A 57084-nucleotide genomic window follows, 5' to 3' on the forward strand; every position below is an offset into this window, starting at 1 on the left:
TCCAGGCGCAGCCGGCGCTGCTGACGGCGCAGGGCCGCGCTCAGATCCTTGACCCGAACGCCGTCTCCCCCCTGCTTCTGTTTGGCCGCCGCACCGGCCACCAGGGCGATGATAACCCCCAGGGCCACCACCCAGGTCAGTGCCTTGGCGGCAAAGAGGCCGTATTCGTATAAAAACTCCACTATTTTATCTCCTTCGCTGGCTGATGCCGCCATTGTAAAAGTCTCAAACAGGAACACCAATCGGCTTTTTTGCTTTCGGCACTGGCATAGTGCCGCGGAGTCTGGTTTGATCAGGCCACTTTGAATTGCGCACAGAGAACGAGGCACATGCTCGACTATCACCCTTCTTCCGATCTGCTCAAGGGCAAGGTTATTCTGGTGACCGGCGCCGGCGACGGCATTGGCCGACAGGCCGCACTCAGCTACGGTGCCCATGGCGCCACCGTGGTGCTGCTGGGCAAAACGGTCAAGAAACTGGAAGCCGTTTACGACGAGCTGCAGGCCCAGGGCAGCCCGGAGCCGGCCATTATTCCCCTGGATCTGCAAGGTGCCAGCAAGCAGAACTATCTGGACATGGCCGCCACCCTGCGCCAGCAGTTTGGTCGCCTTGACGGCGTACTGTTCAACGCCGGCCAGCTGGGTGCACTGGGCCCCTTTGAGATGATCGGCGAAGACGAGTGGGACAAGGTGATGCAGGTCAACCTCAAGTCCCAGTTTCTGATGACCCAGGCGCTGCTGCCGCTGCTGAAAGACAGCAAGCCCGCCGCCATCATTTTTACCAGTTCGGGCGTGGGCCGACAGGGTCGAGCCTACTGGGGCAGCTATGCCGTTTCCAAGTTTGCCACCGAGGGCATGATGCAGGTGCTGGCCGCCGAGCTCGACGGCACCGGCGTGCGTGCCAACTGCATCAATCCCGGCGCCACCCGCACCCATATGCGCGCCCGCGCCTTTCCCGCCGAGGCCCCTTCCAGCCTGCGCGGCCCCGCCGACATTATGGCGCCCTACCTGTGGCTGATGGGTCCGGACAGCCAGGATACCAATGGTCAGTCCATCGATGCCCAGCCCGACCGAGTGCCCGGCGCCTCCGTCAAAAGCTGACAGCCACGGTAAAATCGGCTAAAACTGATCATGGAACCCCGGACGGGCCGCCAGGCCCGTCCATCACCCCCGGCCAAGGCAGGCAAGGCATCCATGTATCGTCCCAAAAGCACGGTTGAGCAGTGGCGTATTTTTCAGGCAGTGGTCGACTGTGGCGGTTATGCCCAGGCGGCGGAAAAGCTCAATAAAAGTCAGTCGTCCCTGAATCATGCGGTGGCCAAACTGCAGCAATCCCTGGGGCTGGCACTGCTGGAGGTGCGCGGCCGCAAGGCCTGCCTCACTCCCCAGGGCGAGGTGTTTCTGCGCCGCTCACGCAAGCTCACTCAGGACGTGGAAAACCTGGAGCGCCTCGCCGGCGTGCTGGCCAGCGGCTGGGAGCCGGTACTGCGCATTGTGGTGGAAGCTTCCTTGCCGCGGGATCCGCTGTATCAGGCGCTGGCCGAGTTCAGCCCTCAGGCCAGGGGCTGCCGCATTCACCTGGTGGAGACCCAGCCTTCCGGCTGCCAGGCGGTAATCAACCAGCAGGCCGCCAACATGGTGTTTGCTTCCCGCGCCTTTGCCAATATCACCTCGCTGCCCCTGGCCACTACCGTCTATGTGCCGGTATGCGCCCCCGATCACCCGCTGGCGGCGCTGGCCGAGGTCAGTCAGACCGAGCTGGAACAACAGCTGGAACTGGTGCTGGCGGACGGCAGTGAACAAGAGGAAGGCTGGGCCCGGGCCGAGCAACGCTGGATTATTCATCACCTGCACGACGCCCTGTCACTGCTGCGCCGAGGCACCGGTTTTGCCTGGTTGCCCCAGGATGTGGTGTCGCCCATGATAAGCGACGGAGCCCTGGTGCGCCTGCCAATGGTCAACCAGGCCTTGCGCAAGCGTTTTACTCACCTGGTGCTACCCGGCACCACCCCACCGGGACCGGCCGCCAGCCTGCTGCTGAGCCTGATCCGCCAGCACTACGGCGAGCCAGGCACCACTCCGCCGGCCTCCTGAATCTTGCCTCCGCCTTCGCGCTTCCTTATGCTGTTGGGCTCGCAGTAAACAAGGACTCACGCAATGTTTGATTTTGATCAGTGGATAGACCGCAGGCCCACTCGCGCCCTCAAGTGGCTGAAATACGAAGGCACCAACATTCTGCCCATGTGGGTGGCCGACACCGAATTCAAGGCGCCGCCGGCGGTCATCGAGGCGCTGAGCGAACGGGTGGAGCACGGTATTTTCGGCTATAGCCGCCCCACGCCGGCCCTGACCGAGCTGATCATCACCCGCCTGCGTGAGCGCTACGGCTGGCACATTGAAGCGGACTGGCTGGTCTACATGCCCGGGGTGGTGCCGGCCCTGAACCTGGCCTGTCAGACCTTCAGCGAACCAGGCAGCAATATTCTGATGCCCAAGCCCATTTATTACCCCTTCCTGCACGCCCCGGGCTTTCACGGCCGCAAGGCCGCCCACGTGGAAATGGTGGAAAAGGACGGGCGCTGGCTGCTGGATCTCGAGTCCCTGGAGCGTCAGGCCAAAGACAGCGATCTGCTGCTGTTCTGCAACCCGCACAATCCGGGCGGCACCATCTACACGCGGGAAGAGCTGCAGGCCATCAACGACATCGCCAAACGCCACAACCTGGTGGTGTGCTCCGACGAAATTCACTGCGATCTGCTGCTGGATGAAGGCAAGTCTCATGTGCCCTATGCCGCCATCGACGAAGACGCCGCCGATCGCAGCATTATTCTGATGGCGCCGAGCAAGACCTTTAACATCGCCGGCCTGTGCTGCTCCTTTGCGGTGGTGCCCAATCCGGAGCTGCGCACCCGCTTTATTCGCGCCGCCCGCGGCATCATGGCCGACGTCAACCTGCTCGGCTTTGTGGCCGCCGAGGCCGCCTATGCCGACGGAGAAGAATGGCTGCAGGCCCAGCTCGACTACCTGCGCCAGAACCGGGATCTGCTGGTGGAGCGCCTCAACGGCGTGCCCGGGGTACGGGTGCTGTGCCCCGAGGCCACCTACCTGGCCTGGATCGACATCAGCGGCCTGGAGCTGGACGACCCTATCGGTTTCTTTGAACAGGCCGGCGTGGGGCTGTCTCCGGGTGGCCAGTTCGGCGGCAGCGACTTTGTGCGGCTGAATTTCGGCTGTCCTCGCGCCATGCTCGACGAAGCCCTGCACCGCATGGTGGCGGCCATCAACAGCCGCTGAACCCACGCCCTTTCCCTGCAAGGCCGGCATGAAGACATGCCGGCCTTTTTCATCCTCAGTCGAATCATACTCAAAAGACGCCTTTATCCTCGCCTTTCGAAGTTATTTTTTGCTATCTTTTAATGGCTTAGCTAAAAATTTCCAGCACCTTTAGTGAACCCTCAAGACAAGGAAAGCAACTATGTCGATCAAGAAGACCATCAGCGGCGCGGCAGCCATCATGAGCCTGGGACTGGGCGCCGGCGTGCCCGCCGCCATGGCGGTAGAGCAGAGTTTTATCACCATCGGCACCGGTGGCGTGACCGGGGTGTATTACCCCACCGGCGGCGCCATCTGCCGCCTGGTCAACCAGGGCCGGGCCGAGCACGGCATTCGCTGCTCGGTGGAAAGCACCGGGGGCTCCGGCTACAACCTCAACTCGCTGCGCTCCGGTGAGCTGGAAGTGGGCGTGGCCCAGTCGGATCTGGAATATCAGGCGCTGAATGGCGAAGGCCCCTTTGCCGAGCAGGGTGCCTATGAGGATCTCCGTGCCGTCTTCGCCCTGCATGGCGAGGCGGTCACCATAGTGGCGCGCAAGGACGCCAACATCAAAACCTTTGACGATCTCAAGGGCAAGCGGGTCAATATCGGCAACCCGGGCTCCGGCCAGCGCGATACCATGGAAGTGCTGCTGAAGGCCTATGGCTGGACCCACGATGATTTCAGCCTGGTGTCCGAACTGCGCCCGGCCGAGCACGGCCAGGCGCTGTGCGACAACCGCATCGACGCTTTTGTCTATGTGGTGGGTCACCCCAACGGCTCCATCAAGGAAGCCACCACCGCCTGTGAGGCCAACCTGGTGTCGGTCAGCGGCGAAGTGGTCGACAAGCTGGTCGGCGACAACGCCTACTATCGTTACATCACCATTCCCGGCGGGGAATACACCGGCTCGGACGAGGACGTGCAGACCTTTGGCGTGGGCGCCAACCTGGTGACCAGCGCCACTGTGCCGGAAGCCCAGATTTATCAGCTGACCAAAGCGGTGTTTGACAACTTTGATCAGTTTGTGCGCCTGCACCCGGCCTTTGGCGGCCTCAAGAAAGAGGAAATGGTCAAGGACGGCCTGAGTGCTCCGCTGCACCCCGGCGCGCAGAAATATTACAAGGAAGCCGGCCTGGTCGAATAACCCGGCCCTGCAACGGGGAAGCAAGCTTCCCCCTGTTTCGGTCAGCACGCACCCGGGGCGGCAAGCATGTGCCTTGCCGCCCCGGCTTGCTGTTTATTCCTGACCTTCGGAGGAAAAGTCCATGTCCCAACCGCCTCAGGACAACACGCAACAACAGCTGGACGACATGCTGGCCCAGGCCGACACCGGCGGCCGTCATCCCACCGGCATTGGCCATTGGGTGCTGCTGCTGGTTCCCCTGTGCTGGGCGCTGTTTCAGCTGTGGTATGTCTCGCCCCTGCCCTTTATGTTCAACCTGGGCATTTTCAACGATACCGAGGCCCGTTCCATTCACCTGGCCTTTGCGGTGTTTCTGTCGTTCACCGCCTTTCCGGCGCTCAAGCATTCGCCCCGGGACCGCATTCCCTGGCACGACTGGACCCTGGCCTTGATTGGCGCCTTCTGCGCCTCCTATCTGTTTCTGTTCTACCGGGAACTGGCCAGCCGGCCGGGACTGCCCATCATGCAGGATCTGGTGGTGGCCTGTATCGGTATGGTGCTGCTGCTGGAAGCAACCCGCCGGGCCCTTGGGCCACCGCTGATGGTGGTGGCGGCGATCTTTTTATTCTACACCTTTGCCGGCCCCTGGATGCCGGAAGTGATCGCTCATCGTGGCGCCAGCCTGGCTCGCACCGTGACCCACCAGTGGCTGACCACCGAAGGGGTCTTTGGCGTGGCACTGGGGGTGTCCACCTCCTTTGTATTCATGTTTGTGCTGTTCGGCTCGCTGCTGGAACGGGCCGGCGCCGGCAATTACTTTATCAAGCTGGCATTTTCCCTGCTCGGCCACCTGCGCGGCGGCCCGGCCAAGGCGGCGGTAGTGTCGTCGGGGCTGTCGGGACTGGTGTCCGGCTCGTCCATCGCCAACGTGGTGACCACGGGCACCTTTACCATACCGCTGATGAAACGGGTCGGCTTTCCCGCCACCAAGGCCGGTGCGGTGGAAGTGGCCGCCTCCACCAATGGTCAGCTAACGCCGCCCATCATGGGCGCCGCCGCCTTTCTGATGGTGGAGTACGTCGGCATCTCCTATATCGAGGTGATCAAGGCGGCGATACTGCCGGCGCTGATCTCCTACGCCGCACTGATCTACATTGTGCATCTGGAAGCCGTCAAGGCCGGCATGCAGCCACTGCAACGGCGCCATCGCCCCAGCCTGGCCCAGCGCCTGCTTGGCGGGCTGACCGCGGTGATCGCCCTGATGGTACTGACCGCCGTGGTCTACTACGGCATCGGCTGGACCAAGACCCTGTTCGGCCCCCTGGCCAGCTGGATACTGGCGTTGCTGGCGTTACTGGTGTACCTGGCGCTGGTGGCCTGGGCCGCCCGACTGCCGGATCTGGCCATGGATGACCCGGAAAACCCGGACATTCACATGCCCGAGCCCGGCCCCACCTTCAAGTCGGGCATGTATTACCTGCTGCCCATCGTGGTGCTGGTGTGGTGCCTGACCGTGGAGCGACTGTCGCCGGGGCTGTCGGCATTCTGGGCCACCCTGTTCATGATGTTTATCGTGGTGACCCACAAGCCGCTCAAGGCCCTGTTTCGCAAACAGCACAGCGAGGGGCTGCTCAGGGAAGGCGCCTTTGATCTGTTTATGGGGCTGGTCACCGGCGCCCGCAACATGATTGGCATCGGCGTGGCCACCGCCGCCGCCGGCATCGTAGTGGGCACCGTCACCCTGACCGGCATCGGCCTGGTGATGACGGAGTTCGTGGAGTTTATCTCCGGCGGCAGCCTGCTGTTGATGCTGATCTTTACCGCGGTGATCAGCCTGCTGTTGGGCATGGGCCTGCCCACCACCGCCAACTACATAGTGGTATCGACCCTGATGGCACCGGTGATTGTCAACCTGGGCGCCCAGCACGGGCTGATTGTGCCGCTGATTGCCGTGCACCTGTTCGTGTTCTATTTTGGCATTCTCGCCGACGACACGCCGCCGGTGGGGCTGGCGGCCTTTGCTGCCGCCGCCATTGCCAAGGCCGATCCAATCAAGACCGGTATTCAGGGCTTTACCTACGACATTCGTACCGCCATTTTGCCCTTTATGTTTATCTTCAATACCCAGCTGCTGTTACTGGGCATCGACAGCTGGAGCGGCCTGTTGATCACCATCGCCAGCGCGCTGGCGGCCATGCTGCTGTTTGCCGCCGCCACTCAGGGCTACTGGTTGGTGAAAAGTCGCTGGTGGGAAACCCTGGCGCTGCTGCTGGTGGCCTTTACCCTGTTCCGGCCTGGCTTTTTCTGGGACAAGGTGTTTCCGCCCATGGCCCAGTACGACGCCAGCCAGTGGGAGCAGGTGGTGGAGAGCCTGCCCGCAAGCGAGTCGATCATTCTGCAACTAGGGGGCACCAACCTGTTTGGCGAGCCGGTCAGTAAAATCGTCAAGCTCAACTTTGACGCCAGCCGGCAGAGTGCCGCCGAGCGCCTGGCCAGTACCGGTATCAGCAGCCTGCGTCGCGACGGCGACAAGGTCATGGTCGACATGGTCGACTTTGGTAGCCAGGCCGAGCGGCTGGGGGTGGACTTCGACCTGGAGGTGGTGGCACTGCAACGGCCCTCGGACCGGCCCGACAAGGAATGGATGTTTATTCCCGCCCTGATCCTGGCCGGCCTGGTTGCCTGGGGGCAACGCCGGCGCCGACCGACACCAAGCCCCTGATCACACGGCCGGCCAACTCGGCCGGCTGTTACATGGGATTAAAGCAAAAAGCCCGCTGCATATGCAGCGGGCTTTTTGATGTCTGGCGGAGGAGGTGGGATTTGAACCCACGGTGGGCTATAAACCCACGCCGGTTTTCAAGACCGGTGCATTCAACCACTCTGCCACCCCTCCTGACCCGGCGAATCATACTGCGGCCGGCCTCGCGCTGTAAAGGGCGTGACGGTTCAATTGCTTTTCAAATCATCATTTTGCGCATTTTTTGAGGGGCCGGGTGTGCCGCGTCTCAGAAAGTAGTCCCGTAGAAACTGCTCATCCAGGGGAGACAGATCGAAATGATTGCTGGCTTCGGCGATGGCATTCCGATCGATACACGCCTGTTCGGTGAGCCAGCGCAACGCCTTGCGCAGGGATTCATGTTCTCTCATGGTTTACTCCTTGCCGGGGCTTCGGGAAAGGCGACTTTTATTTTATATGCATTTTAAATACAATTTAACAGCTTGCTTCATAAGCCTAATCATAAAAATACGCATCCCCATGAGGTCTCAATGCACTTAAAACACCGCCTGCGTGACGCTGGCCTCGCCGGAATTGCCGGCTTTGTGGCCGTTATCTGCCTGAGCTATCTGAAACACTGGACCCATTTCATGGTGCTGAGCGCGCCCATGGGTGCCAGCCTGGTGCTGTTGCTGTTACTGCCTTCTGCGCCCCTGTCCCGCCCCAAAAACGTGATTCTGGGACACCTGCTGACCACCTGCGTCGCCGTCGCCGGACTGGAGCTGATTCCCGACCCGCTGCTGGGACTGGGATTCTGCTTTGGCCTGAGCCTGGCGCTAATGGTCGTGACCGATACCCTGCACCCGCCCGCCGGTGCCAACCCCATACTGATTTACCTGTCGGCCGCCCACCTGTCCCCCCTGGACTTTATTCTGCCCACCCTGGCCGGCACCCTCTTTATGGTAGGCTTTGCCAGTGCCTATCACTATGTGTTTACCCACAGACGCTATCCGTTCGGACCCAAGTCTCACCAGGGTGAACAGGCAAAGGCCAAGCCGGCGGACGCCACAGCGCCCGCCCTAGGCAGACCAGATAAATAAGAGCCGAAAGGCTCTTTTTATTCCCTGCCTTCCTTCACACTCGGCACTCGGCCGGACAGCACTTAAAAACCTTCAATAGAAGATTCTTCATATAAAATTATTTGTGGTTTTAAGAGATGGATCACAATATTAGCGTCACAAATCGGTAACATCCTTGTACCCCAAACACACGCACATTGGTGTCATTGGGTTTTCGACAATCAATACAATGGATACAAGGATACAGGAAGTCATGATCAGGAAATCCACCCTGCCCCTGCTGGTTGCCATCACCGGCATGCCGGCCCTGGCCGCCGACTGGAGCACCACCGAACTGCACTACCAGCTGGGCGAGCTCAAACAGCAGCCCTTTGGCCCCGAGGCCAACCGCAAGTCGACCACCAGCATCTACACCCTGCAACATGCCAGTGGCTGGAAATATGGCGACAACTTCTTTTTCGTGGACTACTCCGACTGGAAGGACGATCAGCGCCATCGTGACTGGTATGGCGAGGGTTATTTCAACTTCAGCCTGGGCAAGATCGGCGGACACGATCTGAGCCTGGGGCCGATCAAGGACGTGGGCATCGTGCTTGGGGTCAATGCCGGGGGAGACAGCAAGGTGCGCAAGTATCTGCCGGGCCTGCAGCTGGCCCTGGACGTACCGGGCGCCGCCTTCTTCAATACTCTGATCACCGCCTATATCGACGACAGCACCGGCGTGGCCGGCGGCGGAGCCCCGCGGGAGAGCGACAGCTGGATGCTGGATACCGCCTGGGCCTTCCCCTTTGCCCTGGGGCGCCACGACTTCAGCCTGGAAGGTCATGTTGAATACATTGGCAGCCGTGACAACGAATTTGGTGACAAGGTCAAGGCACATGTGCTGGCACAACCCCAGTTACGCTACGATCTGGGTAAGACCCTGTTCAATGATCCCAAGCGGCTGTTCGTGGGCGTGGAATATCAGTACTGGCACAACAAGTTCGGCGGCTCGGTGACCGAAAGCGCGGTGCAGGCCCTGGCAGCCTGGCGCTTCTGAACCAGAAAAGGAAAAAGAGCGCCGAAGCGCTCTTTTTTATATCACGGAAAGGGATTTACACCCGGAAAAGCCCCCGGCTCAGAAATGCCATTCCAGCTGGAAAGTCGGGGCACGGGTGTCAACGCCCGGCTTACCATGGTTACCGAACTTGTTGTCCCAGTATTCGTAGCCCACGCCGGCCCACAGGGTATTGCTCTTGTTAAAGGCCAGATCACCCACGTCCACCATCAGGGAGGTACGGATCAGCACCTCCGGCTTGGTCTCGTTAAAGTTGTAGTCTTCCCCTTTGGCACCATTGTAGTTACCGAAACCCTGGAATTTCATCGGTACCGGGCCGGCGTTAAAGGGAATGCCCCAGGTCAGGTTCACTATATAGTAGGGGTCAAAGCTGATGTCGCTCTGCTGGCAGAAACTGGCACCACAGTGGTTTCGCTCATAGCCGTAAAACAGGCTCAAATCCGCAAAGCCCTTGGGCAGACCGAACTTCAGGGTCGGACCAACTACCAGCAACTGCTTGCGCGGGGCAAAGGCGGTATTTTTGGTATTAAGGTCGACACCGGCGGTCACGGCCACTTCCTTGACCGGGCCAAAGCTCAGATCGGTATCAAATACCTTGCCCAGGTGCAGCTGATGGCGGTAGGTCAGATAGGCTTCCATGGCACCGTCGCCTTCACCACGATCGCTGCCGCTGGCCGGATCCATATCGTCCGACTGCAGAATATCCAGGTTAAAGAAGTTCTGGCCGTAAGCGTAACCGCTGGCATGAGTCAGCTGCAGAATGTGTTTTTCTACATCATTAGGATTGTTCGGCTCGGTGAACTCGGTGCCATAGCGATAGCCGATATAAGTATCGGACCAGGTGGCGGCGCTCAGCTGAGGAGTGGCAACAACGGCCAAGGCCAGGGCAGACAGGGTGAAAACGCGCTTGCTGGTGTGCTTCATAACCGTGATTCCTTCACATGGTTCAAAGGGTGTATCCTGATGTGAATACAAAGTAATATTTTTTTGTACTTATTGTACCCAACTTTTCAGCAATTAAATGATTACACAGGCACACACTTAAAATCTACATTTTGTTTACAAAAACGCGTCAGCTTCACAAAAGTTCTGCACCAGCCACCCGTTCAAGCCAACTGATCCGTGGTCAAGCGCACCGGTGTCACCATCAGGGCAGCGCGTTGGCCCGGCGCCACATCGGCATTGGGAAACACCACGGCCTCACCGTCAGATTGTGCACACCAGCGACGTTCTCCGTCGGTGGCCAGCAACGTGCCAGCCTCAAAGGTCGTGAAATTGGAGACATCCTTGCTAAAGTTAAGACGAAAATTCTCGCTCTGCTTGACGATTTCCTGACAAACGTCAAACACCTCCAGCCTGGCCAGATCCGGCGCCGGAGGTTGCCAGCCGGGCGTGGAGATCAAGGCGGTCAGGCACTGCTCCAGCGCCGTCAGCCGACCGAGATCATTCTGGCCAAAGGGCATGACCTTGCCCAGCTCAATGGTAAAGGCCTGGGCGCCAAAACGGCGGGCACTAAAGTAACTGAAGGTGGTGGTGGGCGCCTGGGAGAGCAAAATGGTGTTGATGCCGGCCGCCTGCAACAATCCCAGCTGGCTGCTGCTGTAGGGAGCTCCATGGGTAAAGGGGTGCACCACAAACTTTTCATGCAGTGAGGGCCGAATGGCGGTATGCAAATCGTAGTGCAACCGTTCACCGTCTTCGCGCGCGTCAAAGAAACGGGTTACATAGCCTTCCAGCGCCGCCGCCCGCTGCCGTTCCTGACTCTCCACCCCGCCGCGGGCGTGTGCCCCGGAAAACAGCCGGTTGAGATTTTCCTTCAGCTCCCGTACGCCGGCATTCATCGCCGCCGGATGACCAAAGATCAGCAACAGTCGCTGGCGACAGCGCAGCCGGCCCGAAACCAGTTGTTGCAGCAGCCGCTCGCACAGCTCGATGGGCGCGGTTTCATTGCCGTGAATGCCGCAGGAAATCACCAGATCCCGCTGCGCCGGTAGCGCCGGCTCAAGACAAATCACGCCGGTGTCCCACACCTCGGCGCGAGTGCCATCGGGCAGGGTTTCGGTAAAGGGTTCCAGGTGCCAAGGGTGGCGTCGGCTCAGGGCCAGAAAGTCGTTCAGCCGAGTATTGTTCACAGATACCTCCATTAATCCGCGTTTTGACAAAATATTACCATGCCATGAAACACGATTTTGGTATCAAAGTCTAAATACGTTCACACAGGACAACAGCGGGCGCTGAAAAAGGCAGGTACGTAAAACAAAACGGCCGGCAGTGAAATGCCGGCCGGTAAGAGAAGGCTCAGACGCCGGCGCGGGCGAAGACATCACCAACCAGGGCCTTGGCTTCGGTGATCAGCTGTTCGAGGTGGTGCTCATTCCGAAAACTTTCGGCATAGATTTTATACACCTGCTCGGTGCCGCTGGGACGGGCGGCAAACCAGCCCTGCCCGGTCACCACTTTGAGACCGCCGATGGCGGCGCCATTACCCGGTGCCGCCGTCAGCCGGGCAATAATGGCATCACCTGCCAGGGTATCGGCCTGTACGTCCTCGGGATTGAGCGCCGCCAACACTTTTTTCTGGGCGTGACTGGCCGGCGCATCCACCCGCCGGTAGCAGGGGCGGCCCAATTCCTGGGTGAGTCGATCATAATACTGGTGCGGGGTCAGGCCGGTGACCGCCAGCATCTCCGCCGCCAGCAACGAGGGAATGAAGCCGTCCTTGTCGGTGGTCCAGACACCGCCGTCACGGCGCAGGAAAGATGCCCCCGCACTCTCCTCGCCCACAAAGGCCAACCGGCCTTCCATCAGCGGCTGGACATACCATTTGAAGCCCACGGGCACTTCCATCAGCGGCCGTTCCAAACTGGCCGCCACCCGATCGATGATGGACGACGACACCAGGGTCTTGCCTACCGCCAGGCTGACCGGCCAATCGGGCCTGTGGGTAAACAGGTAATGAATGCACACCGCCAGGTAATGGTTGGGGTTCATCAGCCCCTCGGCGTCCACAATGCCATGGCGATCGTAATCCGGATCGTTGCCACAGGCGATGTCGAACTGATCTTTCAACGCCAGCAGGTTTTGCATGCTCCAGGGGCTCGAGCAGTCCATGCGGATTTTGCCGTCGTGATCCAGGGTCATAAAACCAAAGTCCGCATCCTGGCGTTCGTTGACCACGGTAATATCGAGGCCATGGCGTGCGGCAATGCGCGGCCAATAGGCCAGGCCGGAGCCGCCCAGAGGATCCACGCCGATGCGAATGCCCGCGCGGCGAATGGCGTCCATGTCGATCACCTCGGCCAGGTCGTCCACATAAGCGGAGACATAGTCGTGCTCAACCGCCCGGGCCAACGCCTCGAGATAAGGCACCTGGCGCACACCGGCGTTGCCCTCCGCCAGCAGGTCATTGGCACGACGCTGGATCACCGTGGTGGCCTCGGCGCTGGCCGGGCCACCGTCCGGGCCGTTGTACTTGATGCCGCCATCCCGGGGCGGATTGTGTGACGGCGTAAGCACCAGGCCGTCTGCCTGCTGTTCGGCATGACGTCGATTATGACCGAGAATGGCATGGGAAATAACCGGGGTGGGCGTATAGCCCCCGCCCTGCTGAACCCTGACCTCTACCCCATTGGCCACCAGCACTTCCAGCGCCGCACCAAAGGCCGCTTCCGACAGGGCATGGGTGTCCATGCCCAGAAACAGCGGGCCGCTCAGCCCCTGCTGTTGCCGGTATTCGGCCACGGCCTGGCAGATGGCGTGAATATGGGCCTGGTTAAAGCTGGTATCCAGGGCCGACCCCCGGTGCCCGGATGTACCGAACGATACTCGCTGGGCAGGCTCGGACGGGGTCGGCACCCGCTGGTAAAAGGCCGCCATCAACTGGGGAATATTGACCAGATCGGCGCGTTGGGCCGGCAAGCCGGCCCTGGGGTGCGTGCTCATGTTTTCGGTCCTTGATGTATTCAGATGCTCTGGCTGACCCGCTCGATCAGGCCGTGGGCATAGCCCATGGCGGCCATCAGCTGCGCGACGATATTGCGCTTGCGGCCGGTATTGGTATTGGTGATCACCCAGTAGGGGCTGCCCTCAATCGGGCGGGGCTTGGTGGTGTTGCCCGCGGCCAGCAGCGCCGTTTCAGAGTCGGCGAAATAAATGCGTTTGCGGCCCTTGATGTCCGAAGCCTGGGCAAAGGCGGCGGGATTTTCCCGGTAAAGTACCGCTAGGATCGTCATAAAGCGCTCAATGGCCGAATCCTGGGCGGCCAGCGCACCAGACTCCAGCATACGCAGCACTCCTTCGCCCTGGGCCCGGGCAGGTGCCGCCGGCGTTACCGTCTCGACGTCGGCCTGATTATCCAGTTTCAGCAGGCGGCGCAGAATATCCGAGGCGCTCTCGCCAATATGCCGCGTGTTGCTGGCGATATAACGGTAGAGCTCTTCATCCACCTCTATGGTTTTCATCATTTTTTCTGGCATATCCACTCCCAGTGAAGAGTGGGCGATTATACATGGAGCGGCGCCGCGGCCCAAGCGGGTTGCGCCCGCCAGCGAGGCAAGCAACAATATGACTCCCTGATGTCAACACAACCCTCGAGTATCCATGCAACTGAATTATCGTCGCCAGGGCCAGGGCATACCGGTCATGCTGGTACACGGCCTGTTTGGCAGCCTCGACAACCTCAATGGCCTGAGCCGGGAGCTGGCGGAGCACTTTGACGTGATCGCCGTGGATCTGCGTAATCATGGCCTGTCGCCCCGCAGCGATGACATGAGCTATGCCGCCATGGCCGGCGATCTGCTGGCCCTGGCCGATCAGCTGCAACTGGACAGACCCGCCCTGGTGGGACACTCCATGGGGGGCAAGGCCATCATGATGGCCGCCGGCCTGGCACCGGAACGGATACGCGCCCTGGTGGTGGCCGACATGGCGCCGGTGGCCTACCACAAGGCCCGTCATCAGGCTGTTTTTGCCGGCTTGCAGGCGGTGCTGAAGGCCGGTAGTCAAAGCCGCAAGGAGGCCGAAGCGGTGCTCGCCGAGCATGTAAATGAACCCGGCGTGCGCCAGTTTTTGCTTAAATCCTTCGTGCCCGCCGAGGCCGGCTGGCGCTTCAATGTTCCTGTTCTGTCCCGGTCGTATTCGAGCATCATGGACTGGCCCGGCCTGAGCACGCCTTATGAGCAACCGGTGCTCTTTATCAAGGGTGGCGACTCCGACTACCTGCTGCCCGAACACCAGCCCGAAGTGGCCGCCCAGTTTCCCCGGGCAAAGGCCCATGTCATCGCCAATGCCGGCCACTGGCTGCATGCGGAAAAGCCGCAGACCTTCAACCGGCTGGTGCGGGATTTCCTGCTTGGAGTCGGTTAACAGCCCGATTGGCTTTGTGCTATAGTGGCGCCCATTCTTATCGGTCGGTCAACAGAATGTCATTGGATCAAATCGAGCTGCTTGAAAGCCTAGGCCTGAAGCTGTTTTTCGTGGTCATTTTTTTGCTGATTGGGCTGGCCATTCAGGATGTGCTCAAGCGCGGTAACGTGCCCAAATTTGGTCGCTACATTGTGTGGCTGGTGCTGTTTCTGGGCTGTGCCGGTTTTGTTGCCAAGGGCATTATCGAGGCGGCCTGGGAAAGCGGCGGTATCGGTTGAACCATGGCCAAACAAGAGGCGGACAGAACCACGCTGGACTTGTTTGCCGACGAGCGTCGCCCCGGCAGACCCAAGACCAACCCCCTGCCCCGGCAGGCTCAGCTCAGGCTCAACAAGCGTAACCAGCTCAGACGGGATCGCGAGCGCGGCCTGCGCCGCATCGAGCTCAAGGTAGATGAGCAACTGTTCAGTAAACTCAACCTTCTGGCCGATGAACGCCGGCTCAGCCGAGCCGAGCTGATCGAGGTCCTGCTGCTGCAACAGCTGGCTCAGCAGGATCTGGACTAAGGCCAGGATTCAACAATACATTTTCAACAGGTACGGCATAATTATGGCAAGTGTAGGTCTGTTTTTTGGAAGTGATACCGGCAATACCGAAGCCGTGGCCAAGATGATCCAGAAAGAGCTGGGCAAGCATCTGGTCGAGGTACACGATATCGCCAAAAGCACCAAGGAAGACATCGCCGGTTTTGATCTGCTGCTGCTGGGTATTCCCACCTGGTACTATGGCGAATCCCAGGCGGACTGGGACGACTTTTTCCCCGAGCTGGAACAGATCGACTTCAATGACAAGCTGGTTGCCATCTTTGGCTGCGGTGATCAGGAAGACTACGCCGAGTATTTCCTTGACGCCATGGGCACCCTGAAGGACATCATCGAGCCCAAGGGCGCCATTATCATCGGCCACTGGTCTACCGACGGCTATGATTTCGAGGCATCCCGCGCCCTGGTGGACGACGCCCATTTCGTGGGCCTGGGCATTGATGAAGACCGTCAGCCCGAGCTGACCCAGGACAGGGTCAAGGCCTGGTGCAAACAGCTTTACGAAGAAATGTGCCTGCAAGAGCTGGAAGCATAACACGACAATCCGGGTCTTTAAGGGATGCGCAGGGCGCATCCCTTTTTCGTCGTACAAGAGTATGATGCCCTGTTCAAACCAGAGACTGAGAGAACCACACCATGAAACTGTTGAGCGCTATACTGCTGGCCCTACTGTTGCCGGTATCACTGGCCCAGGCGGCGGTTCGCCCCCTGCCCCTGCCGGAAGACAAAGGCCAGCCGGTAGGTCAGATTGTGATTCATACCGCCCAGGAAGGTGACACCCTGGCCGCCCTGGCCCGCTACTACGGCGTCAGCCCCATTCTGGTCATGGCCGCCAACCCGGATCAGGATCTGCTGCTGCTGCAACCCGGTGATCGGGTTGTCATTCCCAACCAGCTGCTGCTGCCCCGGGCCGAGACCCAGGGTATCGTGATCAACCTGGCTGAGCTGCGCCTGTACTACTACCCCGAAAATGAAGAGCAGGTATATGTGTTTCCCATCGGCATCGGCCGGGTTGGCCGCGCCACCCCCGAGATGGTGACCAGTATTTCCCAGATGCGGGAAAACCCCACCTGGACCCCCACCGCCACCACCCGCAAGGAATATGCCGCCAAAGGTATCCCCCTGCCGGCCGTGGTGCCCGCCGGCCCCGACAACCCCCTGGGTGAATACGCCATGCGCTTGGCCTATGGCAGCGGTGAATACCTGATCCACGGCACCAATGATCCCCTGGACGTGGGCCTGCGTTCCAGCGCCGGCTGCATTCGCATGTATCCTGAGCATGTGGAATGGCTGTTTGCCCAGGTGAATAAAGGCACCCGTGTACAAATCGTGAACCAGGCGCTCAAGGTCAGCACCGACGAATACGGCCAGACCTTTGTGGAGTCTCACGAGCCCCTGACCCCCGAGGGCCACGTTGATACCCGCCCGCTCGACATGAGCCAGCTGGCACCGCTGCTGCAGAATGGCCTTGACCGCAGCACCCTGGAACGCATTATCAGCCAGCAGCAGGCCACGCCGCAGCTGGTGGGCCAGACCGAATACTGATCGTCCTGTCGGGGCGTTTCACGCCCCTTTGAATATCAGTCATAAAAAAAGGCCTGACTTTCGTCAGGCCTTTTTGGCATTCCAGAATTCGTGTTACTTGGTGTAACGGCCCATCTGGTCCAGGCGAGAGTTGGCGCGGTCGGCAGAAGCACGAGCTTCGGCAACGTCGGCAGCCAGACGGTCGATCTTGGCAGAGTTGGCCTGCTGGCCCTGCTGCACGGCTTGTACGTCCTGGGCCAGGCTGTCCAGCTTCTCTTCCAGAGCGGTAGTGGAGCTACAACCGGCCAGCATCAGGGCACCAACAACACCACCAACCATCATCATTTTATTACGCATTACCTGCTCCTTGTTTTAAATGGGAGTCAAAAAGACCACATTGGCGAGCTAAGTATGAACGAAGTTCAGCACTTACCGCAAATTATTTTATAGACCATGACATTAGGAAAATTTGCTTAACATCATGATTAAGCGTTTGTTTGCCGTTTTTTTGCACACTTGATTTAAGTGATGCATGTCGGTCAGCCAACCGCCTTTCCTTTTTCATACTAATATGGGTAAACCCAAATTACTCGCTATTGGATTGCGGGACACGTCGGATTTCGTCGAGTCTCTCACTTTCAACTGAAGCGCCTGCATACGGCAAGCCAGCCACAGCCAAATGCCGACTTTCATCTTGCCGCCGGCATTTGGCTGCCGAACGAATTCGGGTTGCCTTTACCGGCAGGAACAAGCAAAATTAAAGGCAATACCCAAATGAAATGTGAATCGTTGATTTTATGGCCGACAACAACCAAGCACTGAAAAAAGCAGGACTCAAGGTGACGCTTCCCCGGGTCAAGATCCTGGAGCTGTTACAGCAACCTGAAACGCAGCACGTGAGCGCAGAGGAGCTGTACAAACTGCTGATTGACCAGGGCGAGGAGATCGGCCTGGCTACCGTATATCGGGTTCTGAACCAGTTTGACGACGCCGGCATCGTGACCCGTCACCATTTCGAAGGCGGCAAGTCGGTGTTTGAACTGGCCACCCAGGAGCATCACGACCACCTGGTGTGCCTGGACTGCGGCAAGGTCATTGAGTTTCACGACGAGGTTATTGAGCAGCGCCAGCGTGACATCGCCGGTCAGTTCAATATCAAGCTGACCAACCACAGCCTGTATCTCTATGGCCACTGCACCAACGACGAGTGCGATCATAACGACGAGTAAGTCATTACCCCAGCCACAAAAAAGCCGCAGCAGATGCTGCGGCTTTTTTGTGGCTGAAGCCCAGGCGCCGAGGCGCCCGGGCAATACCATCAGGCGTCTTCCTTGCCCCAGGAGTCGCGCAGTGCCACCGTGAGGTTGAACACCAGCACATCGGACTCGCTGTCGCGGCAGAAATAGCCTTCCCGCTCAAATTGACAGGCCCGCTCCGCCGGCGCCGCCGCCAGGGACGGCTCCACCACCGCCTGACTCAGCACCTGCAGGGAATTCGGGTTCAGGGCCGCCTCAAAAGACTCGGCCGCACCCGGGTTGGGCACAGCGAACAGACGATCATAGAGACGTACCTCGGCAGGCACCCCATGGCTGGCGGACACCCAGTGGATCACCCCCTTGACCTTACGGCCGTCGGCCGGATCCTTACCCAGGGTATCGGGGTCATAGCTGCAGTAAATGGTGGTGATATTGCCGGCCTCGTCCTTTTCCACCCGCTCCGCCTTGATCACATAGGCGTTGCGCAGACGCACTTCCTTGCCCAGCACCAGCCGCTTGTATTTCTTGTTGGCTTCTTCGCGGAAATCGGCCTCGTCGATGAAGATTTCCCGCGTAAAAGGCAGCTCCCGCTCGCCCATCTCGGGCTTATTGGGATGGTTGGGGGCCTTGAGGATCTCCTCGTGGCCTTCGGCCAGGTTTTCGATCACCAGCCTCACCGGCCGCAGCACCGCCATGGCGCGGGGGGCGTTATCGTTGAGATCGTCACGAATGCAAGCTTCGAGCATGCCCATTTCCACGGTGTTGTCCTGCTTGGTCACGCCGATGCGGCGGCAGAACTCGCGAATGGCCGCCGGCGTATAGCCGCGGCGACGCAGGCCGGAGATGGTAGGCATGCGCGGATCGTTCCAGCCCTCAACATGACCGTCGGTCACCAGCTGGTTGAGCTTGCGCTTGGACATGACGGTGTATTCCAGGTTGAGCCGGGAGAACTCATACTGGCGCGGGTGACAGTCGATGCTGATGTTGTCGAGCACCCAGTCATAAAGCCGGCGGTTGTCCTGAAACTCCAGGGTACACAGGGAGTGGGTAATGCCCTCGAGCGCATCGGAGATACAGTGGGTAAAGTCGTACATGGGGTAGATGCACCACTGGTCACCGGTCTGGTGGTGATGGGCAAATCGCACCCGGTAAATGACCGGATCGCGCATCACCATAAAGGAGGACGCCATGTCGATTTTGGCGCGCAGGCAGGCGGTGCCTTCCTTGAACTCGCCGTTGCGCATGCGGGTGAACAGCTCAAGGTTTTCCTCCACCGGGCGGTCCCGGTAGGGGCTGTTACGGCCCGGGCTGGTCAGGGTGCCGCGATATTCGCGAATTTGCTCGGGAGTAAGCTCATCCACATAGGCCAGCCCCTTTTCGATCAACTCAACGGCGTAGCCATACAGCATTTCGAAATAGTCGGAGGAATAGTGAATGTCGCCACTCCATTGAAAGCCCAGCCACTGCACGTCACGTTTGATGGACTCGACGTATTCCACACTTTCCTTTTCGGGGTTGGTGTCGTCAAAGCGCAGGTTGCACTTGCCCTGGTAGTGTTCGGCAATACCGAAGTTCAGGCAGATGGATTTGGCGTGGCCAATGTGCAGATAGCCGTTCGGCTCCGGAGGAAAACGGGTCTGCACCGACTGATGCTTGCCGCTGGCCAGATCTTCATCAATGATCTGACGAATGAAATTGCTGGGACTGTGGTCCGCCTGACTCATTCAATGCACCTCGAACTGGAAAATGGTGTGATGGGATCAAACGACCATGATCCATGATTCCGGCGCACGGCTCAATAGGCCCGCCATGATAAAGGAGCCAAAAGCGGAAAAGCCGCCCACAGGCGGCTTAATATTACTCTTCTACCGGCAGGGTCTGCTGCACATAGCGGCCCGGTGCCGGCATCAATCCAGGACACTCGGTGTTGCCAACGGCACGGGCATCCACCTGTTTGCCCAGGTAGGGCGCCGCCCACTGTTGCCAGTGGGGCCACCAGGAGCCCTCTTCCCGTTTGGCCGACGCCAGCCATTGCTCCGCCGACTCAAAGGACGCGTCGCTCAGCCAGTAGCCGTATTTATTCTTGGCGGGCGGATTGACCACCCCGGCCACGTGGCCCGACTCGCCCAACACCAGGGTGGTGTCCCCCCCCAGCAGCCGTGAGCCGTTGAAGGTGGCGTCCCAGAGGGCGATATGATCATCCTTGGTAGAGAGGAAATAGCTGGGGGTCTGTACCTTGGACAGATCGACACCGAAGTTGCCGACCTTGACCTCGCCCTTGCTCAGCTTGTTGTCGAGATAAAGCTCCCGCAGCAGGAAGCTGGCACAGGTGGCGCTCAGGTTGGTACTGTCGCTATTCCAGTAAAGGATGTCGAAGTCCGCCGGCTCCTCGCCCTTGAGGTAGTTGTCGATGTAATAGTTCCAGTACAGGCTGTTTTCCCGCAACAGGCTAAAGGTCACCGCCATCTGGCGGCCATCAAAATACCCCTGAGCGTCATTCATCTGCTCCATGGCGCTGACCACGGGATCATTGATAAACACGCCCACTTCCCCGGGCTGGGTAAAGTCGAGCAGGGTGGTCAGGAAGGTAGCGCTCTTCACTCGTGGCTTCATGCGTCGGGCGGCGTAAAGTGCCATGGTGCTGGCCAGCAAGGTGCCGCCGATGCAGTAGCCGATGGCATTGACTTCCTTTTCACCGGTGATGCGTTCGATGACACGAATGGCTTCCATTGAGCCTGCGTTGATCAGATCCTGAAAACCGATGCTGGCCTGCTCCTTGCCCGGATTGCGCCAGGACATGAGGAACACGGTGTGGCCCTGGTCCCGAAGCCAGCGCACCAGGGAGTTCTGCTCCCGCAGATCCAGAATATAAAACTTGTTGATAAAGGGCGGAATCACCAGCAGTGGGGTCTGATGCACCTTGGCGGTGCTGGCACCATACTGGATAAGCTCAAACACATCGTTGCGGAACACCACCTCGCCCGGGGTGGTGGCCAGATCCTTGCCCAGCTCAAAGGCGGACTGGCGGGTCATGCGAATTTTCAGCAAGTTGGCGCTGTTGGCCAGGTCTTCCTGAAACAGGCCGATGCCCTTGACCAGGTTGGCGCCCTTTTCTTCCAGGGTGCGGTGCAACAGCTCCGGATTACTCCACAGGAAGTTGGTGGGCGAGAGCGCATTGATGGTCTGGCGGAAAAAGAAGATCAGGCGTTGACGTGCCGGCTCCGGCAAACCTTCCACCACTTCGAGGGTCTGCATCAGGGAGTTGGCGAAATGCAGGTAGGACTGGCGCAGAAAGTCAAAATTGGGATCATCCTTCCAGGCCTTGTACTGAAAGCGTCGATCGCCGGGAGGATCGTTAATCACGCTGTCGGCGCTGGAATCCAGCGCCCTGACCATGCTGTTCTGACAGATGGCAAGCTGTCCCTGCCACCATTGCATCTGCATTTCCAGCAACCGCACCGGATTGGCGGCCACCGCATCGTAAAAGGTTTTCAGGTCTTCGGCATTGACCTGCGACAGGGCGTCGGTAACCGGATTGTCGCCCAGACGGCTGCGCTGAATGTCGGCCCAAACGCTTTCATTCCACTGAAAAAACTGGTGTATGGGATCACCGCCCTGAAAAGTATTCTGTTCCATTATGTCCCTCCCTGCATGAAAAGGTGACCGCTGTTCACGGCAAAGCTTGCCCGGCGAAGGTTACCTGGCAAGCAGGAAGGGGCCCTGCGGCCCCTTCCCTTCATAACCAACAATCGGAAAGACTGCGCCGGCTTACTGCTTGGCGGCGTCGGCGGCCAGGCCGTCGATTCCGGCCTTGAACTCCTGGGCCAGGTCGGCCAGTTTCTTGCCGTCTTCAATCATCTGCTGGCTGATACGAGTCATGGTTTCCAGCTGCTTGGCGCCACTGGTCACCAGGCTTTGCACATCCCGTACCTGGCTGTTGCTCTGCAACTGGGCCAGACCGATGTCGGCATACTGACGGGCGGCCTCAAGCTGCAGGTTGGTCAGGGCGGTAAAGTTCTTGGCAACCAGCTGGTTGTACTGATACAGGGGGCCAAAGGCTTTTTCGGTCTGATCGTTGAAGGTTTTGAAAATATCCGTGTACATGGCAATGTCCTTTAAACTGAGATTCGCTGAATAAGGCGGCGGGCTGCCACCGCCTTGCTGTTGTTTACACCCGCTTGAGGATAACGGCGGTACCCATGCCGCCGCCCACGCACAGGGAGGCCAGACCCAGGCTGGTATTGCTGCGCTGCAGCTCATACAGCAGGGTAACCATGATGCGGTTGCCTGAAGCACCCAGGGGGTGACCCAGGGCAATGGCGCCACCATTCTTGTTGGTTTTTTCCAGCACGGCCTGCTCGGTCACATCGTGCTCGCGAGCCAGTTGGCGTACCACGCCCAGGGCCTGGCCGGCAAAGGCTTCATTCAGTTCAAAACGCTCGATGTCGGTCAGTTTTAGGCCAGCCTTGTCTAGCGCCTGACCAATGGCCGGCACCGGACCCAGGCCCATGATTTCCGGATCGATACCACCCTGGCCATAGCTCACCACTTCGGCCAGCGGCGTCAGGCCCAGGCGTTCAACGGCAGACTTGCTGGCCACGATGATGGCACTGCCACCGTCGTTGATGCCGGATGCGTTACCGGCGGTCACCGAACCACCTTCACGTTTGAATGCAGGACGCAGCTGGGACAGACCGTCGGTGGTGGTGCCGGCCTTGGGGTATTCGTCGGTGTCAAAGGTCACCACGGCCTTGCGGGTTTTCACTTCCACCGGCACGATTTCGTCTTTGAAGAAGCCCGCTTCGATGGCGGCCACCGCCTTGGACTGACTGGCCACGGCCAGGGCGTCCTGCTCTTCGCGGCTGATGTTTTCCTGGGCCACCACATTTTCGGCGGTCACGCCCATATGGTACTGATTGAACACGTCGGTCAGGCCGTCGCTGATCAGCAGATCGGACAGACTCATGTCCCCCATCTTCTGACCGTTGCGCAGGTCACCTTTGACCACATGGGGAATTTGCGACATGTTTTCACAGCCGGCGGCCACGACCACCTCGGCGTCACCGGCCTTGATGTGGGCACAGGCGTCCATCAGGGTCTTCATGCCGCTGCCACATACCATGTTCAGGGTATAGGCCGGAATGCCGGCGGGAATGCCGGCGGCCAGGGCGGCCTGACGGCCGATGCCCATGCCCTGACCGGCGCTGACCACGTTGCCCACGATCACTTCGTTGATATCGTTACCGGACAGCTTGGCCTGCTCCAGGGCGCCCTTGATGGCGGCCGCGGCCAGGTCGGCGGGAGAAACGGTTTTCAGTGAGCCCAGGAACGCACCGATGGGAGTACGCTTGGCCGCAACAATATATACAGGTTCAGACATAATGTGTGTTCACTCCGTTAAACAGAACCAAAGGGGTTATTGCATGTACAGGCCGCCGTTGACCGACAGGGTTTCACCGGTCACATAACCACCGTGCTCGCCGGCCAGGTAAAGTACGGCACCGGCCACTTCTTCCGTGGTAGCCAGTCGCTTGAGCGGAATGGTGGCCTTGATGGAGTCGAGCACGTCTTCACGAATGGCGGTCACCATGGGGGTGGCGGTGTAGCCGGGCGCCACGGCGTTCACGGTCACGCCAAAACGGGCGCCTTCGGCGGCCAGCGCCTTGGTGAAACCGATCATGCCGGCCTTGGCGGCAGAGTAGTTGGCCTGACCATACTGACCCTTGAGGCCGTTTACGGAGGAGATATTGATAATGCGGCCACTGCCCTGCTCGCACATCTGATTGAAAATCGGCTGGGTTACGCTGAACAGGCTGTTCAGGTTGGTATCCATGACTTCTTTCCACTGATCCCAGGACATCTTTTTAAAGGTGGCGTCACGGGTAATGCCGGCGTTGTTGACCAGCACATCGATGTGGCCCAGCTCACGCAGAGTTTCGGCCAGCACCTTGCCAATCGCTTCATGGTCGCTCACATCCAGAGCCAACAGCTGTACGTCCTTGCCGGCCAGGCCCTGTTCCTGCAGCCAGCTGGCAGCCTGCTGTTCCTTGCCTGGACGGTGAGTGGCCAGCACCTTGTAGCCATTGTCTACAAACAAACGACAAACTTCTGTGCCAATTCCACCCGCAGCGCCGGTAACCAAAGCGATTTTCTTGTCGGTCATGAATACATCACTCCTTTGGATATACAATAAAAAGAAAAGCCAAACTTTAAATTTTGTGAACATTGCCGGCGAAATCTGCCAACAAGTACTACTGACACATCTGTTTTACTATATACAACACTCGAACCAACTCCCTGCTCGAGCAAAACCACTATAACCAGATCTTCATGACAAATGCATTAAAATAATCACTAAAAATGAAAAAAAACATGCTCTATTTACCGCGTTGACAATTCGCTTAACCGAACCATAAATACCCTTAAAAACAGACAGTAACAGCCTTACCATCGGCATTAAAGCGGCCCATAGCACCACCTTCCTTTACCGTAAAAATAAACTCGAAGTCAAAAAACAGGCCAATGAATTTTTTAATTCATCAACTCATAACATTGACATTTAACATTGTATTTACAGTGCCATGTTATACTTCTGCACCACCGGTTTATTATTTCATTTTGCAAATAACCCTGCCCTCACTTGTTAATAGAATTTCGTGCTTCGGCGCACCAAAAAGAAGCCTCCAAATAAACTGCTTCACTACAATGGGGCGCTGGCGACCGTGTTTGCCCGATAAGCCAGGTTCAGAATACCCTACTGCAAGAGATGTACCATGCAGCGCGAATATCAGGGTGGTAAACCAAGAAACAAGCCGCGGATTGTTCCAGGCCGACGAGGCCCTGGCCCGGTTCGTCACCGGCGTTTTTATTCAGCTCAATACACCACACCCAGGCAGCGCACGCTTTATAACCGCAAAGGTGAAGATTTCACCCTCATCCGCACACAATTGCAGCAAACAGTCTGATTTCACAGGGAAAGCCATATTCGCTGTTGACAGCCTAAGGGGCAGCCTTTAACATGCGCCACGCATTCAAGCGATGCCTCTTCCCCCTTAGTTCAGTCGGTAGAACGGCGGACTGTTAATCCGTATGTCGCTGGTTCAAGTCCAGCAGGGGGAGCCAGTTTGAAAAGTTGTTCCCCCTTAGTTCAGTCGGTAGAACGGCGGACTGTTAATCCGTATGTCGCTGGTTCAAGTCCAGCAGGGGGAGCCAGTTTGAAAAGTTGTTCCCCCTTAGTTCAGTCGGTAGAACGGCGGACTGTTAATCCGTATGTCGCTGGTTCAAGTCCAGCAGGGGGAGCCAGTTTGAAAAGTTGTTCCCCCTTAGTTCAGTCGGTAGAACGGCGGACTGTTAATCCGTATGTCGCTGGTTCAAGTCCAGCAGGGGGAGCCAATCATTAAAAAAAACCGGCCCAGTGCCGGTTTTTTTGTGCACGTATGGCACAGCCCTTCCCTGACTCTCTGCCTGCTGTTCAAGACCCGGCCCAAGCGAGACCGCAATTTTCTTGTCAATCCCGAGGGGTTGTCCCATTATAACAGCGACAGAATGAGTCCTTTTATCCATATATCACATTGTTATTCATACCATTTTCACAAGGATGCTGACTATGCGGGGAGCACCTCCCTTTGGCCGGTCCCTGTTGCTGGGTGCCACCGTCTTTATACTGCTGAGTCTGCTGCTGCCCTGGTGGTCGGCGTTAAACGCCCTGGGAGATCAGGAACGGCTTGCCCGACAGCAACTGGCCACCCGCTTGAACCAGCAGGCCGAGCCCGCTCCCCTGACGCTGCCCGGCGTCGCCGACATTTACCACCAAGCCCCTCCCGGTGAAACGGGCAAGGCCTGGTGGTTTGGCGACAGCGCCTCCATTCAGCAACTGGAGGTGGAGCAGGGCGCCGTGTTTTACCTGCTGAACACCGGACCGGCAACCCGGCACTGGTTGTCCACTTCCCTGCCCCTTGTCGTCGCCACCCTGCTGCTGTTTGGCGGCCTTTATTATCGCTGGCGCCGGCAACAGACCCAGCGGCAACACACCCTGCAGGCCATGCTGCAAAATGCAGAGCTGGCCGGGGCCGCCGCCGGCCCGGATGCGATTGCCAAAAGCATCAGCGATCTGCATCAGCAACATAAAGAGCAGCTCAATGCACTGCAAAAGGAGCTGGATGCCGCCCGTCTGCAAAGCCAGCAGGACAGCCTGACCACCCTGGGCAACCGCTTTGCCTTTCGCCGAGACCTGATCCACATGCTGGGTAACGAAAACCGCCTGGCCACCGCCACCCTGATGCTGGTGCGGGCCAGCTCATTGCAGGACATCAACAGCCGCAACGGCTTTCAGGCCGGTGATCAGTATCTACAGGACATTTCCCGTCTGATCCGCAAGGTCATTCAAACCCACCCGGGCGCCCATGCCTATCGTGTGAACGGCAGCGACATCGCCGTGCTGCTGGAAGGCCAGTGCAATCCCCTGGCCAAGAGCCTGGGTGGCCAGCTGCGACAGGAACTGCATCATTACCAGCATGTGCACGAGCTGGACTGTGCCGCCTATATCGGCTTTACCCAGCTGCTGCCGGGTCAGTCGCCGGAAAGCGTGCTGATCCGGGCCGACTCTGCCCTGGCCCAGGCTCAAAGCGGCGAGCCCAACGGCTGGCGGGTGGTGCTGAAGAACAGCGACGATGAAGACATGGGGGAAAGCCAGTGGCGCCAGCGGCTGCAAAGCATTCTGGAAGGTGACAAGGTGCGGCTGATGGTGCAGCCGGCCCGATTGCTGAAGCCTTCCCTGCCCGGCTACAACGAAATCTTTACCCATTTTCCCAACGACAAGGGTGGCAACTACCCCGCTTCTACCGTGTTCGCCATGTTGCAGCGCCTGGGCATGTCGATGCTGTTTGAGCAGAAGATCATCGAAATGATACTGCGCCAGGTGGCGGCCTGTGAGGTGCCGGCCCAGCGCTGGGCCATCAACCTGACACCGGCCAGCCTGCAGCAGAATTCCTTTCTGATCTGGCTGGAACGAGTGCTGATGCGCAATATCAATGTAACCGCCGCCCTGGTATTTGAACTCGACGAACACGTCCTTGAACATCAGCTAACCAACGGCAAGCGCCTGCTGGAAATGATACGCCGCACCGGCGCCCGCTCGGCGATCAGCAAGTTCGGTCACGGCTATGGCTCCTTTCGGCTGCTGAAAGAGCTCAAACCGGACTACGTCAAGCTGGATCCTGAGCTGGTGCACCACCTGGAAGACGACAGCGCTAACCAGCAGTTTGTGCGCATGATCATCGACCTGGCCCAGCGCCTGGGCTGCCACGTGGTGGCGGAAGGCGTGGAAACCGAAGATCAGAAACGCATGCTGGAAACCATGTATATTGACGGCGTGCAGGGTTATCTCGTCAGCAAACCGGTGCCCCTGACCGGCTTCAAGGGGCTGACGCTGACTTCAGCTTGATCAGGTAGTTGATAAGCTCACCCAGGTGGCGGTAGCGGGTGAGCTCTTCCGGACTGTAGCGGGTAGACATGGTTGAGGCATTGTTGCGGTGCTTGAGGTAGCGCATGATCTGCAGGCGGTTAAAGCCCCCCACCTTGTACACCAACTGCAGCAGGGTCTGTACCTGCTCTTCGTCCAGACCGGTCAGTGCAGCGTAGCCGTCATCCAGGGGGCTGTGAATGGTGACTTCAACCTGGGACAAGCGGCCCTGCTCCTGCAGGTAATCCAGCCACTGCTCCACGTCCATGGGCTTGGCGCCGGCGAGCAGCTCAAAATGGCCCCGGCCGCTGCGACAACCCGACAGCAACACAACCGCCAGGGCGTCACTGTTGCAGCAGAATTCAACCTCTCCCTGCTCGCTCCAGTCCAGGGCCTGAATGCGAATTTCTGCCCTGGCCGCCTCGCCGTCTCTGACCTTGAAAATAAACACGCCGTCTCCGCCGGTTGCCATAAAGCAATAATCTTGGCGTAATAGCCGGTGTGAGTCAAAGCCGGACTTCACAGCCTGTCACCTTGGGTGTAAGGTTCGCCGCTCAAACTTGTTTTTCAGCTGTAGCAGGAGTTGCCATGATGCCCAATAAGGAAGTCACCTACACCATATCCGAGTTGGCCGACGAGTTTGACATTACCCCCCGAACCCTGCGTCATTACGAGGAGCTGGGTCTGCTCACCCCCAAGCGCAAGGGCAACAGCCGTATTTACAGCCACAAGGACAGAATTCGCCTCACCCTGACCCTACGGGGCAAGCGCCTGGGGTTCAGCCTGGCGGAAATGCGCGAGTTGTTCGAACTCTATGATGCCGAGCACAGCACTCGGCCCCAGCTGCACTCCATGGTGGCCATGATCGCGGAAAAGCGCATCGTGCTGCAGCAGCAGCAGGACGACATAGAAAAGGTGCTGGCGGAGCTGGACGCCGCCGATATCAAGGCAAAGGAAGCGCTGGAAAAAATGAAGCACCACTGAGAAATAAAACGTCAGACGCAAGAAAAAGCCCCGCTTGGCGGGGCTTTTGATTTATTGGTCGTGGCTGACGCTGGCCAGCTTGTCGAAGTAGTCCGGAAAGGTCTTGGAAGTGCAGCCCGGATCCAGAATCACCACGGGAGTGTCACTCAGCGCCACCAGCGAAAAACACATGGCAATACGGTGATCATTGTAGGTGGCAATCTCCGCCTCCTGCAGCGCCGGCGCCGGGGTCACCACCAGGTAGTCTTCCCCTTCTTCCACCTCGACACCCAGCTTTTTCAGCTCGGTGGCCATGGCGTAAAGCCGGTCGGTTTCCTTCACCCGCCAGTTGTAAATATTGCTGATGCGGGTGGTGCCTTCGGCAAACAGGGCCGTGGTGGCAATGGTCATGGCCGCATCGGGAATGTGGTTCATGTCCATGTCCACCGCCTTCAGCGGACCCACATGCTCGGCCTCGATAAAGTCGTCACCCCAGGTGATCTTCGCCCCCATGGCTTCCAGCACATCGGCAAAACGAATGTCGCCCTGAATGCTGTCACGGCCAATGCCGGTAACCCGCACTCGGCCCTTGATGGCGCCGGCGGCGAGGAAATAGGAAGCAGAGGAAGCGTCCCCTTCCACCATAAAGGCGCCCGGCGACACATAGGTCTGATTGCCGGTAATGTAAAAGGTCTGGTAGTCGTCGTGCTCCACCACCACACCGAACTGCTTCATGATGTGCAGGGTAATGTCGATGTAGGGCTTGGACACCAGCTCGCCCTTGATATGGATGCGAGTATCACCCGACGCCATGGGGGCGGCCATCAGAAAGGCGGTCAGAAACTGGCTGGAGACGGAGCCGTCCACATGCACATCTCCGCCCCACAGGCCCTTGCCGTTGATAAACACCGGTGGATAGCCGTCGGTCTTGAGGTAGCTGATATCGGCGCCGGCTTCCCGCAGGGCATCCACCAAATGGCCGATAGGACGCTCCCACATGCGCGGCTCACCGGTCAGGGTAAACTCGCCGGTACCCAGGCACAGGGCGGCGCACAGGGGCCGCATGGCGGTGCCCGCATTGCCCAGAAACAAGGTCACCGGCTCGCCGACACTGAAGGCCCGCCCCAGTCCGTGCACCACGCACTCGGTCTTGTCTTCCGAGAGCTCATACTGCACTCCCAGCTGTTTGAGCGCATCCAGCATATGGCGAATGTCGTCGCTGTCGAGCAGGTTGGTCAGGCGGGTGGTACCCTGGGCCAGCGCGGCCAGCAACAGGGCACGGTTTGACACCGACTTGGAGCCGGGCAGGTTCACCGTGCCCGCCACCCGGGCAATGGGAGATAGTTTGAGACTTTCCATAATCTTCCTGGAGATGGGGATAAAACGTTTGAAGCTACCCTGACGTTATCAGGGCGGGCCGGTCAGGGCAAGCGACTTGCCCGGTTGCCGTGAGCAGTGATGGGTCGAGGACAGGGCGGCACTGAGTCTGCTCTGTCCCCCGAAGGCACCGGCTTAGTCCAGTACCTTTTTCAGTGCCTCGATGCAGCGCTGGTTTTCGGCTTCAAGGCCAATGCTGATACGCAGGCAGGTAGGCAGGCCGTAGCCGGCAATGGGCCGCACTATCACCCCTTCCCGCAGCAATGCCTGATAGACGGGGCCGGCGTCCCGCTGCAAATCCAGGGTGATAAAGTTGCCTCGAGAAGGAATGTATTTCAGCCCTCGCTCGTTGAAGAAGGCTTCATACATGGCCATGCCCTGATTATTCAGCGCCACCGCCTCGGCCAGGTAGGCGTCGTCGTTCAGGGCCGCTTCCGCCGCTGCCAGCGCCAGGCTGTTGCAGTTAAAGGGCTCACGCACCCGGTTCAGCACCGCCACCAGCTCGGGATGACAGACCATGTAACCCACCCGCAGGCCCGCCAGGCCGTAAGCCTTGGAGAAGGTGCGAGACACGATAAGGTTGGGGTATTCGTTCAGCCAGTCGATGGACGGCAGGCGCTCGTCTTCGCCCACATACTCGGTATAGGCTTCATCCAGCACCACCAGCACATGGGCCGGCACACGCTCCATAAAGGCCTTTACCTCTTGCTTGCCGAGGAAGGTGCCGGTCGGGTTGTTGGGGTTGGTAATGCACACCAGCCGAGTGGCCGGGGTAATGGCCGCCGCCATGGCGTCGAGATCGTGGCCACAGTCCACCGCCGGCACTTCCACCGCCTTGGCACCATGGGCCTGAGTGGCCAGCGCGTAAACGATAAAGGTGTACTGGGAATAGACCACTTCCTGCTGCGAGCCCACAAAGGTGTGGAACAGCAGATCGATCAGCTCGTTCGAGCCGTTGCCCAGAATAAGCTGATCGGTGTTCACCTTCAGCTTGCCGGCCAGGGCCGTTTTCAGGGCAAAGCCGTTGGCGTCCGGGTAGCGGGCCAGCTCCGGCAGCGCTTTTTGAATGGCTGCAATGGCCTTGGGGCCCGGGCCCAGCGGGTTTTCGTTTGATGCCAGCTTGACACTGTGGCTGATGCCGAGCTCACGCTCCAGCTCTTCCACCGGCTTGCCCGGCTGATAAGGATGCAGACCCGGTACCCCCGGGTTGGCCAGGGCCAGAAAATCAATACTCACGTTGGCTCCTTGTATGTGTTGTTAATGCCTTGCTCCGCAAGGCCCGCCTACTGAAGTGACGGCTACTGACAATTTTAATTTCCATGATAAAGCCGTCATCTCCGCGGAGGCGGAGATCCATGACATATCGCACTGGACTCCCACCTGCGCGGGAGTGACAGCAGAGAAATACGAATTTTTCTGCAACCCGAGGCTTCAGGCCGTAGCCAGCCCCTCCAAAACGGCGCTGTATTCTTTTTTAACCTGCCGACTTAGCTGTTGGGATTCGCTGCGCTCATCACCAACCTACGGCAAACAGGCAATTCTAAAGCTTCACGAAGCAGCAGTGGGGATTGCCGTAGCCGACCGTCAAATGCCATGGCCGAAAAGTTGCTCCTGCATTTTCGGCATTCCCGCCATCCCTGGCGGTCAGACGCATTTGCCGAGCGCTCATGGGGCGAGCTTGCTCGCCGTGACGAAGCAGTGAATCCCGACCGAACATTAACTATGTTCGCAGCGGGGTTCACTGCTGAGTGTCATTCATGGAAGCGTGTCGGCGGAGTGCAACCGCGCTGCTGCTTCGCATTGTAGGCTGGTTCAGCTGTTGCGCTTGGCGAAGTCGTCCATAAAGTCGACCAGGGCCTGTACGCCTTCAATGGGCATGGCGTTATACACACTGGCACGCATGCCGCCCACGATGCGGTGGCCCTTGAGCGCCAGCAGGCCGGCGGCCTTGGCTTCCTTCAGGAAGACCTCGTTGAGGGACTCATCCTTCAGCTGGAATGGAATGTTCATCCAGGAGCGGGCACTGGAGTGAACCCGGTTCTCATAGAAGTCGCTGGTATCCACATAGCTGTAGAGCAGCTCGGCCTTGGCCTGATTCTGCTTGCCAATGGCTTCCACACCGCCCTTCTCTTTCAGCCACTGGAACACCAGACCGGCCAGGTACCAGGCATAGGTGGGCGGGGTGTTCAGCATGGAGTCGGCCTTGGCCATGGCGGCGTAGTCCATGATGGCGGGCACATTGGGGCAAGCCTGATCCAGCAAGTCGTCACGCACAATGACCACCGCCAGGCCGGACGGACCAATGTTCTTCTGGGCGCCGGCATAGATAATGCCGAATTTGCTCACATCCACCGGACGGGACAGAATGGTGGACGACATGTCCGCCACCAGGGGCACATCGCCGGTATCGGGAATAAAGTCGTACTCAATGCCTTCCACGGTTTCGTTCGGGCAGTAGTGCACATAGGCGGCGGTGGGATCCAGATCCCAGCTGGTGGCCAGTTTGCGCGGGCCTTCGCCGGCTTCAAAGCCGTCCAGCACCCGGACGGTACCCACCTTCTCGGCTTCGGCTACCGCCGAACGGGACCACTGACCGGTAACAATGTAATCGGCCTTGGCGTTCTTGCCCATCAGGTTCAGCGCCACGGCGGCAAACTGGCCGCGTCCGCCGCCCTGCAGGAACAGTACCTTGTAGTTGTCGGGGATTTGCATCAGCTCACGCAGATCCCGCTCGGCCTGCGCCGCTACCGCCATGTAATCGGCACCGCGGTGGCTGAGCTCCATCACCGACACACTCAAGCCGTTAAAATCGCGAAACTCGGCCTGTGCCCGCTGCATGACCTCAACCGGCAACATGGCCGGACCTGCGCTGAAGTTGTAAACCATCTTTCCCATTTTCCCTGAGTTAACCTGCTAAGTTGTTTGGCGCCGAACACCGGCGCTTTCTCGTTTTACACGGCGCTTGAGCGCCAAGTCAAAGCAAAATCCGATCCAGAGCACAAAAAAGAGGCCCGCAGGCCTCATGTTTGTTACTCGTCGGTGGCCGGTGCAGCAGCGTCATCCGCCGCCCCGGAGTCCAGCCCTTCCTCGCCTTCGATCGGCTCGTCGTCTTCCGGTTCCTCAATGCGCTGCAGCCCTACCACCTGCTCGTCTTCTCCGGTGCGGATCAAACGCACGCCGGCGGTGTTACGGCTGATCAGGCTCACTTCCGACACGCGAGTACGCACCAGGGTACCGCCGTTGGTGATCAGCATGATCTCGTTGGTTTCGTCCACCTGAATGGCCCCTACCACGGCACCATTGCGGTCACTCACCTTGATCGACATCACACCCTGCGTGGCCCGGCTCTTGGTGGGGTACTCCTCCAGGGCGGTACGCTTGCCGTAACCATTGGCGGTGGCGGTGAGAATGGCGCCCTCGCCTCGCGGCACGATCAGCGATACCACACTGTCGTTGTCGCTCAGGCGAATACCGCGCACGCCGGTGGCGGTACGGCCCATGGCGCGCACCTGATCTTCATGGAAACGCACCACCTTGCCGGCATCGGAGAACAGCATGATCTCGTTGTCGCCGTCGGTGATGTCCACCCCGATCAGCTCGTCGCCTTCGGTCAGGTTGATGGCGCGAATGCCCGAGGCCAGCGGCCGGCTGAAGGCAGTCAGCTCGGTTTTCTTCACCGTGCCCTGACGGGTGGCAAAGAACACCGCCTTGTCGTCGGCATATTCCTTCACCGGCAGAATGGCGGTGATGCGCTCGTGCTCGTCCAGCGGCAACAGGTTGACAATGGGGCGGCCACGGGCGGTGCGGCTGGCTTCCGGCAACTGATACACCTTGAGCCAGTACACCTTGCCGGCGGTGGAGAAGCACAGAATGGTGTCGTGAGTGTTGGCCACCAGCAGGCGCTCGACAAAGTCTTCTTCCTTCATGCGGGTTGCCGACTTGCCGCGACCGCCACGGCGCTGGGCCTCGTAGTCGGTGAGCGGCTGGTACTTGACGTAACCCTGGTGGGACAGGGTCACCACCACGTCTTCCTGGGTGATCAAATCCTCCAGGTTGATTTCGGCACTGGAAGTGGTGATTTCGGTGCGGCGGGTGTCGCCAAACTGCTCTTTCAGCGCCTCCAGCTCTTCCCGAATCACTTCCATCAGGCGGGCACTGCTGTTGAGAATGTGCAGCAGCTCGGCAATCTGCTCAAGCAGCGCCTTGTATTCATCCAGGATCTTCTCGTGCTCAAGGCCGGTCAGGCGGTGCAGACGCAGCTCCAGAATGGCCTGGGCCTGTTGTTCGGTCAGGTAATAGCGACCGTCACGAATACCGTAATCCGGCTCCAGCCATTCCGGGCGGGCGGCGTCGTCACCGGCACGCTCCAGCATGCTGGCCACGTTGCCCAGCTCCCACCCTTGCGCCAGCAGGCCGGCCTTGGCTTCCGCCGGGGTCGGCGAGCGGCGAATCAGCTCAATCACCGGATCGATGTTGGCCAGGGCAATGGCCAGGCCTTCCAGGATGTGGGCCCGGTCCCGCGCCTTGCGCAGTTCAAACACGGTACGACGGGTCACCACTTCGCGGCGGTGCTGAATAAAGCACTCCAGCATTTCCTTCAGGTTGAAGGTGCGCGGCTGGTTGTTGTCGAGGGCGACCATGTTGATGCCGAAAACGGTCTGCATCTGGGTCTGGGCATACAGGTTGTTGAGGATCACCTCACCCACCTCGCCCCGGCGCACCTCGATCACGATGCGCATGCCGTCCTTGTCGGACTCGTCGCGCAGGGCGGAAATGCCCTCGATGCGTTTTTCCTTGACCAGCTCGGCGATTTTCTCGATCAGCCGGGCCTTGTTCACCTGATAGGGCAGCTCGGAGACGATAATGGTCTCGCGACCGGTTTTCTCGTCGGTTTCAATCTCCGCCAGGGCGCGCACGTAGATCTTGCCGCGACCGGTACGGTAGGCATCGAGAATGCCGGACTTGCCGTTGATGATACCGCCGGTCGGAAAGTCCGGGCCGGGGATCAGCTCAATCAACTGATCGAGGCTGATGTGCTCGTCATCGATCAATGCCAGGCAGCCATCCACCACCTCGTTGAGGTTGTGGGGAGGTATATTGGTGGCCATGCCCACGGCGATGCCGGAAGAGCCGTTCACCAGCAGGTTGGGTACCTTGGTGGGCATCACCGCCGGGATCAGTTCGGTGCCGTCATAGTTCGGCACCCAGTCGACGGTTTCCTTGTCCAGATCCGCCAGCAGCTCGTGAGCAATCTTGTCCATGCGCACTTCGGTATAACGCATGGCGGCGGCGGAGTCGCCGTCTACCGAGCCGAAGTTGCCCTGGCCGTCGACCAGGGTGTAGCGCATGGAAAAGTCCTGTGCCATGCGCACTATGGTGTCATATACCGCGCTGTCGCCGTGGGGGTGATATTTACCAATTACGTCGCCCACCACACGGGCCGACTTTTTATAAGGTTTGTTCCAGTCGTTGCCGAGCTCGTTCATGGCGAACAGCACGCGGCGATGCACCGGCTTCAGGCCGTCTCGAACATCGGGAAGGGCACGCCCCACGATCACGCTCATGGCGTAATCGAGGTAGGAGCGCGTCAGCTCTTCCTCAATGTTGATCGGCATGATTTCTCGGGCCAAATCGGTCATAGCAAGCCTTGTCCCCAGGTTATTGATTATATGGCTTTAAAAAGCGAGCCATTCTAGCACAGTTCCGGCCCGACGGGAGCAGTGAAGCTGGCGACCCCTGCCGGCTTGGTTATAATGGGTACCCCAATCGCCCAGGCACAAGGCAGTTTCATGAACGTAGATCAACAGGAAATCGACAAATTCGAGGCCATGGCCTCTCGCTGGTGGGATCTGGAGGGGGATTTCAGGCCCCTGCACAACATCAATCCATTGCGCCTTGGCTGGATTGCCGACAAGGCCGACGGCCTCTTTGGCAAGCAGGTGATCGACATCGGCTGCGGCGGCGGCATTCTCAGTGAAAGCCTGGCCCGGGAAGGGGCCGAGGTGACCGGCGTCGACATGGGCCGGGAACCCCTGGCAGTGGCCCGCTTGCACGCCCTGGAAAGCGGCGTCAGCGTCAACTACCGCCAGGCCACCGCCGAGCAGATGGCCGAAGAGCAGCCCGGCCAGTATGAGCTGGTCACCTGCATGGAAATGCTGGAGCACGTGCCCGAGCCGGCTTCCGTGGTGGCCGCCTGCGCCAGGCTGGCCAAACCCGGCGCCAACCTGGTGTTTTCCACCATCAACCGCAATCCCAAGGCCTGGCTGCTGATGATCGGCGCCGCCGAGCACCTGCTGAAAATGGTGCCCAAGGGTACCCATGATCACCGCAAATTCATTCGCCCCGCCGAGCTGTGCCGTTTTATCGAGGCCGCCGGTCTGGTGGTAAAGGACATTCAGGGCGTGGTGTACCGGCCGTTGCAGGGCGACTTCAAGCTCAGCCATGATGCAGACGTCAACTACATGGTTCACGCCATCAAACCGGAGTAAACGGCATGCTCAAGGCGGTATTGTTTGACCTCGACGGCACCCTGCTCGACACCGCGGGCGACATGGGCGCCGCCGCCAACCATGTGATCACCGGCCTTGGCCTCAACGCCCTGTCCGACGAGGTGCTGGCCTGCACTACCTCCGACGGCTCCTATGCCCTGCTCAGGGCCGGCATTCCGCAGGCCATGATTGAGCAGCACGGGCTGGATCGGTTACGGGAACGCATGCTCGGTTTTTACCGTCAAAACCTGTGTCACCACACCCAGCCTTACGCCGGCGTGCCCGAGCTGCTGGGCTGGCTCAATCAGAATGCCATTCCCTGGGGGGTAGTCACCAACAAGCCTGCGGCGCTCACCGAGCCGCTGCTGGCGGCCTTGCCGCTGTTCTCGCAGTGTGGCGTCACCGTCAGCGCCGACACCCTGGCCCATAAAAAGCCGCACCCGGCGCCGCTGCTGCATGCCGCCGCGCACCTGGGGGTGAAAGCCGACCACTGTGTCTATGTGGGCGATCACCGTCGCGACATCGAGGCGGGGCTGGCCGCCGGCATGGCCACCCTGGCCGCGGGCTGGGGTTATGTGTCGGCGGGTGAGGATCCCCACCGCTGGCAGGCCGGGGCCGTCATGGACTCGGTTGATGCACTCAGCCACTGGCTGAAAGGGGCATTTGACGCCCCCTGCTGAAAGATCCCGCGGATCCGCAAGCCGGTCATTTTTGCAAGCCAAATATTTAAAAAAAAGTTTTTCGCCGGCCACAAAAAAGACAGTGTTTTGCCAATGCCAGAGTCCCAACGGCACACCAGTTAGTAAACGCAAACATCGGTGTATTTCACACAGATTATCCACAAGCTGCCCAGTGCCGGGGCGGCTTGAGAATCGTGAACCAACCCACTATATTGTGCCCATTCCACTCAACGACAACTATATGTTGTGCTTCCTCCGCACCACGACCACACTATATAGGGTGGTTGGACGCACGGGATTTGCCGAGCAACACAACACCACTGGGAGAAGGTCCATCTCATGAATAAACATCTGCTGGTTACCAAACGCTCCGGCGCCAAGGAGCCCATCGATCTGGACAAGATCCACCGGGTGATCACCTGGGCCGCCGAGGGCCTGGACAATGTATCCGTGTCCCAGGTGGAACTGCGCTCCCACATCCAGTTCTATGACGGTATCCGCACCGAAGACATTCACGAGACCATCATCAAGGCCGCCGCCGATCTGATCTCCGAGCAGAGCCCGGACTACCAGTACCTGGCCGCCCGCCTGGCCATGTTCCATCTGCGCAAGAAGGCCTATGGTGAGTTCGAGCCGCCCCACTTCCATGACCATGTGGTGCGCCTGACCGAAATGGGCAAGTACGACCAGCACATTCTGGCCGACTACAGCCGCGAGGAATTCGAGGCCATGAATGCGCGCCTGCACCACGAGCGCGACATGAACTTCTCCTATGCCGCCATCAAGCAGCTCGAAGGCAAATATCTGGTGCAGAACCGGGTGTCCGGCGACATCTACGAGAGCCCGCAGTTCCTCTACATGCTGGTGGCCGCCTGCCTGTTCTCCAAGTACCCGAAAGAGACCCGGCTGGACTACGTCACCCGTTTTTATGACGCCGTGTCCACCTTCAAAATTTCCCTGCCCACGCCCATCATGTCCGGCGTGCGCACCCCTACCCGCCAGTTCAGCTCCTGCGTGCTGATCGAGTGCGGCGACAGCCTGGATTCCATTAACGCCACCTCCGGCGCCATCGTGCGTTACGTGTCCCAGCGCGCCGGCATCGGCATCAACGCCGGCCGCATTCGCGCCCTGGGCAGCCCCATTCGTGGCGGCGAAGCCTTTCACACCGGCTGCATTCCGTTCTACAAGCACTTTCAGACCGCGGTCAAATGCTGCTCCCAGGGCGGCGTACGTGGCGGTGCCGCCACCCTGTTCTACCCCATGTGGCACCTGGAAGTAGAGTCCCTGCTGGTACTGAAAAACAACCGTGGCGTGGAAGAAAACCGCGTGCGCCACATGGACTACGGCGTGCAGATCAACCGCCTGATGTACCAGCGCCTGATCAAGGGCGGCGACATTACCCTGTTCAGCCCGTCCGACGTGCCCGGCCTGTATGACGCCTTCTTTGAGGATCAGGCCAAATTTGAAGAGCTCTACGTCAAGTACGAAGCCGACGACAGCATTCGCAAGCGCACCGTCAAGGCGGTGGAGCTGTTCTCGCTGATGATGCAGGAGCGTGCCGGCACCGGCCGTATCTATGTGCAGAACGTGGATCACTGCAACACCCACAGCCCGTTCGATGCCAAAGTGGCGCCGGTGCGCCAGAGCAACCTGTGCCTGGAAATCGCCCTGCCCACCAAGCCGCTGATGGACATCAACGACGAGAACGGTGAAATCGCCCTGTGCACCCTGTCGGCCTTTAACCTAGGCGCCATCGACAAACTGGAAGATCTGGAAGGCCTGGCGGATCTGGCGGTACGCGCCCTGGATGCCCTGCTCGACTATCAGGACTACCCCCTGCTGGCAGCCAAAAAAGGCTCCATGAACCGCCGTACTCTGGGTATTGGCGTGATCAACTACGCCTACTACCTGGCCAAAAACGGCGTCAAGTACTCCGACGGCAGTGCCATCGGCCTGACCCATCAGACCTTTGAAGCCATTCAGTACTACCTGCTGAAGGCCTCGGTACAGCTGGCGAAGGAATTCGGCCCCTGCCCGGCCTTTAACGAGACCACTTATGCCCAGGGCGTGCTGCCCATCGACACCTACAAGAAGGATCTCGATGCCATCTGCCAGGAGCCGCTGCGCCTGGACTGGGAAACCCTGCGGGAAGAGATCAAGACCACCGGTCTGCGCAACAGCACCCTGACCGCGCTGATGCCGTCCGAGACCTCAAGCCAGATCTCCAACGCCACCAACGGCATCGAGCCGCCCCGTGGCCTGGTGTCGGTCAAGGCGTCCAAAGACGGCATTCTCAAGCAGGTGGTGCCAGAGTATGAGCGCCTCAAGAGCCAGTACGAGCTGCTGTGGCAGATGCCGTCCAACGACGGTTACCTGCAGCTGGTGGGTGTGATGCAGAAATTCGTGGATCAGGCCATTTCCGCCAACACCAACTACGATCCCGCCCGCTTTGACGGCGGCCGGGTGCCGATGAAGCAACTGCTGAAAGATCTGCTCACCGCCTACAAATTCGGTCTCAAGACCCTGTACTATCACAACACCCGTGACGGTGCGGCAGACGCCCAGAACGACCTGCAGGAAGATGACGGCTGCGCCGGCGGCGCCTGCAAGATTTAAGGCGCCTTACTGAAATAACTCGCGGCGGGTTTGCTCCCGCCGCCGTGCGCAGCGTCGCTGATACCGCCCCAGGCGGTTGAGCGGCACTGCGCTCTTGTCTTTGCGGAATGAAAAAAATGTCTTACACCACTTTCAGTCAAGTTCAGAATGATCACATGAAAGAGCCCATGTTCCTCGGCAATCCGGTGAACGTGGCCCGTTATGATCAGCAGAAATACGAAATTTTTGAAAAGCTGATTGAAAAGCAGCTGTCCTTTTTCTGGCGTCCGGAAGAAGTGGACGTGTCCCAGGACCGCATTGATTACCAGGCGCTGCCGGATCACGAAAAGCACATTTTCATCAGCAACCTCAAATACCAGACCCTGCTCGACTCCATTCAGGGTCGCAGCCCCAACGTGGCACTGCTGCCGCTGGTGTCCATTCCCGAGCTGGAAACCTGGATTGAGACCTGGGCGTTTTCCGAGACCATCCACTCCCGCTCCTACACCCACATTATTCGCAATATCGTCAACGATCCGGCCAAGGTCTTTGACGATATCGTGGCCAACGAGCACATTCAGAAACGCGCCAAGGATATCGCCCACTACTACGACGAGCTGATCGAATACACCAACTTCTATCACCTCTACGGCGAAGGTGAGCACGAGATCAAGGGCCGCAAGGTGCTGATCAACCTGTATGAGCTGAAGAAAAAGCTCTACCTGTGCCTGATGTGCGTCAACGCCCTGGAAGCCATTCGCTTCTACGTGAGCTTTGCCTGCTCCTTTGCCTTTGCCGAGCGCGAGCTGATGGAAGGCAACGCCAAGATCATTAAACTCATTGCCCGGGACGAGGCCCTGCACCTAACCGGCACCCAGCACATGATTAACATTCTGCGCAGCGGTGACGACGATCCAGACATGGCGCAGATCGCCAAAGACTGCGAACAGCAGTGCTTTGAGCTGTTCAAGGCCGCCGCCATTCAGGAAAAGGAATGGGCCGAATACCTGTTCAAGGACGGCTCCATGATCGGCCTGAACAAGGACATTCTGTGCCAGTACGTGGAATACATCACCAACCTGCGCATGCAGGCGGTGGGTCTGGAGCCGGCTTTTGCAGGCGCCAAGCAAAACCCGATTCCCTGGATCAACGCCTGGCTGTCATCCGACAATGTGCAGGTGGCGCCCCAGGAAGTGGAAGTGAGCTCCTATCTGGTGGGTCAGATTGACTCCCATGTGAGCCACGACGATCTGGGTGACTTTGAACTGTGAGCAAAGTGCGCACGCGCGATCTCAGCTTTGAACTGCGGGCGGGGGAAACCCTGCTCGACGGCCTGGAACGCACCGGACACGCGGTGGAATATCAGTGCCGCGAGGGCTACTGCGGCGCCTGCCGTACCCCCCTGCTTGAGGGCTGCGTGCGCTACCCGGAAACGCCGCTGGCCTTTGTGGCCAGCGGCGAAGTACTGCCCTGTTGCTGCCGGCCCGAGGGCGAGGTGCTGCTTGACGTGCCGCTGCTCGGAGTCAAAAAACAGGCCTGAGCCTCAACGCATTTTGCCGGCCTCGCCGGCATTGGGATCAAACGGCTGCCAGCTCAGCCGGCCATTTTGCTCAAACGACTTCTCCTTCGCGCACACAAACCACTGTTGTCCCATCTGGATCACCGCCCCTCGGGAATAGCGCTTGTCGGCGTAATAACACACCGGCTCAATGCCGGCGGCAATGTTCAGCTCCACCGGGGCGGTGGTAATGGTTTCGGCACCGGCCAGCGCCGGCAGCCCCCAGCACAGTCCCCACAGCAGCCTTTTCATGATGTTGCTCTCCCGCAATGACACAGATGGTTTTATGGTAGCACCGCCACCCGCCCCGAGGCTTGCTTTTCCGCTTGCCCCCGGCTAACGTGGTTATAGCTTTTTTCTTCATTTTTAGTCACTTGCAACGCCATGAAGCGACATGGCAGCGCTTTAAGCCGGTTTGTTTTGTTGGTATTGCCATCGGGCAGCTGATAAGGGAGACATCGCCTTGAAGTAGTCGTTTTGCCGTGATCATGTAGTCACTCTGTCGTCATCACGACATTTTGCGCCCTCCAGAAAGGAAAACGGCACCTTTTTGTGGGCGAGAAATCCACGGAGCCACATCATGAGCAAGGAAAAAGTGAAAAAGAAAGCCCGAAAAACCCTGAAGGAAAAACGCCAGGAGAAGCGGGACAAACGTACCAACGCCGAATAATCCCGCCGGCAGTTACCGCAAGGGCGCCGCCACGGCGCCCTTTTGATGTGCTCAGTCCAGATACCACTCCCAGCGCAGCTGCCGAATGCGCCCGTCCCGCCAGGAGATGGTCACCGCCTCCGTGGTTTCCACCGAACCATAACGCCAGTAATCCGCGTGCCGCTCCGTGGGCCGGCCCAGCTGCCGCTCCAGCCCTTCTCCCGGGCTGCCCGGCTGTAGAAATGCCGGCAGCCCGGGGTGCGGCCGCGTCAGCAGCAAAAACACCGGCAGGCCGCCGGGCCGGGCGCTTTCCCGGGACCAATAGGTGCGGGCTTCCAGTCCGGGACAACGCAGAATTTCAACCTGGTCGGTCACCCCTGGCACATGGGCGTTGTCCACCAGCCGGTAATCATAGCGAGGAGCGTCACAGGGCGCGGCCATCACCGCGTCGGCAATGCGCTCCAGGCGGGCCAGGGTTCGCTCCTGGGGGCCGGCGCAACCGGCCAGCATCAAACACAGCGCCAGCCAGCCTGCGCCCCTGTGCAGGGGGTTCCTGGGTATCGACAAAGGGTTGGGATGGATCATGGGGAGCCCTTGAATTCGAATGGAAATGGCCGTTTCTCGGTCTGTGTGCCCATCATCTTTGAGGAGACATTATGAGCACCGACGACAAGGGGAGTAAAGTCCCTGCACACCGGCTGGCGCGCATGGGCCATCTGGCATCACTGGCCACCCGGGTGGCCGGTGGCATGCTGAGCGAAGGCGCCCGCCGCCTGGTCAGGGGAGAGCGCCCGGCGGCTCGGGAGTTGCTGCTGATCCCCCCCAACGCCCGCCGGGTGGGCGATCAGCTGGCCCGTTTGCGCGGGGCGGCGATGAAGGTGGGCCAGCTGCTGTCGATGGACGCCGGCGAACTGCTGCCCGCGGAGCTGGCCGACCTGCTGGCCCGGCTGCGGGCAGAGGGTACGCCCATGCCCTCCCCTCAGCTGGCCGGGATGCTGACGCAGGAACTGGGGCCCGACTGGCAACGCCACTTCGCCCATTTCGAGTTTCGTCCCCTGGCGGCGGCGTCCATCGGTCAGGTACACCGGGCCTGGGCCGACGATGGCGAGGCGCTGGCGGTCAAGGTGCAATACCCCGGCATTGCCGGCAGCATCGACAGTGACGTGAACAATGTCGCCAGCCTGCTGCGGCTCAGTGGCCTGGTGCCCGCCGGGGTCGATTATCAGGGGCTGCTCGACGAAGCCAAACAGCAACTGCACGCCGAAGCCGACTATCACCGGGAAGCGCGCCAGCTGGCGCGCTTCAACGCCCTGCTGGGTGATGATGACCGCTTTGTGTTACCACGGGTGCGTACCGATATCAGTACGGGCCGGTTGCTGGCCATGAGTTATGTGCAAGGTAGCCCCATTGAAACCCTGAGTAATGAACCCCAGCCGGTGCGCAACCGGCTGATGGCGCTGTTGTTTGAGCTGCTGTTTCGCGAGCTGTTTGAATTCAATCTGGTACAGACCGATCCCAACTTCGCCAACTTTTTCCACCATCAAGGCCGGCTGGTGCTGCTCGACTTTGGCGCCACCCGGGAATACGCCTCCGGTTTTGCGCAAGGGTACCGCCACCTGTTTGCCGCCGCCCTGCACCAGGATACTTCCGCCATGGAGCTGGCCCTGAGCGACATCGGCTTTTTCAGCCAGCATATTATTCCCGAGCAGAAGCAGGCGGTGATTCACATGGTGCAACTGGCCTGCGAGCCGCTGCACCAGGACGCCCCCTTTGACTTTGGCCACAGCAGCCTGGCCCGGCGCCTGCGCGACGCCGGCACCGCACTCAGCATGCGACAGGATTACTGGCACAGCCCGCCCGCCGATGCGCTGTTTCTGCATCGCAAGATAGGAGGCCTCTATCTGCTGGCGGCGCGCCTTGGCGCCCAGGTCAATATGCGCCGGCAGTTGCAGCCCTGGCTGTAAAAACCGGCGGGGCCATTGCCAAGGGTAATGGCCCCATATACAGTAGGGAGTTGAATGACAACCTACCAGCAAATCGAGCCCAGTGACACATCCCGACACCACTCCCGCCCATCTTTCCCTTGAACGACTGATGCACACCGGCCTGCTTACCTGCAGCCCCGACACGCCCTTGCGGGAAGCCGCCGCAAGCATGGCTTCGCGCCGGTGCAGCTCGGTGCTGATACTGGAGCAGGGGCGAGCCGTGGGGATATGGACCGAACGCGACAGCCTGCGGCTGGACTTCTCCTGCCCCGACAGCCTCAACCAGCCCATTCGCCGTGTGATGAGCCGGCCGGTGCACAGCCTGCCCCGCCATACTTCCCTGACCGAAGCGGCCCGCTGGCTCAGGCAGTGGCGCTGCCGCCATGTGCTGGTGGTGGACGACGAACAGCGGCCGCTGGGCATGGTGTCACAAACCGACATGGCGCTGAAACAGGGGCTGGAGCCCTACCTCAGCCTGCGGGACGTACGCGAGGCCATGGACGCCACGCCACTGGTGCTGAACGGCGATCTCTGCCTGTCCCGGGCCGCCGCCGCCATGCTGGAGCAAGACAAGGATGCCGCCGTGGTGCACACCGCGGGGGCGCCACTCGGCATCATCACCGAGCGCGACATGGTACGCTACATTGCCCGGCACCCGGGGGCCACGCCCATCGGGGAACTGGCCAGCCGGCCCCTGCTGTCAGTGGCCCCCACCGACACCCTGCTGCACGCCCGGGACCTGCTGATCAATCACAGGGTGCGGCACCTGGCGGTGCTCGACGGCGAGCGCATTGCAGGACTGGTGGGCTTTCGCCAGATCATCGACGGCGTGGAGCATGGCTACCTTCAGGAAGTGCGTCAGCTACTGGAGCAGCGGGATCAGGCGCTGCTGCGCTCCCGGCTCAACCTGCAACTGGCGGAACGGGTAATCGAGGCCTCGCTGGAAGGCATTATCATTACCGACGCCGGCGGTCGCATCGAATTTGTCAATCCCGCCTTTACCCATACCACCGGCTACAGTGCCGAAGAGGTCATGGGCCGCACGCCGGCCCTGCTCTCTTCCGGGCGTCACGACGCCGCCTTTTACCGGGCCATGTGGCAAACCCTGAACGAACAGGGTTACTGGCGGGGCGAGATCTGGAACCGGCGCAAGAGCGGTCAGCTCTACCTGGAACTGCTCACCATTACCGCCATACAGGATGACGGCGGCAACATCACCAACTTTGCCGCCCTGTTTACCGACATCACCCATATTCGGGAAAACGAGGATCGCATTCGCCAGCTGGCCTATTACGATGCCCTCACCGGTCTGCCCAACCGACGCCTGCTGGAAGACCGGCTCGCGCTGGCGGTGCGCCACGCCCATCGCAGCCGCCGGCACCTGGCGGTCATCTTTATCGATCTGGATCACTTCAAACAGGTCAACGACACCCTGGGGCACGCCGCCGGCGACGAGTTGCTGCTGGAGGTGTCCCGACGCATTCGTGCCCGGCTGCGGGAAGACGACACCCTGGCGCGCCTCGGCGGTGACGAGTTTATCGTGCTGCTGCCCGAGCTCGAGCAGGCCGACGAGGCCAGCCGCATCGCCCAGCGGCTGATCGACGCCGTGGCCGAGCCCTTTTACATTCGCAACCAGCCGTTTCGCATTGGCTGCAGCCTGGGGGTAAGCCTGTATCCGGACGATGCCGACACGCCGGAAACGCTGCTGCACCACGCCGACTCGGCCATGTATCAGGCCAAGCAGGAAGGCCGCAACGACTATCGCCTCTACAGCCAGGACATGAACCACCAGCAGCATCGCGCCCTGGCCATGGAAACCGCCCTGCGCGACGCGGTAGAAAGCGGCGACGGGCTCAGCCTGCACTACCAGCCCCAGGTGCACCGGCACGACCGCACCCTGGCCGGCGTAGAGGCCCTGGCCCGCTGGCAGCACCCCGACTTTGGCCGGGTCTCCCCCGCCGACTTTATTCCCCTGGCGGAGCGGGCCGGACTCATGGTCGCCCTTGGCCGCACCCTGCTCGGTCAGGCCATTAGACAACAGCGGCACTGGCTGGACCAGGGCCTGGTGCCGGTGCCGGTGTCGGTCAACCTGTCGGCCCAGCAGTTCTGGCAGCATGATTTGCTGGTGCAGCTGCGCCAGCTGCTCGCCGAGCATCAATTACCCGCCGGCCTGATTAACATTGAGCTGACCGAGAGCGTGCTGCTCGACAAGCAGCAACAGGCCATTCCCCTTCTCAACAGCCTGCGCGAACTGGGTTGCGCCATTGCCATCGACGACTTTGGCACCGGCTATTCCTCACTCAGCTACCTGCAGGATTTGCCGGTGGACGTTCTGAAAATCGACCGCAGCTTTATTCAGCGCCTGGGCGAGTCCCGCAGCAGTGCCGCCATTCTGGCGGCGGTGACCGGACTGGCACGGGAACTGGCGTTTCACGTGGTGGCGGAAGGGGTGGAAACCGAGGCCCAGATGCAGGCGCTGGAGCGCTATCCGGTGGATCTGGTGCAGGGCTACCTGACCGGCAGGCCGCTGCCGGCGAGCGACTTTGCCGCGTTATGGCTTGGCAAAACGCGACATCAAGGGTAAAAACGCGAGTATGTCCGTAACTGGAAGACCCGATGTTCAAACTGTTTGAAAGCCTGACCCAGCCCTTTCCTGACGAAGCACCCACTCGTCCTCCCAAAGGCCTGTATGCCTTCTGCCGCCACTACACTCGAGGCTTTGAATGGCCCCTGGTGGTGATGGCGCTGCTCAGTGCCACCGTGGCCGTGATCGAAGTCGCCCTGCTTGGCTTTATGGGCCAGCTGGTGGATCTGCTGGCCAGCCATAGCCCGGAGTCATTCTGGGCCGAAGAGCGGGGTACCCTGATCCTCATGGGTGCGTTGGTGCTGGTGATCATTCCGCTGCTGGCCTTTGGCCACTCCATGCTGATGCACCAGTCGCTGCTGGGGAATTACCCCATGTCCATTCGCTGGCAGGCGCACCGCTACCTGCTGAACCAGAGCATGAGCTTTTATCAGGACGAATTCGCCGGTCGTATTGCCACCAAGGTGATGCAAACGGCACTGGCAGTGCGGGAAACCGTGATGAAACTGCTGGACGTGCTGGTATATGTATCCGTCTACTTTATCGCCATGCTGGTGATGATGGGCCAGTCGGATCTGATCCTGATGCTGCCCATTCTGCTCTGGCTGCTGACCTATATCGGCATTCAGTGCTACTTCGTGCCACGCATGAAGCGGGTCGCCACCGCCCAGGCCGATGCCCGCTCCATGATGACCGGCCGCATCGTCGACAGTTACGCCAATATCACCACGGTCAAACTGTTCGCCCATGCCGACGCCGAAACCCGCTATGCCCGACGAGGCATGCGTGCCTTTCTCGATACCGTTTACGGTCAGATGCGCCTGGCCACCGGCTTTGTGCTGAGCGTGGACGCCATCAACTACCTGCTGCTGTTCACCATTACCGCCCTGTCGATCGGATTGTGGATGAACGCCTCCGTCACCGTCGGGGTGATCGCCGTGGCCATCAGCATCGCCCTGCGCCTGCAAGGCATGTCGAAATGGATCATGTGGGAAATTGGCGCCCTGTTCGAAAACATCGGCACGGTGATCGATGGCATAAACACCCTGTCCAAATCCGTGGCCATCGAGGACAAGGCCGGCGCCGAAGAGCTGACCGTAAACCGGGGTGCCATTCGCTTTGAGGACATCACCTTTCAATATGGCCGGGATGAGCCGGTGATCGAGCACTTCAACCTGAATATTCGGCCCGGTGAAAAGGTGGGCCTGGTGGGTCGCTCCGGGGCGGGCAAGTCCACCCTGGTGAACCTGCTGCTGCGCCTGCATGAGCTCGAAGGTGGCCGCATCACCATAGACGGCCAGGATATTACCGCCGTGACCCAGCACTCCCTGCGTGGCCAGATTGGCATGGTGACCCAGGATACCTCCCTGCTGCACCGCTCCATTCGGGAAAACATTCTCTACGGCAAGCCGGCGGCTTCCGAGGAAGACCTGGTTGCCGCCAGTCGCCAGGCCCACGCCCACGACTTTATTCAAAGCCTGGAGGACAAGGGCGGCAACCGGGGTTACGACGCCCAGGTGGGCGAGCGCGGCATCAAGCTTTCGGGGGGCCAGCGCCAGCGCATCGGCATTGCCCGGGTACTGCTCAAGGACGCCCCCATACTGGTGCTGGACGAAGCCACTTCGGCGCTGGACTCCGAAGTCGAGGCCGCCATTCAGGAAAGCCTGTACCAGTTGATGGAAGGCAAAACGGTGATCGCCATCGCCCATCGCCTCTCCACCATCGCCGCCATGGACCGCCTGGTGGTGCTTGACCGAGGCCGTATCGTCGAGCAGGGTTCGCACCAGGAATTGCTGGCCCAAAACGGCATCTACGCCCAGTTGTGGAACCACCAGACCGGCGGTTTTCTGGCCGAAGTCCTGCAACCCTGACTCCCCGTGGGCTCCCGGCCGGGGCGGATGCCATCGTGCATCCGCCCCGGCCCGCGTTCACAGGGCGACCGCCCGGCCGATAAACTGGATGGGCCCGGTGGGCAGGCCGGTGGGCGAGCCGCCGGCCTGCTCCAGGGTCAGCTCAAACAATTGATTGGGCGCCAGCGGCGGCAACTCCGCCAGCGGCACCCGCAGCGGCTGCCCCGGCTCCACCAGCCCCAAAGATACCGGCCGTGGCCAGTCTTCCCCCTTGGTCCAGAATTGCAGCACCCGATCCGCCGGCACCGACACCGCCGCCAACGGAGTCAGCTGCACCTCCCGCGAGTCGCTGGCCTGCACCAGCCAGCCCGGGGTCTGCTGCTCCGGCGCCACTAGCACCACCACATAGCGCGGCGCGGGCGAAGGCCGCAGCCACAACAGCGCCGCCAGCACCACACAGGCGGCGAGACTGGCCATACTCAGCCCCTGCCAGGGCAAGAGGCGGCGCCACCAGGGCGGGCGCCGGTGGTCCGGTCGCACCGGCGCCAGGGCATCCAGAGTACGCTCCACCCGGGGCCAAAGCCGGGACGAGGGCGCCCTCGGCTCGGCCAGAGCGGTCAGCGGGTGCAGCCGCTCCTCCCACTGCGCCACCGCGTCCCGCAGCGCCGCATCGGCTTGCAGCCGTTGCTCCACCCGCCGTCGCTCCTCGGCGGACAAGGTCCCCAGCACATATTCGCCGGCAAGGGTATACAGTGCCGGATCCGGTTGATGCCCGTCCTTCATGCCATGCACTCCCGCAGGGCCGCCAGACCGCGCCGAATCCAGGCCTTAATGGTGCCCAGCGGCGCGCCCATGCGGCCGGCAATTTCATGATGGGTGCAGCCGTCCATATAGGCATGCAGTATGCAGTTGCGCCGCTCCGGCTCGAGCTGTTCCAGGCAGAGCTCGACTCGAGCGCCGCACTCTTCCCAGGAGGTCTCGTCCCGGCGCTGTAGCCAGTGCTCGAACGAATGGTGCGCCTCCATGCGCTCGGCCTGCTCCGGGTCCAGGCCCAGCTCTCTGCCCCGGTTGCGTACCGTGTTCAGGGCCAGATGTCGGGCCACGCTGTAGATCCAGCCCCGGGCCGAGCCCCGGGCCGCATCAAAGCTGCCGGCCCGCAGCCAGATGTTGATCAAGGCATCGTGCACTATGTCTTCCGCCAGGGCATGATCGCGCACTATGCGCATGACCACCCCCAACAGCCGGGATCCTTCCCGTTCATAAAGCCGATGAAGGGCACTGCGCTCGCCCCTGGCACAGGCCGCCAGCAGGGCCCGGTAATCGGTATCTGTCGTCTCTGTGCTCATCTGCAGGGCCGCCCAAAAGTAGTCAAACGAAGCCTAACTCAGTTTCAAGCGTAGACCAGTTTGAACGGGCGGCCCTGAGTTTTGCTGTTTACCCTGAGCCCGTCGATGACGTGCCTCAGCCGGCCTTCCAGAACAGGTAATCGGCCTGATATTGCACGATTTGCCGCTCGCCCTGGTTGTCCTGGCCACAGGCCATGGCCGGCGCCACCCCGCCTTGCGTATTCAGCCGCTGAATGTAGGTCACCCCTGTCATGGCCCCCTCGCCTTCGGCGGGGTTCGCCCGAACCAGCTGGAAGGGTATGTTGCCATCGTCGCCCGGCGCCACCGCCAGCTGGGTGCCGGTCACACTGGAGCCGTCGGCCGCCTGCCAGGTGGCGGGCGGACCAAAATAGCGACCCACCTCGTTGCCGCCGCTGTCCTTCAGCATCGCATCCGGCCCCATGAATACCCAGGTCAGCTCATCGGCGGCATCGGCCTTGGCGCGGCATTCATAGGTGATTTCGCCGACCCCCACGGTTTCCAGCGCCACCTTGTTACCCGCCGGAACCTGTACGCTGTCCGGCACCGCGGCCCAGGCGACGGGCGCAAGCAACAGGGCCGAAGCCAGTACCGGAGTGATTTTGCGGTTGAAATTATGCATCTCATGTCTCCTTGTGACGGAAATCTCGCGTGCGGCATCTTGGCCACTCAGGTAATACCCGCCAGTTACGCATCTGGATGCACCCAACCACAAAAAAGTTTTTCTCCCCTAGCCCTGCAGGCTCTCCAGCAGGCCGCTTCGCCGCTCCACTCGGCGCGCAATGGCCTGCTCAAACACGCCGCGTCTGGGCTCGAGCAGGGTAAACCAGTGCCGGGCCCGGGTAATGCCGGTGTAGAGCAGCTCCTTGGTCAGCACCGGGTTCAGGGCCTCGGGCAATATCATGGCGGTGTGGGCAAATTCCGAGCCCTGGGACTTGTGTACCGTCATGGCAAACACCGTTTCCACTTCACTCAGCCGGCTGGGCAGCACAAAGCGCAACTCGCCGCTGCCGTCGTTGCGGGGAAAGGCCACCCGCAACACCGGTCGGCCGTCTTCTTCCGGCAGGCGCAGGGCAATGCCGATGTCACCGTTCATCAGCCCCAGGCCGTAATCGTTACGGGTGACCAGCACCGGCCGGCCTTCATACCAGCCTTCCTTGCCTTCCAGCAGGCCGCGTCGGTGCAGCAGGCCGGCGATACGCTCATTTAGTCCTTCCACCCCCCAGGGCCCGCGACGCACCGCACACAGCAACCGAAACTGATCAAAGGCGGCGAGCACGCCTTTGGCCCAGTCATGCCAGGCACCATCACCATAGGCCGTGCCAACGGCGGGCCGCTCATCACGCAGTGTGCTCAGGTAGTGGCCATAGCCCAGGGCCTGGCCCCGGCCGTCACTCAGCAGCCGGTTGAGCGCACCGTCCTGCTCCCCCTTGAGTCGCACCGTGGCCACCTCGTCGCCGCCGGCGAGGTGCCGCCGCGCTTCTTCGGGCTGTTGGCGATTCACCGCCTCCGCCAACCGGCCAATGCCGGAGCCCCCGGCAAAGCGGCGGGAATAACGCAGCATCAGAATGCGCTGGGCCAGGGCATTTCGCCCGGGCTCGCCGGCCACCAGTGCCGAATGCGCCACCTGTTCGCCACTGACCGCTTCAAGCCAGGCCAGGCGCTCCGGTTGATACAGTCCCCGTTCGGCATGGCGGCACAAATCCCCCAGCAGGGCTCCCGCCTCCACCGAAGCCAGCTGATCCTTGTCTCCGAGCAGCAACAACCGGGCATGAGCCGGCAGCGCCGCCAGCAGGCTGTGCATCATTTCCAGATCGATCATCGAGGCCTCATCCACCACCAGCACGTCCAGGGGCAACGGATTGCCGGCATGATGGCGAAAATGCCGGCTATCGGGCAGGCTGCCCAGCAGCCGGTGCAGGGTGCTTACCTCCACCGGTATACGGGCACGCACTTCGTCGTTCACCGGCAGCGACGCCACCTGGGCGCCGATCGACTCGGTGAGCCGGGCCGCCGCCTTGCCGGTGGGGGCCGCCAGCCGAATGCGCAGCGGCTGCTCGGCGGTGCCCTGCAGCAACGCCAGCAGCCGCACCACCGTCGTGGTCTTGCCGGTGCCGGGGCCGCCGGTGATCAAGGTAAAGCCGCTGCTCGCCGCCAGCGCGCAGGCAAGCTTCTGCCAGTCGGTCTGGCGCTCACCGTTAAGCAGCAGCGGCTCGGGAAAGAGCCGCGCCAGCCAGCCGGACAGGCCGTCTGGCACGGCTCTGTCGTCACCGATGCGCGCCGCCAGCGCCCGCGCCACCCCCTGCTCATAATTCCAGTAACGGCGCAAGTAGAGGCGCTCGCCATGCAGCACCAAAGGCCGGTCCGTCTCGCCCCCGGCGGCCACCAGGGCGCTTGCCGCCAGGGCTCGAGTCCAGTGCGCCAGGGTCAGGCCCGCCAGCTGCACGGAGGGCAGCCAGGCATCGGCCAGGCCCTCCTCTCCTTCCGGCGGCAATGACAGGGCAAAGTCGGGCGCAGCCAGGGTGGCGGCCAGATCCAGACACACATGACCATGGCCCAGCTGGTGGCTGGCCAGGGCCGAGGCCAGCAGTACCACCGACTCGGCCTGGTCATCCTGCTCGGCAAAAAAGCCCGCCAGGGCCCGGTCCAGTGGCCGCAGCCAGCCCAGCGCCACCCAACGGTCAAGCAGCGCCAGCAACTCGGTGATGGTGGTATGGGGGGTGATCATGGCTGAACCTCCTCGGCCTGGCCGCAAAACAGCGCGTCAAGGCGCTCTATCAAAACCCTGGGGGGCTTGTGGGAAAACAAGGCACCGGGGCGGCGTACAAAAAGATACAGGGCACCGCCCATGTGGGTGTCGTAGTCGTAATCGGGCAGCCGCAGCCGCAGCTGGCGGTGCAGCGCCAGCACATAGAGCACGTACTGCAGATCGTAACGGTGGCGAATCATCTGATCGATCATGGCCGCCTGGGTGTAATCCTCGTCTTCCGGGCCCAGCCAGTTTGACTTGTAATCCACCACGTAATAACGGCCTTCATGTTCAAACACCAAATCGATAAAGCCCTTGAGCATGCCGTTGAGCCGCCCCGGGGCCAGCACCGGTCGCTCCTGCTCCGGCAACACATGGGTGCGTACCAGCTCGTCCAACCTGGGCACCCGCACCTGACTCACTTCGAGCCAGAACTCCAGCTCCGGCTGAAACTGTTGCAGCGCCTGCAGTGCCGGGCCGCCCTCAAACAGCGGCGTAGCCAGCAGGCCCCGCAGCCAGTCGGTCAGCGCCGGTGCCCACTCTTCCAGGTTGCGCAGCTGGCAACGCCGGGCCAGTTGGCCGGCCAGCTCCTCGGGTTGTGCCGCCAGCCCTTCGGTCAGGGCCAGCTCCAGCAAACCGTGCAGAAAGGTACCCGCCGCCGGCCCGCGAGGAAAACGGTGCAGGCTGGGGGTTTCACCGGGCCGCAGCGGCACAAAGGGCCGCTCCAGTTCGTCGTCGCCGGCCTTGCCGGCCTCGGGCCGCTCGGGGGCGGCATCGTCAAAGCGCTGGCCGGCGTCTTCCCGACTCAGCAGGGCGCTGTATGAGGCAATCCACCAGTGCTCGGCGGCCGGGCGGGCCGGCGTGGCCCAGACCGGCGGGGCGACGCCCGCCGAGGTATCCACCCAGGTTTCCACGTCCGGTTCCGGCGCCGGGCTCAGGCTGGTATGGTCGCTCACCAGTGGTGTCAGCCAGCCCTGAAGATTGCCGTCCAGCACGGCGCCACCGCCCAGCAGCCGCCCCATGGCCGAGTCATGCAGGCGGGATGCCTTGCCGTTGCCCACACGAATGTCCGCCAGCCCCAGCCAACAGGCGTGCCGGGCCCGAGTCAAGGCTACATAGAGCAGGCGCAAATCCTCGCCCAGCCGTTCGCGCTCGGCCTGGGCCTGCTGCTCATCGGTGGGGCTCAGCACCAACCGCTTGCGCTCGCCGTCGTGCAGCTGCACCGCCGTGCCCCGGGCCCCGCTTTCCCGGAACGAGCAGATAAAAGGCAGAAACACCAGGGGGTACTCCAGCCCCTTGGATTTGTGAATGGTCACCACCCGCACCAGGGCGGCGTCGCTTTCCAGCCGCAGCACCTGCTCGTCGGCGGCCTGGCGTTCCCCGTCCATGCACTCGGTAAGGTGGCGGATCAGCGCCTGCTCGCCATCAAGGCTGGCGGCGGCCTGCTGCATCAGCTCGGCCAGATGCAATATATTGGTGAGGCTACGCTCGCCTTCCGTGCCCCGCAACAGCCGGGCCGGCAGGGCGAAGTCGTGCAACAGCCGGTGCACCATGGGCAATACTCCCTGGCGCTGCCAGATGCGGCGATAGTCCCGAAACTGCAACACGCGACGCTCCCAGTGACGCTCATCCTGGTTGAGCCGCTCCAGCTCGCCGAGACTCAAGCCCAGGGTGGTGGTGGCCAGCGCCGCCCTGAGTGTGCCGTCCTGCTCCGGCTCGGCGCAGGCGCGCAACCAGTGGCGCAAATCCGCCGCCTCGGGGCTGGCAAACACCGAGTCCTTGTCGGACAGGTACACGCTGCGCACGCCCCGGGCCGCCAGCGCGGTGCGAATGGCCTGGGCCTCGCGAAAACTGCGCACCAGCACCGCCATGTCGCTGGGCCGCACCGGGGTCAGGGTGTCGCCGTCGGCAAAGCCGGCCCGGCCCGCACCGCCCAGGTTCAGCAACCGGGTCATGTGGCTGGCGCAGCGCTCGGCCATCTGCTCCACATAGGCACCGCCGGCAAAGGGCGTATCGTCGTCCTGTTCCAGCTGCCACAGGGTCAGCGCCGGCTGCGGCGCACCCTCGCACTGCCAGCCTTCTTGTCGGCCCTTGGCCTTTACCGGCACAAAGGGCAGCGGATTGTGCTCGCCGTCGCGAAACAGAAAGGCGCCCTCGGCATGCTGCTCGGCCCGTTCAAACAGGTGATTGACCGCCGCCACCATGGCCGTGGCGGAGCGAAAGTTGGTGTCCAGACTGTAGTGCCGGCCCTCGGTGGCGGCCCGGGCCGACAGGTAGGTATAAATGTCGGCACCGCGAAAGGCGTAAATGGCCTGCTTGGGATCGCCAATCATAAACAGGCCGCTGTCGGCGCTGTTGTCCGCCACGCGGTAAATTGTGTCGAAAATACGGTATTGCAGGGGGTCGGTGTCCTGAAATTCATCGATCAACGCCACCGGAAACTGTTGCCTGATCACTTCGGCCAGGCGCGGGCCGTTCTCTCCGGCCAGGGCATCATCCAGGCGGGTCAGCATGTCGTCAAAGCCCATTTCGGCCCGGCGGCGTTTTTCCAGCTCAAAGCGCCGGCGCACCCAGGCGGCGGCATGGCGCAGCGCCGGCTCGGCGGGGCCGGTGAGGGCCGCCAGCTGCGCCGGCAGGGTCACCATGGCATCCAGGCCCGAATGAACGGGCGGCGTGCCGGTTTTCCAGGCCTCTGCCAGGCCGTCGGGGGTGAGCCGCACAAAGCCGGTACCGAGATCCAGCTCCGCCTCGGTGGAGCCGGCCCAGGCCCGCAGCTTGCCGAACCAGGGCTGATAGTAACGGGCCTGCAGCTTGCGACCGTTAACCACCTTGTCGGCCACCGCCTTGTCGAGCAGCAATTCCAGTTCGTCGGCCCAGGCGCCCCAGGGGGCCTTGAGGGCCGCGAGGTCGGCCTCGCGCTGGCTCAGGCTGTGCGCCAGCAGCTCCCCCAGCTCACCCTCGGCCTCGCCCGGCTCGCCCAGCAGCGGCCGCAGCGCCTTCAGCAGGCCACTCGGGGTCTGCCAGTGGGTCATCACCCAGTCGAGGGCGGCGCCGCCCAGCGGGTAGCACTGGCGGCGCCAGTAATCACGCACCACTTCCGCCAGCAGTTCGCTATGATCGGTTTGCAGGGTCTGGGTAAACAGGCTGCCGCTGTCAAAGGCGTGCTCCCGCAGCATGCGCTGGCACCAGCCGTGAATGGTGGACACCGCCGCCTCGTCCATCCACTGGGCGGCAATGTCGAGGCGATGGGCACAACCGGTCCACTGCTCGGGGGCAATATCGTCGCGCAGGGCCATCAGCAGGTCATCGCCCTGCGCCTCGCCGCGAAATACCGCCGCCGCCTCCACCAGCCGGGCACGAATGCGATCACGCAACTCCTGGGTGGCGGCCTCGGTAAAGGTCACCACCAGAATTTCCGGCGGCAGCAGCTCCCGGGCAAAACCCTGTTCTCCGCCGTGGCCCAGCACCAACCGCAGGTAGAGTGCCGAAATGGTAAAGGTTTTGCCGGTGCCGGCGCTGGCCTCGATCAGCCGGCTGCCGTGCAGGGGAAAGCTCAGCGCCAGCGGACGCGTTGCACTCATGATAATGCCTCCTGTGGCAAGGGTTGCGGGCCATGCTCCAGCAGCGGCCGGTAAAGTTGTTCGCTCCAGGCGGCAAAACAGCCATCGGCATTCAGAACGTCAAAGTCGGGGAACTGCCGGGCCAGGGCGCCGCTCTCCGCGCGCTCACCTTGGCTGTGGTAACCGTCGCCCTCATAGGCTTTGCGGGCGGCCGGCTCGGCCCTGGTGTCGTCCTTTTGCTCGAGTCGGCTCATGGCGGTTTTCATCGCCACCGGCAGCGGCGCCGTCATGCCCGCCTGCAAAGCATTCAGCCAACCCTGCACGATGCGTTGGGCGTCCTCTTGCGGCAGCGGTGCGCCATGCAGGGTGGTGTCTTCCCCCACCACATACAGGCTGAGTTTAATGCCGCAGGCGCAGGCCACCGTCTGGGCCACAAAGGCGCGCAGCAGCCGGTGCCAGCGCAGGCTTTTATCGTTTTGCAGATTCCCCGGCTGCAGCTCAATCAGGGCCAACCGGTCGCCGCCCTGGCGCAGTCCGCCCAGCCAGCCTTCCAGTTGCAGACCCGAATGCTCAATCGACAGCGGCAGCGGCGAAGTCAATATTCCGGGCCAGGCATGACAAAGCGCCCTGAAACGGGCCAGCTGATCCGGCAGGGCCGCCTGCACCTCGGTCCGAATCCGCTCGCCAAAGCCCGCCAGCGGCAACCGGCCCTGCCCCTGCAGCCGGGCGGCGGCCCTGGCCAGGGCGGCATCGGGCTCCTCGGCATTCGCGGCGGCCTCCAGCAGCTCACGCTTGATCACATAACGCTCAAGGCCGTTGAGGGCAAAGGGCTCGTCGTCGAGCCCGGTGGCGGTGCTTTCATCCAGCATGACCTTGAGCCGGCGGGCAAAAAAGGCAGCCACGGGCTGGCGCAGAAACTGCTGCAGCTGCTCCAACGGCACGGGGCCGTCCGGACACCAGGCCGGCAGAGACGACTCGGTAGAGGTAGGGTTGCCCTCGGCCTGCACCCACTCCCGGGCATAGCTGATCAGGCCGCTGCCGGGGGTGAAGTAACGCCGACTAAAGGGCTGCAACGGGTGCTCGGTGGTAATGGCATCAAGCAGCTCACCGCCCTGCGCCAGCTGCCAACCACTCAGATGATCCCTGAGCTGGCCCACCAGCACCGACGGCGGCCGCTCGGTATT

At 60.9% G+C, this 57084-nt stretch carries 49 protein-coding genes and 5 tRNA genes (2 of these 54 cut by a window edge); 28 read left to right on the forward strand and 26 right to left on the reverse strand.

The window, feature by feature from the left end:
• Positions 1-182: the start of a protease SohB gene (gene sohB, locus B6S08_RS04755; RefSeq protein ID WP_094199601.1), read on the reverse strand. The gene continues 838 nt to the left of window position 1, outside the view; the window shows 182 of its 1020 coding nt (coding positions 1-182); it begins with the start codon at positions 180-182; its stop codon lies beyond the left edge, outside the window.
• Positions 183-329: 147 nt separating this feature from the next.
• On the opposite strand from sohB, the gene B6S08_RS04760 reads away from it, so the two are divergent.
• From B6S08_RS04760 to B6S08_RS04780, 5 genes are all read left to right on the forward strand, one after another.
• The gene (locus B6S08_RS04760; RefSeq protein WP_094199602.1) at positions 330-1100 is read left to right on the forward strand and encodes a YciK family oxidoreductase; all 771 of its coding nucleotides are present in this window, start codon (positions 330-332) and stop codon (positions 1098-1100) included.
• Positions 1101-1193: 93 nt separating this feature from the next.
• A complete protein-coding gene (locus tag B6S08_RS04765; RefSeq protein ID WP_094199603.1) occupies positions 1194-2093 on the forward strand; it encodes a LysR family transcriptional regulator in 900 nt (299 codons plus the stop codon).
• Positions 2094-2156: 63 nt separating this feature from the next.
• Complete coding sequence (locus B6S08_RS04770) at positions 2157-3293, forward strand: MalY/PatB family protein (protein ID WP_094199604.1); 1137 nt, start codon at positions 2157-2159, stop codon at positions 3291-3293.
• Between the two features lie 181 nt (positions 3294-3474).
• Positions 3475-4458, forward strand: a complete 984-nt coding sequence (locus B6S08_RS04775; RefSeq protein WP_094199605.1) for a TAXI family TRAP transporter solute-binding subunit — start codon at positions 3475-3477, stop codon at positions 4456-4458.
• 121 nt (positions 4459-4579) lie between these two features.
• On the forward strand, positions 4580-7159 hold the full coding sequence (locus B6S08_RS04780; protein WP_094199606.1) for a TRAP transporter permease: 2580 nt from the start codon (positions 4580-4582) through the stop codon (positions 7157-7159).
• A gap of 83 nt (positions 7160-7242) precedes the next feature.
• On the opposite strand, the gene B6S08_RS04785 is transcribed toward B6S08_RS04780, so the two are convergent.
• Together B6S08_RS04785 and B6S08_RS04790 are read right to left on the reverse strand one after the other, a co-directional pair.
• A tRNA-Ser gene (locus B6S08_RS04785) sits at positions 7243-7333 on the reverse strand.
• A 53-nt stretch (positions 7334-7386) separates the two neighbouring features.
• Entirely contained in the window at positions 7387-7587 is a 201-nt protein-coding gene (locus B6S08_RS04790; RefSeq protein WP_094199607.1) for a hypothetical protein, read from the reverse strand.
• 120 nt (positions 7588-7707) lie between these two features.
• On the opposite strand from B6S08_RS04790, the gene B6S08_RS04795 reads away from it, so the two are divergent.
• Positions 7708-8256, forward strand: a complete 549-nt coding sequence (locus B6S08_RS04795; RefSeq protein WP_094199608.1) for an HPP family protein — start codon at positions 7708-7710, stop codon at positions 8254-8256.
• A gap of 232 nt (positions 8257-8488) precedes the next feature.
• A complete protein-coding gene (locus tag B6S08_RS04800) occupies positions 8489-9274 on the forward strand; it encodes a nucleoside-binding protein (RefSeq protein WP_094199609.1) in 786 nt (261 codons plus the stop codon).
• Positions 9275-9352: 78 nt separating this feature from the next.
• On the opposite strand, the gene B6S08_RS04805 is transcribed toward B6S08_RS04800, so the two are convergent.
• The 4 genes from B6S08_RS04805 to seqA all read right to left on the reverse strand — a co-directional run bounded on the left by B6S08_RS04805 (position 9353) and on the right by seqA (position 13767).
• Positions 9353-10216 (reverse strand): hypothetical protein, encoded by an 864-nt coding sequence (locus tag B6S08_RS04805; protein WP_094199610.1) that lies wholly within the window; start codon positions 10214-10216, stop codon positions 9353-9355.
• Positions 10217-10398: 182 nt separating this feature from the next.
• Positions 10399-11424, reverse strand: a complete 1026-nt coding sequence (gene astE, locus B6S08_RS04810) for a succinylglutamate desuccinylase (protein ID WP_245849813.1) — start codon at positions 11422-11424, stop codon at positions 10399-10401.
• 166 nt (positions 11425-11590) lie between these two features.
• On the reverse strand, positions 11591-13234 hold the full coding sequence (gene pgm, locus B6S08_RS04815; protein ID WP_094199612.1) for a phosphoglucomutase (alpha-D-glucose-1,6-bisphosphate-dependent): 1644 nt from the start codon (positions 13232-13234) through the stop codon (positions 11591-11593).
• A gap of 20 nt (positions 13235-13254) precedes the next feature.
• On the reverse strand, positions 13255-13767 hold the full coding sequence (seqA, locus tag B6S08_RS04820) for a replication initiation negative regulator SeqA (RefSeq protein WP_094199613.1): 513 nt from the start codon (positions 13765-13767) through the stop codon (positions 13255-13257).
• Between the two features lie 124 nt (positions 13768-13891).
• On the opposite strand from seqA, the gene B6S08_RS04825 reads away from it, so the two are divergent.
• The 5 genes from B6S08_RS04825 (at position 13892) to B6S08_RS04845 (ending at position 16803) form a co-directional block, all read left to right on the forward strand.
• On the forward strand, positions 13892-14656 hold the full coding sequence (locus B6S08_RS04825) for an alpha/beta fold hydrolase (RefSeq protein ID WP_094199614.1): 765 nt from the start codon (positions 13892-13894) through the stop codon (positions 14654-14656).
• A gap of 56 nt (positions 14657-14712) precedes the next feature.
• The gene (locus tag B6S08_RS04830) at positions 14713-14934 is read left to right on the forward strand and encodes a DUF2788 domain-containing protein (protein WP_094199615.1); all 222 of its coding nucleotides are present in this window, start codon (positions 14713-14715) and stop codon (positions 14932-14934) included.
• Between the two features lie 3 nt (positions 14935-14937).
• Positions 14938-15222, forward strand: a complete 285-nt coding sequence (ybfE, locus tag B6S08_RS04835) for a LexA regulated protein (RefSeq protein ID WP_094199616.1) — start codon at positions 14938-14940, stop codon at positions 15220-15222.
• Positions 15223-15265: 43 nt separating this feature from the next.
• Positions 15266-15793, forward strand: coding sequence for a flavodoxin FldA (gene fldA / locus B6S08_RS04840; protein ID WP_094199617.1), 528 nt, complete (start codon positions 15266-15268; stop codon positions 15791-15793).
• 101 nt (positions 15794-15894) lie between these two features.
• The gene (locus tag B6S08_RS04845; protein ID WP_094199618.1) at positions 15895-16803 is read left to right on the forward strand and encodes a L,D-transpeptidase family protein; all 909 of its coding nucleotides are present in this window, start codon (positions 15895-15897) and stop codon (positions 16801-16803) included.
• 93 nt (positions 16804-16896) lie between these two features.
• Here B6S08_RS04845 and B6S08_RS04850 read toward each other — a convergent pair whose 3' ends face one another.
• Positions 16897-17139 (reverse strand): LPP leucine zipper domain-containing protein, encoded by a 243-nt coding sequence (locus B6S08_RS04850; protein WP_094199619.1) that lies wholly within the window; start codon positions 17137-17139, stop codon positions 16897-16899.
• A 440-nt stretch (positions 17140-17579) separates the two neighbouring features.
• Between B6S08_RS04850 and fur the strand changes: the two genes are divergently transcribed.
• Complete coding sequence (gene fur, locus B6S08_RS04855) at positions 17580-18011, forward strand: ferric iron uptake transcriptional regulator (protein ID WP_094199620.1); 432 nt, start codon at positions 17580-17582, stop codon at positions 18009-18011.
• 89 nt (positions 18012-18100) lie between these two features.
• Here the strand turns inward: fur and glnS are convergent, their stop codons facing one another.
• The 5 genes from glnS to phbB all read right to left on the reverse strand — a co-directional run bounded on the left by glnS (position 18101) and on the right by phbB (position 24201).
• Positions 18101-19762 carry a glutamine--tRNA ligase gene (gene glnS, locus B6S08_RS04860; protein ID WP_094199621.1) on the reverse strand — a complete coding sequence of 554 codons (1662 nt, stop codon included), beginning with the start codon at positions 19760-19762 and terminating at the stop codon, positions 18101-18103.
• A gap of 133 nt (positions 19763-19895) precedes the next feature.
• The gene (phaC, locus tag B6S08_RS04865) at positions 19896-21674 is read right to left on the reverse strand and encodes a class I poly(R)-hydroxyalkanoic acid synthase (RefSeq protein WP_094199622.1); all 1779 of its coding nucleotides are present in this window, start codon (positions 21672-21674) and stop codon (positions 19896-19898) included.
• A 132-nt stretch (positions 21675-21806) separates the two neighbouring features.
• Positions 21807-22142: a phasin family protein gene (locus tag B6S08_RS04870; protein WP_094199623.1), complete on the reverse strand. Its 336-nt coding sequence runs from the start codon at positions 22140-22142 to the stop codon at positions 21807-21809.
• A 64-nt stretch (positions 22143-22206) separates the two neighbouring features.
• Positions 22207-23418, reverse strand: coding sequence for an acetyl-CoA C-acetyltransferase (locus B6S08_RS04875; protein ID WP_094199624.1), 1212 nt, complete (start codon positions 23416-23418; stop codon positions 22207-22209).
• Between the two features lie 36 nt (positions 23419-23454).
• Positions 23455-24201 carry an acetoacetyl-CoA reductase gene (gene phbB, locus B6S08_RS04880; RefSeq protein ID WP_094199625.1) on the reverse strand — a complete coding sequence of 249 codons (747 nt, stop codon included), beginning with the start codon at positions 24199-24201 and terminating at the stop codon, positions 23455-23457.
• Positions 24202-24811: 610 nt separating this feature from the next.
• Here phbB and B6S08_RS18215 point away from each other — a divergent pair.
• The 6 genes from B6S08_RS18215 to B6S08_RS04905 all read left to right on the forward strand — a co-directional run bounded on the left by B6S08_RS18215 (position 24812) and on the right by B6S08_RS04905 (position 27480).
• Positions 24812-25003: a hypothetical protein gene (locus B6S08_RS18215; protein WP_141202177.1), complete on the forward strand. Its 192-nt coding sequence runs from the start codon at positions 24812-24814 to the stop codon at positions 25001-25003.
• A gap of 81 nt (positions 25004-25084) precedes the next feature.
• Positions 25085-25160: transfer RNA gene (locus tag B6S08_RS04885), tRNA-Asn, on the forward strand.
• A gap of 14 nt (positions 25161-25174) precedes the next feature.
• Positions 25175-25250 (forward strand) — tRNA-Asn (locus B6S08_RS04890).
• A gap of 14 nt (positions 25251-25264) precedes the next feature.
• Positions 25265-25340: transfer RNA gene (locus tag B6S08_RS04895), tRNA-Asn, on the forward strand.
• Between the two features lie 14 nt (positions 25341-25354).
• Positions 25355-25430, forward strand: a tRNA-Asn gene (locus B6S08_RS04900).
• A 214-nt stretch (positions 25431-25644) separates the two neighbouring features.
• Positions 25645-27480 carry an EAL domain-containing protein gene (locus tag B6S08_RS04905; RefSeq protein ID WP_094199626.1) on the forward strand — a complete coding sequence of 612 codons (1836 nt, stop codon included), beginning with the start codon at positions 25645-25647 and terminating at the stop codon, positions 27478-27480.
• Here B6S08_RS04905 and B6S08_RS04910 read toward each other — a convergent pair.
• Positions 27452-27949, reverse strand: a complete 498-nt coding sequence (locus tag B6S08_RS04910; RefSeq protein ID WP_094200549.1) for a hypothetical protein — start codon at positions 27947-27949, stop codon at positions 27452-27454. The genes B6S08_RS04905 and B6S08_RS04910 overlap by 29 nt on opposite strands.
• A gap of 137 nt (positions 27950-28086) precedes the next feature.
• Here B6S08_RS04910 and B6S08_RS04915 point away from each other — a divergent pair, with 137 nt between their 5' ends.
• Positions 28087-28482: a MerR family transcriptional regulator gene (locus B6S08_RS04915; RefSeq protein ID WP_094199627.1), complete on the forward strand. Its 396-nt coding sequence runs from the start codon at positions 28087-28089 to the stop codon at positions 28480-28482.
• Positions 28483-28533: 51 nt separating this feature from the next.
• Here B6S08_RS04915 and aroA read toward each other — a convergent pair whose 3' ends face one another.
• From aroA to gyrA, 4 genes are all read right to left on the reverse strand, one after another.
• A complete protein-coding gene (gene aroA / locus B6S08_RS04920; RefSeq protein ID WP_094199628.1) occupies positions 28534-29820 on the reverse strand; it encodes a 3-phosphoshikimate 1-carboxyvinyltransferase in 1287 nt (428 codons plus the stop codon).
• Positions 29821-29973: 153 nt separating this feature from the next.
• Positions 29974-31074: a histidinol-phosphate transaminase gene (gene hisC / locus B6S08_RS04925; protein WP_094199629.1), complete on the reverse strand. Its 1101-nt coding sequence runs from the start codon at positions 31072-31074 to the stop codon at positions 29974-29976.
• Between the two features lie 576 nt (positions 31075-31650).
• Entirely contained in the window at positions 31651-32733 is a 1083-nt protein-coding gene (gene serC, locus B6S08_RS04930; RefSeq protein WP_094199630.1) for a 3-phosphoserine/phosphohydroxythreonine transaminase, read from the reverse strand.
• A gap of 134 nt (positions 32734-32867) precedes the next feature.
• On the reverse strand, positions 32868-35477 hold the full coding sequence (gyrA, locus tag B6S08_RS04935) for a DNA topoisomerase (ATP-hydrolyzing) subunit A (RefSeq protein WP_094199631.1): 2610 nt from the start codon (positions 35475-35477) through the stop codon (positions 32868-32870).
• Positions 35478-35627: 150 nt separating this feature from the next.
• On the opposite strand from gyrA, the gene ubiG reads away from it, so the two are divergent.
• From ubiG to yfaE, 5 genes are all read left to right on the forward strand, one after another.
• Positions 35628-36326, forward strand: a complete 699-nt coding sequence (ubiG, locus tag B6S08_RS04940; protein WP_094199632.1) for a bifunctional 2-polyprenyl-6-hydroxyphenol methylase/3-demethylubiquinol 3-O-methyltransferase UbiG — start codon at positions 35628-35630, stop codon at positions 36324-36326.
• Positions 36327-36331: 5 nt separating this feature from the next.
• The gene (locus tag B6S08_RS04945; protein ID WP_094199633.1) at positions 36332-37006 is read left to right on the forward strand and encodes an HAD family hydrolase; all 675 of its coding nucleotides are present in this window, start codon (positions 36332-36334) and stop codon (positions 37004-37006) included.
• A 339-nt stretch (positions 37007-37345) separates the two neighbouring features.
• Positions 37346-39622 carry a class 1a ribonucleoside-diphosphate reductase subunit alpha gene (gene nrdA / locus B6S08_RS04950; RefSeq protein ID WP_094199634.1) on the forward strand — a complete coding sequence of 759 codons (2277 nt, stop codon included), beginning with the start codon at positions 37346-37348 and terminating at the stop codon, positions 39620-39622.
• Positions 39623-39738: 116 nt separating this feature from the next.
• A complete protein-coding gene (nrdB, locus tag B6S08_RS04955; protein WP_094200550.1) occupies positions 39739-40872 on the forward strand; it encodes a class Ia ribonucleoside-diphosphate reductase subunit beta in 1134 nt (377 codons plus the stop codon).
• 5 nt (positions 40873-40877) lie between these two features.
• Complete coding sequence (yfaE, locus tag B6S08_RS04960; protein ID WP_370462301.1) at positions 40878-41141, forward strand: class I ribonucleotide reductase maintenance protein YfaE; 264 nt, start codon at positions 40878-40880, stop codon at positions 41139-41141.
• A gap of 3 nt (positions 41142-41144) precedes the next feature.
• On the opposite strand, the gene B6S08_RS04965 is transcribed toward yfaE, so the two are convergent.
• Both B6S08_RS04965 and B6S08_RS04970 read right to left on the reverse strand, forming a co-directional pair.
• On the reverse strand, positions 41145-41411 hold the full coding sequence (locus B6S08_RS04965; protein ID WP_094199636.1) for a DUF1496 domain-containing protein: 267 nt from the start codon (positions 41409-41411) through the stop codon (positions 41145-41147).
• A gap of 469 nt (positions 41412-41880) precedes the next feature.
• Complete coding sequence (locus B6S08_RS04970) at positions 41881-42393, reverse strand: hypothetical protein (RefSeq protein ID WP_094199637.1); 513 nt, start codon at positions 42391-42393, stop codon at positions 41881-41883.
• Positions 42394-42464: 71 nt separating this feature from the next.
• On the opposite strand from B6S08_RS04970, the gene B6S08_RS04975 reads away from it, so the two are divergent.
• The 3 genes from B6S08_RS04975 to B6S08_RS04985 all read left to right on the forward strand — a co-directional run bounded on the left by B6S08_RS04975 (position 42465) and on the right by B6S08_RS04985 (position 48248).
• On the forward strand, positions 42465-43772 hold the full coding sequence (locus B6S08_RS04975; protein ID WP_094199638.1) for an ABC1 kinase family protein: 1308 nt from the start codon (positions 42465-42467) through the stop codon (positions 43770-43772).
• Positions 43773-43854: 82 nt separating this feature from the next.
• Positions 43855-46377: an EAL domain-containing protein gene (locus B6S08_RS04980; protein ID WP_245849814.1), complete on the forward strand. Its 2523-nt coding sequence runs from the start codon at positions 43855-43857 to the stop codon at positions 46375-46377.
• A gap of 32 nt (positions 46378-46409) precedes the next feature.
• Entirely contained in the window at positions 46410-48248 is a 1839-nt protein-coding gene (locus tag B6S08_RS04985; RefSeq protein ID WP_094199640.1) for an ABC transporter ATP-binding protein, read from the forward strand.
• A gap of 57 nt (positions 48249-48305) precedes the next feature.
• Here the strand turns inward: B6S08_RS04985 and B6S08_RS04990 are convergent, their stop codons facing one another.
• The 6 genes from B6S08_RS04990 to recC form a co-directional block, all read right to left on the reverse strand.
• Positions 48306-49010: an anti-sigma factor gene (locus tag B6S08_RS04990; protein WP_094199641.1), complete on the reverse strand. Its 705-nt coding sequence runs from the start codon at positions 49008-49010 to the stop codon at positions 48306-48308.
• Complete coding sequence (locus B6S08_RS04995) at positions 49007-49573, reverse strand: sigma-70 family RNA polymerase sigma factor (RefSeq protein WP_094199642.1); 567 nt, start codon at positions 49571-49573, stop codon at positions 49007-49009. The genes B6S08_RS04990 and B6S08_RS04995 overlap by 4 nt, the downstream gene beginning before the upstream one ends.
• Positions 49574-49688: 115 nt before the next feature.
• Positions 49689-50213: a DUF3455 domain-containing protein gene (locus B6S08_RS05000; protein ID WP_094199643.1), complete on the reverse strand. Its 525-nt coding sequence runs from the start codon at positions 50211-50213 to the stop codon at positions 49689-49691.
• Between the two features lie 108 nt (positions 50214-50321).
• On the reverse strand, positions 50322-52319 hold the full coding sequence (recD, locus tag B6S08_RS05005; protein ID WP_094199644.1) for an exodeoxyribonuclease V subunit alpha: 1998 nt from the start codon (positions 52317-52319) through the stop codon (positions 50322-50324).
• Positions 52316-55921 carry an exodeoxyribonuclease V subunit beta gene (recB, locus tag B6S08_RS05010; protein ID WP_094199645.1) on the reverse strand — a complete coding sequence of 1202 codons (3606 nt, stop codon included), beginning with the start codon at positions 55919-55921 and terminating at the stop codon, positions 52316-52318. Before recB ends, recD begins: the two co-directional genes overlap by 4 nt.
• Positions 55918-57084, reverse strand: partial view of an exodeoxyribonuclease V subunit gamma gene (gene recC, locus B6S08_RS05015; RefSeq protein WP_094199646.1) — the 3' end only. It continues 2250 nt past the right edge of the window; the window shows 1167 of its 3417 coding nt (coding positions 2251-3417); its start codon lies off the right edge, out of view — the gene reads right to left on this strand; its stop codon occupies positions 55918-55920. Before recC ends, recB begins: the two co-directional genes overlap by 4 nt.

The organism is Oceanimonas doudoroffii (assembly GCF_002242685.1).
Lineage (GTDB): Bacteria > Pseudomonadota > Gammaproteobacteria > Enterobacterales > Aeromonadaceae > Oceanimonas > Oceanimonas doudoroffii.

Excerpts from the sequence above, each read along its gene's own strand:
- ubiG (WP_094199632.1), top strand. The coding sequence starts at position 35,628 with ATGAACGTAGATCAACAGGAAATCGACAAATTCGAGGCCATGGCCTCT.
- B6S08_RS04770 (WP_094199604.1), top strand. The coding sequence starts at position 2,157 with ATGTTTGATTTTGATCAGTGGATAGACCGCAGGCCCACTCGCGCCCTC.
- B6S08_RS04765 (WP_094199603.1), top strand. The coding sequence starts at position 1,194 with ATGTATCGTCCCAAAAGCACGGTTGAGCAGTGGCGTATTTTTCAGGCA.
- B6S08_RS04905 (WP_094199626.1), top strand. The coding sequence starts at position 25,645 with ATGCGGGGAGCACCTCCCTTTGGCCGGTCCCTGTTGCTGGGTGCCACC.
- B6S08_RS04875 (WP_094199624.1), bottom strand. The coding sequence starts at position 23,418 with ATGTCTGAACCTGTATATATTGTTGCGGCCAAGCGTACTCCCATCGGT.
- ybfE (WP_094199616.1), top strand. The coding sequence starts at position 14,938 with ATGGCCAAACAAGAGGCGGACAGAACCACGCTGGACTTGTTTGCCGAC.
- phaC (WP_094199622.1), bottom strand. The coding sequence starts at position 21,674 with ATGGAACAGAATACTTTTCAGGGCGGTGATCCCATACACCAGTTTTTT.
- B6S08_RS04990 (WP_094199641.1), bottom strand. The coding sequence starts at position 49,010 with ATGAAGGACGGGCATCAACCGGATCCGGCACTGTATACCCTTGCCGGC.
- gyrA (WP_094199631.1), bottom strand. The coding sequence starts at position 35,477 with ATGACCGATTTGGCCCGAGAAATCATGCCGATCAACATTGAGGAAGAG.
- B6S08_RS04825 (WP_094199614.1), top strand. The coding sequence starts at position 13,892 with ATGCAACTGAATTATCGTCGCCAGGGCCAGGGCATACCGGTCATGCTG.
- B6S08_RS04790 (WP_094199607.1), bottom strand. The coding sequence starts at position 7,587 with ATGAGAGAACATGAATCCCTGCGCAAGGCGTTGCGCTGGCTCACCGAA.
- B6S08_RS04970 (WP_094199637.1), bottom strand. The coding sequence starts at position 42,393 with ATGATCCATCCCAACCCTTTGTCGATACCCAGGAACCCCCTGCACAGG.
- B6S08_RS04985 (WP_094199640.1), top strand. The coding sequence starts at position 46,410 with ATGTTCAAACTGTTTGAAAGCCTGACCCAGCCCTTTCCTGACGAAGCA.
- B6S08_RS04915 (WP_094199627.1), top strand. The coding sequence starts at position 28,087 with ATGATGCCCAATAAGGAAGTCACCTACACCATATCCGAGTTGGCCGAC.
- B6S08_RS04800 (WP_094199609.1), top strand. The coding sequence starts at position 8,489 with ATGATCAGGAAATCCACCCTGCCCCTGCTGGTTGCCATCACCGGCATG.
- B6S08_RS18215 (WP_141202177.1), top strand. The coding sequence starts at position 24,812 with ATGCAGCGCGAATATCAGGGTGGTAAACCAAGAAACAAGCCGCGGATT.
- recD (WP_094199644.1), bottom strand. The coding sequence starts at position 52,319 with ATGATCACCCCCCATACCACCATCACCGAGTTGCTGGCGCTGCTTGAC.
- B6S08_RS04965 (WP_094199636.1), bottom strand. The coding sequence starts at position 41,411 with ATGAAAAGGCTGCTGTGGGGACTGTGCTGGGGGCTGCCGGCGCTGGCC.
- B6S08_RS04795 (WP_094199608.1), top strand. The coding sequence starts at position 7,708 with ATGCACTTAAAACACCGCCTGCGTGACGCTGGCCTCGCCGGAATTGCC.
- B6S08_RS04975 (WP_094199638.1), top strand. The coding sequence starts at position 42,465 with ATGAGCACCGACGACAAGGGGAGTAAAGTCCCTGCACACCGGCTGGCG.
- B6S08_RS04870 (WP_094199623.1), bottom strand. The coding sequence starts at position 22,142 with ATGTACACGGATATTTTCAAAACCTTCAACGATCAGACCGAAAAAGCC.
- B6S08_RS04775 (WP_094199605.1), top strand. The coding sequence starts at position 3,475 with ATGTCGATCAAGAAGACCATCAGCGGCGCGGCAGCCATCATGAGCCTG.
- phbB (WP_094199625.1), bottom strand. The coding sequence starts at position 24,201 with ATGACCGACAAGAAAATCGCTTTGGTTACCGGCGCTGCGGGTGGAATT.
- aroA (WP_094199628.1), bottom strand. The coding sequence starts at position 29,820 with ATGGAAAGTCTCAAACTATCTCCCATTGCCCGGGTGGCGGGCACGGTG.
- B6S08_RS04780 (WP_094199606.1), top strand. The coding sequence starts at position 4,580 with ATGTCCCAACCGCCTCAGGACAACACGCAACAACAGCTGGACGACATG.
- nrdA (WP_094199634.1), top strand. The coding sequence starts at position 37,346 with ATGAATAAACATCTGCTGGTTACCAAACGCTCCGGCGCCAAGGAGCCC.
- glnS (WP_094199621.1), bottom strand. The coding sequence starts at position 19,762 with ATGAGTCAGGCGGACCACAGTCCCAGCAATTTCATTCGTCAGATCATT.
- seqA (WP_094199613.1), bottom strand. The coding sequence starts at position 13,767 with ATGCCAGAAAAAATGATGAAAACCATAGAGGTGGATGAAGAGCTCTAC.
- nrdB (WP_094200550.1), top strand. The coding sequence starts at position 39,739 with ATGTCTTACACCACTTTCAGTCAAGTTCAGAATGATCACATGAAAGAG.
- pgm (WP_094199612.1), bottom strand. The coding sequence starts at position 13,234 with ATGAGCACGCACCCCAGGGCCGGCTTGCCGGCCCAACGCGCCGATCTG.
- B6S08_RS04945 (WP_094199633.1), top strand. The coding sequence starts at position 36,332 with ATGCTCAAGGCGGTATTGTTTGACCTCGACGGCACCCTGCTCGACACC.
- B6S08_RS04995 (WP_094199642.1), bottom strand. The coding sequence starts at position 49,573 with ATGAGCACAGAGACGACAGATACCGATTACCGGGCCCTGCTGGCGGCC.
- fldA (WP_094199617.1), top strand. The coding sequence starts at position 15,266 with ATGGCAAGTGTAGGTCTGTTTTTTGGAAGTGATACCGGCAATACCGAA.
- B6S08_RS04850 (WP_094199619.1), bottom strand. The coding sequence starts at position 17,139 with ATGCGTAATAAAATGATGATGGTTGGTGGTGTTGTTGGTGCCCTGATG.
- fur (WP_094199620.1), top strand. The coding sequence starts at position 17,580 with ATGGCCGACAACAACCAAGCACTGAAAAAAGCAGGACTCAAGGTGACG.
- B6S08_RS04845 (WP_094199618.1), top strand. The coding sequence starts at position 15,895 with ATGAAACTGTTGAGCGCTATACTGCTGGCCCTACTGTTGCCGGTATCA.
- serC (WP_094199630.1), bottom strand. The coding sequence starts at position 32,733 with ATGGGAAAGATGGTTTACAACTTCAGCGCAGGTCCGGCCATGTTGCCG.
- B6S08_RS04830 (WP_094199615.1), top strand. The coding sequence starts at position 14,713 with ATGTCATTGGATCAAATCGAGCTGCTTGAAAGCCTAGGCCTGAAGCTG.
- recB (WP_094199645.1), bottom strand. The coding sequence starts at position 55,921 with ATGAGTGCAACGCGTCCGCTGGCGCTGAGCTTTCCCCTGCACGGCAGC.
- B6S08_RS04805 (WP_094199610.1), bottom strand. The coding sequence starts at position 10,216 with ATGAAGCACACCAGCAAGCGCGTTTTCACCCTGTCTGCCCTGGCCTTG.
- B6S08_RS05000 (WP_094199643.1), bottom strand. The coding sequence starts at position 50,213 with ATGCATAATTTCAACCGCAAAATCACTCCGGTACTGGCTTCGGCCCTG.
- B6S08_RS04760 (WP_094199602.1), top strand. The coding sequence starts at position 330 with ATGCTCGACTATCACCCTTCTTCCGATCTGCTCAAGGGCAAGGTTATT.